Source organism: Streptomyces sp. NPDC055749 (assembly GCF_053617235.1).
Map to the genome: position 1 here is coordinate 171,182 of NZ_JBSHFH010000005.1, position 56,548 is coordinate 227,729.

The 56,548-nt window shown below is 69.5% G+C and carries 54 protein-coding genes (2 of these 54 cut by a window edge); 36 read left to right on the plus strand and 18 right to left on the minus strand.

Annotation, left to right across the window (positions count from 1 at the left end; translation table 11 throughout):
• The 22 genes from thrC to ACWGO0_RS05935 form a co-directional block, all read left to right on the plus strand.
• Positions 1–54 carry the 3' end of a threonine synthase gene (gene thrC / locus ACWGO0_RS05830; RefSeq protein ID WP_453528535.1) on the plus strand. 1,017 nt of this gene lie to the left of the window's left edge, so 54 of the gene's 1,071 nt are visible here — the last part of the coding sequence; the start codon falls outside the window, past its left edge; the stop codon is at positions 52–54.
• Between the two features lie 323 nt (positions 55–377).
• Complete coding sequence (gene thrB / locus ACWGO0_RS05835) at positions 378–1,295, plus strand: homoserine kinase (protein WP_453528537.1); 918 nt, start codon at positions 378–380, stop codon at positions 1,293–1,295.
• Positions 1,296–1,682: 387 nt separating this feature from the next.
• Complete coding sequence (gene rho / locus ACWGO0_RS05840) at positions 1,683–3,752, plus strand: transcription termination factor Rho (protein ID WP_453528539.1); 2,070 nt, start codon at positions 1,683–1,685, stop codon at positions 3,750–3,752.
• 279 nt (positions 3,753–4,031) lie between these two features.
• Positions 4,032–5,777, plus strand: coding sequence for a trypsin-like serine protease (locus ACWGO0_RS05845; RefSeq protein ID WP_453528542.1), 1,746 nt, complete (start codon positions 4,032–4,034; stop codon positions 5,775–5,777).
• 136 nt (positions 5,778–5,913) lie between these two features.
• Entirely contained in the window at positions 5,914–7,026 is a 1,113-nt protein-coding gene (locus ACWGO0_RS05850; protein WP_453528545.1) for an LCP family protein, read from the plus strand.
• Between the two features lie 169 nt (positions 7,027–7,195).
• Complete coding sequence (gene rpmE, locus ACWGO0_RS05855; protein WP_328905900.1) at positions 7,196–7,420, plus strand: 50S ribosomal protein L31; 225 nt, start codon at positions 7,196–7,198, stop codon at positions 7,418–7,420.
• Positions 7,421–7,567: 147 nt separating this feature from the next.
• Positions 7,568–8,644 carry a peptide chain release factor 1 gene (gene prfA / locus ACWGO0_RS05860; protein ID WP_382727209.1) on the plus strand — a complete coding sequence of 359 codons (1,077 nt, stop codon included), beginning with the start codon at positions 7,568–7,570 and terminating at the stop codon, positions 8,642–8,644.
• A 41-nt stretch (positions 8,645–8,685) separates the two neighbouring features.
• Complete coding sequence (gene prmC / locus ACWGO0_RS05865) at positions 8,686–9,531, plus strand: peptide chain release factor N(5)-glutamine methyltransferase (protein WP_453528549.1); 846 nt, start codon at positions 8,686–8,688, stop codon at positions 9,529–9,531.
• A 64-nt stretch (positions 9,532–9,595) separates the two neighbouring features.
• Entirely contained in the window at positions 9,596–10,243 is a 648-nt protein-coding gene (locus ACWGO0_RS05870; protein ID WP_453528552.1) for an L-threonylcarbamoyladenylate synthase, read from the plus strand.
• A complete protein-coding gene (locus ACWGO0_RS05875) occupies positions 10,240–10,881 on the plus strand; it encodes an arsenate reductase/protein-tyrosine-phosphatase family protein (protein WP_453528555.1) in 642 nt (213 codons plus the stop codon). Before ACWGO0_RS05870 ends, ACWGO0_RS05875 begins: the two co-directional genes overlap by 4 nt.
• Before the next feature lie 319 nt (positions 10,882–11,200).
• Positions 11,201–12,481, plus strand: coding sequence for a serine hydroxymethyltransferase (locus ACWGO0_RS05880; RefSeq protein WP_453528558.1), 1,281 nt, complete (start codon positions 11,201–11,203; stop codon positions 12,479–12,481).
• An 84-nt stretch (positions 12,482–12,565) separates the two neighbouring features.
• Positions 12,566–13,933 (plus strand): MraY family glycosyltransferase, encoded by a 1,368-nt coding sequence (locus tag ACWGO0_RS05885; RefSeq protein WP_453528561.1) that lies wholly within the window; start codon positions 12,566–12,568, stop codon positions 13,931–13,933.
• A 263-nt stretch (positions 13,934–14,196) separates the two neighbouring features.
• A complete protein-coding gene (locus ACWGO0_RS05890) occupies positions 14,197–14,634 on the plus strand; it encodes a hypothetical protein (protein WP_453528564.1) in 438 nt (145 codons plus the stop codon).
• A 225-nt stretch (positions 14,635–14,859) separates the two neighbouring features.
• Positions 14,860–15,681 carry a F0F1 ATP synthase subunit A gene (atpB, locus tag ACWGO0_RS05895; RefSeq protein ID WP_453528567.1) on the plus strand — a complete coding sequence of 274 codons (822 nt, stop codon included), beginning with the start codon at positions 14,860–14,862 and terminating at the stop codon, positions 15,679–15,681.
• 70 nt (positions 15,682–15,751) lie between these two features.
• Positions 15,752–15,982, plus strand: coding sequence for an ATP synthase F0 subunit C (gene atpE, locus ACWGO0_RS05900; RefSeq protein WP_250967599.1), 231 nt, complete (start codon positions 15,752–15,754; stop codon positions 15,980–15,982).
• 45 nt (positions 15,983–16,027) lie between these two features.
• The gene (locus ACWGO0_RS05905; RefSeq protein WP_453528572.1) at positions 16,028–16,573 is read left to right on the plus strand and encodes a F0F1 ATP synthase subunit B; all 546 of its coding nucleotides are present in this window, start codon (positions 16,028–16,030) and stop codon (positions 16,571–16,573) included.
• Positions 16,570–17,385, plus strand: a complete 816-nt coding sequence (locus ACWGO0_RS05910) for a F0F1 ATP synthase subunit delta (protein ID WP_453528575.1) — start codon at positions 16,570–16,572, stop codon at positions 17,383–17,385. The genes ACWGO0_RS05905 and ACWGO0_RS05910 overlap by 4 nt, the downstream gene beginning before the upstream one ends.
• A gap of 143 nt (positions 17,386–17,528) precedes the next feature.
• Positions 17,529–19,100: a F0F1 ATP synthase subunit alpha gene (gene atpA / locus ACWGO0_RS05915; protein ID WP_328905910.1), complete on the plus strand. Its 1,572-nt coding sequence runs from the start codon at positions 17,529–17,531 to the stop codon at positions 19,098–19,100.
• Positions 19,101–19,103: 3 nt separating this feature from the next.
• Positions 19,104–20,021: a F0F1 ATP synthase subunit gamma gene (locus tag ACWGO0_RS05920; RefSeq protein WP_453528579.1), complete on the plus strand. Its 918-nt coding sequence runs from the start codon at positions 19,104–19,106 to the stop codon at positions 20,019–20,021.
• Positions 20,021–21,463, plus strand: coding sequence for a F0F1 ATP synthase subunit beta (gene atpD / locus ACWGO0_RS05925; RefSeq protein WP_362835161.1), 1,443 nt, complete (start codon positions 20,021–20,023; stop codon positions 21,461–21,463). Before ACWGO0_RS05920 ends, atpD begins: the two co-directional genes overlap by 1 nt.
• A gap of 109 nt (positions 21,464–21,572) precedes the next feature.
• Positions 21,573–21,947, plus strand: a complete 375-nt coding sequence (locus ACWGO0_RS05930; protein ID WP_383783708.1) for a F0F1 ATP synthase subunit epsilon — start codon at positions 21,573–21,575, stop codon at positions 21,945–21,947.
• 132 nt (positions 21,948–22,079) lie between these two features.
• Complete coding sequence (locus ACWGO0_RS05935) at positions 22,080–22,526, plus strand: DUF2550 domain-containing protein (RefSeq protein ID WP_453528583.1); 447 nt, start codon at positions 22,080–22,082, stop codon at positions 22,524–22,526.
• Between the two features lie 126 nt (positions 22,527–22,652).
• Here ACWGO0_RS05935 and ACWGO0_RS05940 read toward each other — a convergent pair whose 3' ends face one another.
• The 3 genes from ACWGO0_RS05940 to ACWGO0_RS05950 all read right to left on the minus strand — a co-directional run bounded on the left by ACWGO0_RS05940 (position 22,653) and on the right by ACWGO0_RS05950 (position 26,543).
• The gene (locus ACWGO0_RS05940) at positions 22,653–24,530 is read right to left on the minus strand and encodes a glycosyl hydrolase family 18 protein (protein ID WP_453528586.1); all 1,878 of its coding nucleotides are present in this window, start codon (positions 24,528–24,530) and stop codon (positions 22,653–22,655) included.
• Between the two features lie 169 nt (positions 24,531–24,699).
• Complete coding sequence (locus ACWGO0_RS05945) at positions 24,700–25,350, minus strand: response regulator (protein WP_453528589.1); 651 nt, start codon at positions 25,348–25,350, stop codon at positions 24,700–24,702.
• Positions 25,347–26,543 carry a sensor histidine kinase gene (locus ACWGO0_RS05950; protein WP_453528592.1) on the minus strand — a complete coding sequence of 399 codons (1,197 nt, stop codon included), beginning with the start codon at positions 26,541–26,543 and terminating at the stop codon, positions 25,347–25,349. Before ACWGO0_RS05950 ends, ACWGO0_RS05945 begins: the two co-directional genes overlap by 4 nt.
• 151 nt (positions 26,544–26,694) lie before the next feature.
• On the opposite strand from ACWGO0_RS05950, the gene ACWGO0_RS05955 reads away from it, so the two are divergent.
• Positions 26,695–27,237: a hypothetical protein gene (locus tag ACWGO0_RS05955; protein ID WP_453528595.1), complete on the plus strand. Its 543-nt coding sequence runs from the start codon at positions 26,695–26,697 to the stop codon at positions 27,235–27,237.
• Positions 27,238–27,256: 19 nt separating this feature from the next.
• Here the strand turns inward: ACWGO0_RS05955 and ACWGO0_RS05960 are convergent, their stop codons facing one another.
• The gene (locus ACWGO0_RS05960; protein ID WP_453528598.1) at positions 27,257–27,829 is read right to left on the minus strand and encodes a cob(I)yrinic acid a,c-diamide adenosyltransferase; all 573 of its coding nucleotides are present in this window, start codon (positions 27,827–27,829) and stop codon (positions 27,257–27,259) included.
• Between the two features lie 200 nt (positions 27,830–28,029).
• Between ACWGO0_RS05960 and ACWGO0_RS05965 the strand changes: the two genes are divergently transcribed.
• From ACWGO0_RS05965 to ACWGO0_RS05975, 3 genes are all read left to right on the plus strand, one after another.
• On the plus strand, positions 28,030–28,878 hold the full coding sequence (locus ACWGO0_RS05965) for a 3-hydroxyacyl-CoA dehydrogenase family protein (RefSeq protein ID WP_453528601.1): 849 nt from the start codon (positions 28,030–28,032) through the stop codon (positions 28,876–28,878).
• Between the two features lie 236 nt (positions 28,879–29,114).
• The gene (locus ACWGO0_RS05970; RefSeq protein WP_003966237.1) at positions 29,115–29,438 is read left to right on the plus strand and encodes an STAS domain-containing protein; all 324 of its coding nucleotides are present in this window, start codon (positions 29,115–29,117) and stop codon (positions 29,436–29,438) included.
• Between the two features lie 249 nt (positions 29,439–29,687).
• Positions 29,688–32,120, plus strand: coding sequence for an ATP-binding protein (locus ACWGO0_RS05975; RefSeq protein ID WP_453528605.1), 2,433 nt, complete (start codon positions 29,688–29,690; stop codon positions 32,118–32,120).
• A 68-nt stretch (positions 32,121–32,188) separates the two neighbouring features.
• Here ACWGO0_RS05975 and nucS read toward each other — a convergent pair whose 3' ends face one another.
• Positions 32,189–32,860 carry an endonuclease NucS gene (gene nucS, locus ACWGO0_RS05980; RefSeq protein WP_453528608.1) on the minus strand — a complete coding sequence of 224 codons (672 nt, stop codon included), beginning with the start codon at positions 32,858–32,860 and terminating at the stop codon, positions 32,189–32,191.
• Between the two features lie 261 nt (positions 32,861–33,121).
• Between nucS and ACWGO0_RS05985 the strand changes: the two genes are divergently transcribed.
• Positions 33,122–33,514 carry an SCO5389 family protein gene (locus tag ACWGO0_RS05985; protein WP_307124930.1) on the plus strand — a complete coding sequence of 131 codons (393 nt, stop codon included), beginning with the start codon at positions 33,122–33,124 and terminating at the stop codon, positions 33,512–33,514.
• Positions 33,515–33,597: 83 nt separating this feature from the next.
• Here ACWGO0_RS05985 and ACWGO0_RS05990 read toward each other — a convergent pair whose 3' ends face one another.
• Positions 33,598–34,638, minus strand: coding sequence for an LLM class flavin-dependent oxidoreductase (locus tag ACWGO0_RS05990; protein WP_453528612.1), 1,041 nt, complete (start codon positions 34,636–34,638; stop codon positions 33,598–33,600).
• 212 nt (positions 34,639–34,850) lie between these two features.
• On the opposite strand from ACWGO0_RS05990, the gene ACWGO0_RS05995 reads away from it, so the two are divergent.
• Positions 34,851–35,180: an ATP/GTP-binding protein gene (locus ACWGO0_RS05995; RefSeq protein WP_453528615.1), complete on the plus strand. Its 330-nt coding sequence runs from the start codon at positions 34,851–34,853 to the stop codon at positions 35,178–35,180.
• A 16-nt stretch (positions 35,181–35,196) separates the two neighbouring features.
• Here the strand turns inward: ACWGO0_RS05995 and ACWGO0_RS06000 are convergent, their stop codons facing one another.
• The 7 genes from ACWGO0_RS06000 to mce form a co-directional block, all read right to left on the minus strand.
• Complete coding sequence (locus ACWGO0_RS06000; RefSeq protein ID WP_453528618.1) at positions 35,197–36,069, minus strand: ABC transporter permease subunit; 873 nt, start codon at positions 36,067–36,069, stop codon at positions 35,197–35,199.
• Positions 36,066–37,235 carry an ABC transporter ATP-binding protein gene (locus ACWGO0_RS06005; protein ID WP_453528621.1) on the minus strand — a complete coding sequence of 390 codons (1,170 nt, stop codon included), beginning with the start codon at positions 37,233–37,235 and terminating at the stop codon, positions 36,066–36,068. Before ACWGO0_RS06005 ends, ACWGO0_RS06000 begins: the two co-directional genes overlap by 4 nt.
• A 108-nt stretch (positions 37,236–37,343) precedes the next feature.
• A complete protein-coding gene (locus ACWGO0_RS06010; RefSeq protein ID WP_453528624.1) occupies positions 37,344–38,123 on the minus strand; it encodes an ABC transporter permease subunit in 780 nt (259 codons plus the stop codon).
• Between the two features lie 5 nt (positions 38,124–38,128).
• A complete protein-coding gene (locus ACWGO0_RS06015; protein WP_453528627.1) occupies positions 38,129–39,139 on the minus strand; it encodes an ATP-binding cassette domain-containing protein in 1,011 nt (336 codons plus the stop codon).
• Positions 39,140–39,236: 97 nt separating this feature from the next.
• Positions 39,237–40,175 carry a cellulose-binding protein gene (locus ACWGO0_RS06020; protein WP_453528630.1) on the minus strand — a complete coding sequence of 313 codons (939 nt, stop codon included), beginning with the start codon at positions 40,173–40,175 and terminating at the stop codon, positions 39,237–39,239.
• A gap of 184 nt (positions 40,176–40,359) precedes the next feature.
• Positions 40,360–44,223 carry a polarized growth protein Scy gene (gene scy / locus ACWGO0_RS06025; RefSeq protein WP_453528633.1) on the minus strand — a complete coding sequence of 1,288 codons (3,864 nt, stop codon included), beginning with the start codon at positions 44,221–44,223 and terminating at the stop codon, positions 40,360–40,362.
• A 203-nt stretch (positions 44,224–44,426) separates the two neighbouring features.
• Complete coding sequence (gene mce / locus ACWGO0_RS06030; RefSeq protein WP_453528636.1) at positions 44,427–44,855, minus strand: methylmalonyl-CoA epimerase; 429 nt, start codon at positions 44,853–44,855, stop codon at positions 44,427–44,429.
• Between the two features lie 134 nt (positions 44,856–44,989).
• Between mce and ACWGO0_RS06035 the strand changes: the two genes are divergently transcribed.
• Positions 44,990–46,192: an acetyl-CoA C-acetyltransferase gene (locus ACWGO0_RS06035; RefSeq protein ID WP_453528639.1), complete on the plus strand. Its 1,203-nt coding sequence runs from the start codon at positions 44,990–44,992 to the stop codon at positions 46,190–46,192.
• 44 nt (positions 46,193–46,236) lie between these two features.
• Positions 46,237–47,196, plus strand: a complete 960-nt coding sequence (gene meaB / locus ACWGO0_RS06040; protein WP_453528642.1) for a methylmalonyl Co-A mutase-associated GTPase MeaB — start codon at positions 46,237–46,239, stop codon at positions 47,194–47,196.
• Positions 47,197–47,250: 54 nt separating this feature from the next.
• Here the strand turns inward: meaB and ACWGO0_RS06045 are convergent, their stop codons facing one another.
• The gene (locus ACWGO0_RS06045) at positions 47,251–47,874 is read right to left on the minus strand and encodes a PepSY domain-containing protein (RefSeq protein WP_453528645.1); all 624 of its coding nucleotides are present in this window, start codon (positions 47,872–47,874) and stop codon (positions 47,251–47,253) included.
• 117 nt (positions 47,875–47,991) lie between these two features.
• Between ACWGO0_RS06045 and ACWGO0_RS06050 the strand changes: the two genes are divergently transcribed.
• Together ACWGO0_RS06050 and ACWGO0_RS06055 are read left to right on the plus strand one after the other, a co-directional pair.
• Positions 47,992–48,654 (plus strand): response regulator transcription factor, encoded by a 663-nt coding sequence (locus ACWGO0_RS06050; protein WP_453528648.1) that lies wholly within the window; start codon positions 47,992–47,994, stop codon positions 48,652–48,654.
• Positions 48,651–50,099 (plus strand): ATP-binding protein, encoded by a 1,449-nt coding sequence (locus tag ACWGO0_RS06055; RefSeq protein WP_453528651.1) that lies wholly within the window; start codon positions 48,651–48,653, stop codon positions 50,097–50,099. Before ACWGO0_RS06050 ends, ACWGO0_RS06055 begins: the two co-directional genes overlap by 4 nt.
• Before the next feature lie 9 nt (positions 50,100–50,108).
• Here the strand turns inward: ACWGO0_RS06055 and ACWGO0_RS06060 are convergent, their stop codons facing one another.
• The 4 genes from ACWGO0_RS06060 to ACWGO0_RS06075 form a co-directional block, all read right to left on the minus strand.
• On the minus strand, positions 50,109–50,585 hold the full coding sequence (locus tag ACWGO0_RS06060) for a MarR family winged helix-turn-helix transcriptional regulator (RefSeq protein WP_453528654.1): 477 nt from the start codon (positions 50,583–50,585) through the stop codon (positions 50,109–50,111).
• Positions 50,586–50,735: 150 nt separating this feature from the next.
• Positions 50,736–51,527, minus strand: a complete 792-nt coding sequence (locus tag ACWGO0_RS06065) for an AIM24 family protein (RefSeq protein ID WP_453528657.1) — start codon at positions 51,525–51,527, stop codon at positions 50,736–50,738.
• Positions 51,524–52,174 (minus strand): AIM24 family protein, encoded by a 651-nt coding sequence (locus ACWGO0_RS06070; protein WP_453528660.1) that lies wholly within the window; start codon positions 52,172–52,174, stop codon positions 51,524–51,526. Before ACWGO0_RS06070 ends, ACWGO0_RS06065 begins: the two co-directional genes overlap by 4 nt.
• Positions 52,174–52,806, minus strand: a complete 633-nt coding sequence (locus tag ACWGO0_RS06075; RefSeq protein ID WP_453528730.1) for an AIM24 family protein — start codon at positions 52,804–52,806, stop codon at positions 52,174–52,176. Before ACWGO0_RS06075 ends, ACWGO0_RS06070 begins: the two co-directional genes overlap by 1 nt.
• A gap of 169 nt (positions 52,807–52,975) precedes the next feature.
• Between ACWGO0_RS06075 and ACWGO0_RS06080 the strand changes: the two genes are divergently transcribed.
• The 4 genes from ACWGO0_RS06080 to ACWGO0_RS06095 all read left to right on the plus strand — a co-directional run.
• Positions 52,976–53,326, plus strand: a complete 351-nt coding sequence (locus tag ACWGO0_RS06080; RefSeq protein WP_453528663.1) for a DUF3817 domain-containing protein — start codon at positions 52,976–52,978, stop codon at positions 53,324–53,326.
• Positions 53,323–53,616 (plus strand): MTH1187 family thiamine-binding protein, encoded by a 294-nt coding sequence (locus ACWGO0_RS06085; RefSeq protein WP_453528666.1) that lies wholly within the window; start codon positions 53,323–53,325, stop codon positions 53,614–53,616. Before ACWGO0_RS06080 ends, ACWGO0_RS06085 begins: the two co-directional genes overlap by 4 nt.
• Positions 53,617–53,788: 172 nt before the next feature.
• Positions 53,789–55,600, plus strand: a complete 1,812-nt coding sequence (locus ACWGO0_RS06090; RefSeq protein WP_453528669.1) for a glycosyltransferase family 2 protein — start codon at positions 53,789–53,791, stop codon at positions 55,598–55,600.
• 3 nt (positions 55,601–55,603) lie between these two features.
• A protein-coding gene (locus ACWGO0_RS06095) for a galactose oxidase-like domain-containing protein (RefSeq protein ID WP_453528672.1) crosses the window boundary here: on the plus strand, positions 55,604–56,548 show its beginning. It continues 1,008 nt past the right edge of the window; 945 of the gene's 1,953 nt are visible here — the first part of the coding sequence; it begins with the start codon at positions 55,604–55,606; its stop codon lies off the right edge, out of view.

Here is a 56,548-nt window from a genome sequence, read left to right on the forward strand (position 1 = left end):
GTCACGGTCCCGGTCGACGCGGTCACCGCCGCCGAGAAGCTGGGCCTCGTCTAGTCGCCTTGCGGCGAGGCGGGCAACAGCGGCGAAAAACCAGCTCAACCGCCCCTTTCCGGGGCGGAGAGCGCATAGGAGGCGTGCGACACGCATCGTGCGCCTCCTGTGCGCCCTATGTCGCGACAGAACCTTCCTTCGATAAGCTGTACCCACACGCTCCGCCGTAGTCGACGCGGTGCAGTTGCCGTCGTGGCCGTCGGGTCCGCCACTGGATTCCGCCTCACCCGCAGCCACAACCCCCACAGCCGCACCGCTCCATCACCCCCGCACGCCGATCCACCGCACCACATCCCCGCCGCCTTACAAGGAGAGTCGTCCAGCCGATGGCCGGTCCCGCGTTCCGAGCTGCCGCCGTCCGGGTGCGCACCCCCGCGACCAGCGCCAATCTGGGCCCTGGCTTCGACGCCCTGGGTCTCTCACTGGGGCTGTACGACGATGTCGTGGTCCGGGTCGCCGACTCGGGACTGCACATCGACATCGCAGGTGAGGGCGCCGAAACGCTGCCCCGCGACGAGAGCCACCTCCTCGTACGCTCCCTGCGCACCGCCTTCGACCTGCTCGGCGGACAGCCCCGCGGCCTCGAGATCGTCTGCGCCAACCGCATCCCGCACGGCCGGGGCCTCGGTTCCTCCTCCGCCGCCATCTGCGCCGGCATCGTCGCCGCCCGCGCCGTGACGACGGGCGGCGACGCCCGCCTCGACGACGCGGCCCTGCTGGAGCTGGCCACCGAGATCGAGGGGCACCCGGACAACGTCGCCGCGTGTCTGCTCGGCGGCTTCACGCTCGCCTGGATGGACGGCGGAGCCGCCAGGGCAATCAGGATGGATCCCGCGGATTCCGTCGTTCCGGTGGTTTTCGTGCCCGGCAGGCCCGTGCTCACCGAGACCGCCCGCGGTCTCCTCCCGCGCACCGTCCCGCATGTGGACGCCGCGGCCAACGCCGGTCGTGCCGGCCTCCTCGTCGAGGCTCTGACCAGGCGTCCCGAGCTGCTGCTCGCCGCCACCGAGGACCGGATCCACCAGGAATACCGGGCACCCGCGATGCCGGAGAGCGTGGAACTGGTCAACCGCCTGCGCGCCGACGGCGTCCCTGCTGTCATCTCCGGTGCGGGACCCACGGTCCTCGCGCTGACGGATGAGGGCTCGGCCGACAAGGTCGCACGACTGGCCGGCGAGGGATGGGCCGCCAACCGGCTCGCTCTCGACGCAACGGGCACGAGCGTGCTGCCGCTCGCCCCGTAGTCACATGTGATTGCCGGTGAGTGAGAGGGGGAATGTTTGTTGGAGCCGGTAGTGTTAACCTCAAGTCTGCAATCGACGTCTTTGTGGCGCGTTGCTTCGTGTCCCCCTCCGGGACCACCATTCTTCCGGGAGCCTCCCCAACTGCCTGAGCAGCCTGCCTGAGCAGTTTCGAGCACGCTCCGGAACCGGCACGACACCCCTCGCTCGTCCAGGAGTGGGCCGAGCAGGGGGATCTCGCGCCGGACCCCGCACATTCATCTCTCCGCCGTACCCGGCGGACCACCGCCCCGGCAAGGTCCGCGATCGAGAAGATCACAGACCGCAGTCGGACAGCACAACCGGTCGCCGAGCCAGAAGGCCGACGTCCGCTCCAGGGAAGGACCCTTCGTGAGCGACACCACCGATCTGATGGGCGTGACTGCCGACAAGAGCGTCGACAGCGCAGCGCCCGCCGAAGGTGCTGCCACTGGCACCACCGCACGGCGCCGCCGCTCCGGCACCGGCCTCGATGGCATGGTCCTGGCCGAGCTGCAGCAGGTCGCGTCCGGCCTCGGAATCAGGGGCACTGCGCGCATGCGCAAGAGCCAGCTGATCGAGGTCATCAAGGAGGCGCAGGCCGGGGGCTCCTCCGCACCCAAGACTGCCGCCAAGGCCGCTGCGGCCTCCGCAGGTACGGACACCGAGAGCAAGCCGAAGCGCCGTGCCACGTCCAAGGCGCGCACCGGGGACGAGGCCGCCGCCGCGCCCGAGAGCAAGGCCACGGCCCAGCAGCAGATCGACATCCCCGGTCAGCCGGCCAATGACGACCAGCCCACGGGCGAGCGTCGTCGGCGCCGTGCGACCGCGCAGGCGGGCAGTCCCGACACCAAGACCGACGTCAGGACGGAGCCGCAGGCCGAGCCGAAGAGCGAGGCCCGTGGTGAGGACCGCGGCGAGGCGAAGGGCGAGGCGAAGGCCGAGTCCGCCGTCGACAACGCCGAGGGCCGTCGCGGCGACCGTCAGGACCGTGGCCAGCGCGGTGAGCGAGGCGACCGCGGTGACCGTCGTGAGCGCCAGCGTGACCGCCGCGGCAAGGGCGACGACCAGGGCCAGCAGGGTGGCGGCCAGCGTCCCCAGCGCCAGGGCCAGGGTCAGTCCCAGGGTCAGGGCCAGTCCCAGGGTCAGCAGGGCGGCCAGGGCCAGCAGGGTGGCGGCCCGCAGGACGACTTCGACGACGAGGGTGGCCGCCGTGGCCGCCGCGGCCGTTACCGGGACCGCCGTGGCCGCCGTGGCCGCGAGGACGCCTTCGCCCCGGACGTGCAGGTTGCCGACGATGACGTCCTGATCCCCGTCGCGGGCATCCTGGACATCCTCGACAACTACGCGTTCATCCGGACCTCCGGCTACCTGCCCGGTCCGAACGACGTCTACGTCTCGCTCGCACAGGTCCGCAAGAACGGCCTGCGCAAGGGTGACCACGTCACGGGCGCGGTCCGCCAGCCCAAGGACGGCGAGCGCCGCGAGAAGTTCAACGCGCTCGTCCGCCTCGACTCGGTGAACGGCATGGCGCCCGAAACCGGCCGCGGGCGCCCGGAGTTCCAGAAGCTGACGCCGCTCTACCCGCAGGACCGGCTCCGCCTGGAGACCGACTCCAACATCCTGACCACGCGGATCATCGACCTGGTCGCCCCCATCGGCAAGGGCCAGCGTGGCCTCATCGTGGCCCCGCCGAAGACCGGCAAGACGATGATCCTGCAGGCCATCGCCAACGCGATCACGGTCAACAGCCCCGAGTGCCACCTGATGGTCGTCCTGGTCGACGAGCGTCCGGAAGAGGTCACCGACATGCAGCGGTCGGTGAAGGGCGAGGTCATCTCCTCGACCTTCGACCGTCCCGCCGAGGACCACACCACGGTCGCCGAGCTGGCCATCGAGCGCGCGAAGCGTCTCGTCGAGCTGGGTCACGACGTGGTCGTCCTGCTCGACTCGATCACCCGTCTGGGCCGTGCGTACAACCTCGCGGCTCCGGCCTCGGGACGCATCCTGTCCGGTGGTGTCGACTCGACCGCGCTGTACCCGCCGAAGCGCTTCTTCGGTGCGGCGCGGAACATCGAGGACGGCGGCTCGCTGACCATCCTGGCCACCGCGCTCGTCGAGACCGGCTCGCGCATGGACGAGGTGATCTTCGAGGAGTTCAAGGGCACCGGCAACATGGAGCTCAAGCTCGACCGGAAGCTCTCGGACAAGCGCATCTTCCCGGCGGTGGACGTCGACGCGTCCAGCACCCGTAAGGAAGAAATCCTTCTCGGCACCGACGAATTGGCGGTCACCTGGAAGCTGCGCCGGGTGCTGCACGCACTCGACCAGCAGCAGGCGATCGAGCTTCTGCTCGACCGCATGAAGAAGACCCAGTCCAACGCCGAGTTCCTTCTGCAGATTCAGAAGACGACTCCCGGCAGCGGCAATGGGAACGACTGAACAAATAGCTGAATCGGGACAGTTCAACCGTCCCTGAAAACCGCCCCGTTACTTCGGTGACGGGGCGGTTTCATTTTCCGTTCCTTCACAGTCCCCCTTTTGTTGAACCTGGCGTAATATCTGCGTCAGTTGAGGTGGGGGGCCATCCCGGCAGCACCACAGAGGCGCAAGCCCTGTTTTGTGCTGCCCCGCTGCGTGCAGTTGTTCTGCCGATCCCTCGCCATTCCACGATCCGGTGGGCGTCTCCGTGCCACCGGTTCCGATACGAAGGATCACCGCGTGCACATACGCACCAGGGGTGGCAAGCACTCCCGCCGGCTCAAGCTCGCCGTTCCGGCCGTAGCTGTCACCGTCCTCGCCCTCGTGGGCACGGGGCTCACGATGGCCAGCTCCCAGGCCGAAGAGCCGGTTCGGGCCCTGCCGGCCGGAGCCGTGGAGCGGCCCACCGCCCCGTCGGATGCCGAACTGCGCGAGCGCGTGGTCAAGGCGTCCGAGGCGGACCGCAAGGCCCTCGCACCGTCCAAGCTCAACGCCGGCGACGACCCGGTCCCGGCCCCGATGGTCATCGGCGGCACGGAGACGTCCATCACCACCGCCCCGTGGATGGCGCAGCTCTGGTACAACGACGGCACCGGCGGCTTCTTCTGCGGTGGCGTCGTGATCGCGCCCACCAAGATCGCCACGGCCGCGCACTGCGTCAAGGGCTTCGACTGGGCTGCGAACGGCACGATCGTCACCGGATCAGGCTCCACCGCGGTGGACGGCACCGGTGAGACGAACTGGGCCTACCGCCAGTGGACCCACCCGCTGTACAACGGCGCCACAGGGGCTGCCGACAACGACATCGCGGTGCTCACGCTGTTCACCCCGGTCACCGTCAAGCCGCTGCCCGTGATGGCGAAGGCGGACACGGCTCTGTACGCGGCCGGCACGCAGGCCAAGGTCTACGGCTGGGGCCGCACCAGCTCGACCAGCAACGAGATCTCCACGAATCTGCGTACGGCGACGCTTCCGATCGTCTCGGACGCGACCTGCGCCAACTCGTACGGGAGCGACTTCAAGGCCGGCCACATGGTCTGCGCCGGCAAGACGGGCGCGACCGACGCCGAGACGACCGGCGCCTGCAACGGTGACTCCGGCGGCCCGCTGGTGGTCGGCGGCAAGCTGGTCGGCATCGTGTCGTGGGGCATCACGGACTGTGTCGGGGAGGGCGCGTACAGCGTCTTCACCAAGGTGAGCACCTACGTCCCCGCGATCAACGCGCGGGCGTACGACACCAACGTCAACTGGGACCACCGCGCGGACCTGCTGGCCCGCAAGGCGTCCACGAACGCGCTGTACAGGTTCATCTCGACTGGCAGCGGCATGACGAAGGGCGACTACGGCAGCGCCGCCGGCCTCAACGTCATGCTCCAGACGGACCTCAACCGGGACGACTTCCAGGACCTGATCGTCCGCAGCAGCGACGGCAGCCTCTACTGGGACTGGATCAACCCGGCGACGGAGCAGTGGGAGTCCAAGCGGATCGCCACCGGCTGGGGCTCGCGCAAGCAGATCCTGGCGCCCGGCGACCTGACCAGTGACGGTCACCCGGACGTCCTGTCGACCGACTCCGCGGGTGTCTTCTGGCTGTACCCCGGCAAGGGCAACGGCTCCTTCGCCACCCGCGTCAAGATCGGTGGCGGCGGCCTGAACTACAACATGGTCCGCGGCACCGGCGACTTCACGAACGACGGCAAGGCCGACATCATCGCCCGCGGCAGCGGCGGCAAGATGTACCTCTTCCCGGGTACCGGCAAGGCAAGCGCCCCGTTCGCTTCCAAGATCCTCGTCAGGACCTGGGACGTCGCCAACGCGCTCGTCACCACGGGTGACTTCAGCGGCGACGGCATCGCGGACATCATCGTCCGCGTGAAGACCGGCGAGCTGTACCTCTACCCGGGCACCGGCCAGGCGAACACCAACATCTTCGGCGCCCGCAAGCTGCTGGGTACCGGAGGGGCGAGCTACAACCTGTTCGGCTGATCACCGGCCCCGCAGCAGTTCTGACCAAGAACCCCCGCGTCCTCGGACGCGGGGGTTCTTTGCGCATTGGAACGACTGTATGCAAGTCTTTCCAGCCGCAAACCCCGTCACGGAATGTGAGCAGATGCCGGACCACATGAGCGAGACAGCGCGGACAGGACCGCGGCGCGCAGGCGCCACGGGCCGCCGCCGCAAGAGCCCCGGGCGCAGCCCCCGGCGAACGGCGCTGCGTGTGTCCGCGTGGGTACTCGGCGCGGCCGTGCTGCTGGGCGGCGTGGGCTCCGGTTACCTCTACTTCAAGCTGGACGGCAACCTCGCCAGCGTCGACATCGACGCCAAGCTGGGCGCCGACCGGCCCGACGACGTCGACAACGGCTCCCAGGACATCCTGGTCCTCGGCTCCGACTCCCGCTCCGGTGCCAACGACCAGTACGGCGCCGACGAGGGCGCCGCCCGGTCCGACACCGCGATGGTGGTGCACGTCGACAAGGGCCACACCTCGGCCTCCGTCGTGTCCATCCCCCGGGACACGATCATCGAGCGGCCCGCCTGTACGGGCGACGTGAGCGGTGAACCGGTCGCCGCGGACGACCGGGCGATGTTCAACACGGCGTACGAGGTCGGCGGACCGGCCTGCGCCGTGAAGACCGTCGAGTCGATGTCCGGCATCCGCATGGACCACTACGTCGAGGTCGACTTCACCGGCTTCAAGAAGCTCATAGACGAACTCGGCGGTGTCGAGATCACCACCGAGGAAGCGATCGACGACCCCAAGAGCCATCTGAACCTGAAGCCCGGCACGCACCGGCTCGACGGCGAGGAGTCGCTCGGGCTCGTCCGTACCCGTAAGAGCGTCGGCGACGGCAGCGACCTGGGCCGGATCCAGTTGCAGCAGGCGTTCGTGAAGGCGCTGATGGAACAGGCGAAGAGCGTCGGGGTCTTTTCCAGCCCGAAGAAACTCCTGGGGCTCGCCGACGCGGCCACGAAGGCCGTCACCACCGACTCCGGTCTCGGCTCGGTAAAGGAACTCTCGTCATTTGCGAACGGGCTCAAGGGCCTCGGGACGAAGAACGTCCAGATGGTCACGATGCCCGTGCAGTACGACCCGGCCGACCCGAACCGCGTCGTACCGATGAAGAAGTCGGCCGGGCAGGTCTGGTCGGCCCTGAAGCACGACCGGGCGATCCCCGCATCGGCCACCGAGAAATCGGCCGGCGACAAGGGATCGGCCGGACAGGTCGTCCACTGACGCGGTTTCCGAAGGGCTGACGCCGTTTGGCGAAGGGCCGGGAATACGTGGCGCCCGACCCCGGTTTTGGGAGATACGGCCAGTCCTGGCAGACTGGTACGTCGGCCCCGGTTCACGGACGCGCAATCAGCGCGGACGACCCGGCGCCCTCCCGAAACTAGGAGACACCTTGAAGCGCGACATTCACCCCCAGTACGTCGAGACCCAGGTCAGCTGTACCTGCGGTGCGTCGTTCACCACCCGGAGCACCATCGACAACGGTGCGATCCGCGCCGACGTCTGCTCCGAGTGCCACCCGTTCTACACGGGCAAGCAGAAGATCCTCGACACCGGTGGCCGCGTGGCCCGCTTCGAGGCCCGCTTCGGCAAGGCTGCCGGCTCCGCCGCCAAGTAGCGAGCCACTGCGCCGGTTCCCGGCGCCCTCATTCCAGGGGGCGCCGGGGCCGGCGTTTTTTCCGGCCGGGCGTCCGGGGGCGCCCCCGGATCCCCGGACAGCACGCCTTCCAGCAGGCCCGTTGACGTAACTAACCAGGAGCCCCCGATGTTCGAGGCGGTCGAGGAACTGATCGGTGAACATGCCGATCTCGAGAAGAAGCTCGCCGACCCGTCGGTCCACGCGGACCAGGCCAACGCGCGCAAGCTCAACAAGCGCTACGCGGAGCTGACCCCGATCGTCTCCACGTACCTGTCCTGGAAGCGCACCGGCGACGACATCGAGACGGCTCGCGAGTTCGCCGCCGACGACCCGGACTTCGCCGCCGAGGTGAAGGACCTGGAGAAGCAGCGCGAAGCACTCACCGAGAAGCTCCGCCTCCTCCTGGTCCCGCGCGACCCCAGCGACGACAAGGACGTGCTCCTGGAGATCAAGGCCGGCGCGGGCGGCGACGAGTCCGCCCTGTTCGCGGGCGATCTGCTGCGCATGTATCTGCGCTACGCGGAGCGCGTCGGCTGGAAGACCGAGATCATCGACTCCACCGAGTCCGAGCTCGGCGGCTACAAGGACGTCCAGGTCGCCGTCAAGACCAAGGGCGGCAACGGCGCCACCGAGCCCGGCCAGGGCGTGTGGGCCCGGATGAAGTACGAGGGCGGTGTGCACCGCGTGCAGCGCGTGCCCTCCACCGAGTCCCAGGGCCGTATCCACACCTCCGCCGCCGGTGTGCTCGTCACGCCCGAGGCGGAGGAGGTCGAGGTCGAGATCCACGCCAACGACCTGCGTATCGACGTCTACCGCTCCTCCGGTCCCGGCGGCCAGTCCGTCAACACGACCGACTCCGCGGTCCGCATCACGCACCTGCCGACCGGCGTCGTCGCCTCCTGCCAGAACGAGAAGAGCCAGCTCCAGAACAAGGAGCAGGCCATGCGCATCCTGCGCTCGCGGCTCCTCGCCGCGGCCCAGGAAGCGGCCGAGCAGGAAGCGTCCGACGTCCGCCGCAGCCAGGTCCGTACCGTCGACCGCTCCGAGAAGATCCGCACGTACAACTTCCCGGAAAACCGGATCTCGGACCACCGCGTCGGCTTCAAGGCGTACAACTTGGACCAGGTGCTCGACGGTGACCTCGACGCCGTGATCCAGGCCTGTGTCGACGCCGACTCGGCCGCCAAGCTCGCCAACGCGTAACCCAAGCCCGCCCCGCCCGTAACCCCGTACGGAGAACCGCGATGAACCTGCTGCTCGCCGAGGTGGCCCAGGCCACCCAGCGGCTGGCCGACGCCGGTGTCCCTTCACCGCGATTCGACGCCGAGGAACTCGCCGCCTTCGTGCACGGCGTCAAGCGGGGCGAGCTGCACAACGTGCCGGACCGGGACTTCGACGCCCGCTACTGGGAGACCATCGCCCGCCGCGAGGCCCGCGAACCCCTCCAGCACATCACCGGCCGCGCCTTCTTCCGCTACCTGGAGCTCCAGGTGGGCCCCGGCGTCTTCGTGCCCCGCCCGGAGACCGAATCGGTCGTGGGCTGGGCCATAGACGCCGTCCGCGCGATGGATGTCGTCGAACCGCTCATCGTCGATCTCTGTACGGGCTCCGGCGCCATCGCCCTCGCCATGGCGCAGGAGGTGCCGCGCTCGCGTGTGCACGGCGTGGAGCTGTCCGAGGACGCCCTCAAATGGACCAGGAAGAACGCCGAGGGGTCCAGGGTCACCGTGCACCGCGGAGACGCCGCAACGGCCCTTCCCGAGCTCGACGGCCAGGTCGACCTGGTCATCTCCAACCCCCCGTACATCCCGCTCACCGAGTGGGAGTACGTGGCGCCCGAGGCCCGTGACCACGACCCGCAGATGGCGCTCTTCTCCGGCGAGGACGGCCTCGACACCATCCGTTCCATCGAACGCACCGCGCACCGCCTCCTGCGGCCCGGCGGGCTCGTCGTCATCGAGCACGCCGACACCCAAGGCGGCCAGGTGCCGTGGATCTTCACCGAGGAGCGTGGCTGGGCCGACGCGGCCGACCACCCCGACCTGAACAACCGGCCCCGTTTCGCGACCGCCCGCAAGGCCATGCCGTGACCGGCGATCCGGACCCGCACCACCCGTACCCGCCATACCCGTACATGCTTGAGGAGGCCGGCTGATGGCACGGCGATACGACTGCAACGACGCGACCGACCGTACGACGGGCCTGCGTGAGGCCGCGTCCGCCGTCCGCCGCGGAGAACTGGTCGTGCTGCCCACCGACACCGTGTACGGGATCGGTGCGGACGCCTTCAGCTCCGAGGGCGTCAGCGATCTGCTCGACGCCAAGGGCCGTGGCCGCAACATGCCCACGCCCGTCCTGATCGGCTCCCCGAACACCCTGCACGGCCTGGTCACCGACTTCTCCGAGCAGGCGTGGGAGCTCGTCGACGCGTTCTGGCCCGGCGCGCTCACCCTCGTCGCCAAGCACCAGCCCTCGCTCCAGTGGGACCTCGGCGACACCCACGGCACCGTCGCCATCCGCATGCCCCTGCACCCGGTCGCCATCGAGCTGCTCACCGAGGTCGGTCCGATGGCCGTCTCCAGCGCCAACCTCACCGGACACCCCTCGCCGGAGGACTGCGACGCCGCCCAGGAGATGCTGGGCGACTCCGTCTCCGTCTACCTCGACGGCGGCCCGACGCCCGGCATCGTGCCGTCCTCCATCGTCGACGTCACGGGCAAGATCCCTGTCCTGCTGCGCGCCGGCGCGCTCTCCGTAGAGGAGCTGCGCAAGGTGGTACCCGACCTCGAGGTGGCCAATTGACCGCCCCTGAGGGGCGTGGCATAGCGGGGCAGACCGACACTTTCCGCATCCTCCACGTCAGCACCGGCAACGTCTGCCGCTCACCCATCACCGAGCGGCTGACCCGTCATGCCCTGGTGGACCGCCTCGGCGATCCGCTCAGCGGCGGCCTGATCGTGGAGAGCGCGGGCACCTGGGGTCACGAAGGCGCCCCCATGGAGGCCAACGCCGAGATCGTCCTCGCCGACTTCGGCGCGGACGCCACCGGGTTCGTCGGCCGCGAACTGCTCGACGAGCACGTGATCCGGGCCGACCTCGTCCTCACCGCCACCCGCGACCACCGGGCCCAGGTGATCTCCATGGGTCACTCCGCCGGCCTGCGGACGTTCACGCTCAAGGAGTTCACCCGGCTGGTCCGCGCCATAGACCCCGCCACGCTGCCCGACGCGGCCGACGAGGGCGTCGTCGAGCGCGCCCGCGCGCTGGTGCGCGCGGCTGCGGCACTGCGCGGCTGGCTGCTGGCCCCCACCGCCGAGGCGGACGAGGTCTACGACCCGTACGGCGCCCCGATCACGTTCTTCCGCTCCATCGGCGACGAGATCAACCAGGCGCTCGACCCCGTGGTGACGGCGCTGACGGGCGTACAGACGACGCACTGACGCCGTCGGACGGAGTCCGGCGCAGCGGCTCGAAGCCCGGGAGGCCCCCTGGGGCCGAGCGGTGCGAGAGGTGCACGGGGGATGGTGCCGACGCACTGACGCCGTCGGACGGAGTCCGGCGCAGCGGCTCGAAGCCCGGGAGGCCCCCGGGGCCAAGCGGTGCGAGAGGCGCACGGGGGATGGTGCCGACACACTGATCCCTTACGGAGCACCGCCGTGCGCCGACCGGCGTACCGGGCCGTCCGGCAGCGGGCAGGGCTCCTTGCACGGGCCTACATTGGTCTGAGAGCCCACCCCTCCCCAGGCCCGGAGCCGTCAGATGCCGGTCACCACTCCAGCCGCACCCCCAGCCGTGTCCCGCTCGCGCACAGCACTGCCGCAGGACTTCGGCGCCCTGCTCCGGCAGGACCCGGAGATCGCCGACGTGCTGCTGGGGGAGTTGAGCCGGCAGGCCGGCACCCTCCAGCTGATCGCCGCCGAGAACTTCACCTCGCCCGCGGTCCTCGCCGCCCTCGGCTCCCCGCTCGCCAACAAGTACGCCGAGGGCTACCCCGGCGCCCGCCACCACGGCGGCTGCGAGCAGGCGGACGCCGCCGAACGCATCGCGATCCAGCGGGCCACCGCGCTCTTCGGCGCCGAGCACGCCAACGTCCAGCCGCACTCCGGCTCCTCGGCCGTCCTCGCGGCCTACGCCGCCCTGCTGCGCCCCGGCGACACGGTGCTGGCCATGGGACTCCCGTACGGGGGACACCTCACCCACGGTTCGCCCGCCAACTTCTCCGGCCGCTGGTTCGAGTTCGTCGGCTACGGCGTGGACCCCGACAGCGGGCTGATCGACTACTCACAGGTCCGCGCCCTGGCCCGGGCCCGGCGCCCCAAGGCCATCGTGTGCGGTTCCATCTCGTACCCCCGCCATCCCGACTACGAGCTGTTCCGGGAGATCGCCGACGAGGTCGGCGCCTATCTGATCGCCGATGCGGCCCACCCGATGGGCCTCATCGCCGGGGGAGCGGCGCCAAGCCCCGTGCCGTACGCGGACGTGGTCTGCGCGACCACGCACAAGGTGCTGCGGGGGCCGCGCGGCGGCATGATCCTGTGCGGTCCGGAACTGGCGGAGCGGATCGACCGGGCGGTGTTCCCGTTCACCCAGGGCGGCGCGCAGATGCACACCGTCGCGGCGAAGGCCGTCGCCTTCGGCGAGGCGGCGACTCCCGCGTTCACCCTTTACGCCCATCAGGTCGTCGCCCATGCGCGGGTACTCGCGGCCGGTCTCGAGGCCGAGGGCTTCGACGTCACCACCGAGGGCACCGACACCCATCTGATCGTCGCGGACCCCGCCCCTCTCGGGGTCGACGGCCGCACCGCACGTGAGCGTCTGGCGGCGGCGGGAATGGTCCTGGACACCTGCGCCCTGCCCTACGGCGACGCCCGGGGCATCAGGCTGGGCACGGCCGCTGTCACCACCCAGGGCATGGACGAAGCCGACATGGCGCGGATCGCGGTGCTCTTCGGAGCGGCGGTACGGGAGACCGGCGACGCCGGCCATCTGCTGGCCGAAGTGCGCGAACTCACTGAGCGGAATCCGCCCTATCCGGGGTAGGCGAGGCAGGTGCAACCATCACCCGTACCTTGGAGTCCTCATTCTTGAGGTTAGGGTGTGGGGCTGAGATGGCCGGCGATTTCTGTGGGGCAGCCCGTGCGTGATTACCTGCTGACGCTCTGTGTCACGGCCGCAGTTACTTATCTGCTGACCGGGCCGGTGCGAAAGTTCGCCATCGCGATCGGGGCCATGCCCGCGATCCGTGCGCGTGACGTACACCGAGAACCGACACCGCGGCTCGGTGGCATCGCCATGTTCGGCGGACTGTGCGCGGGACTGATCGTCGCTGCCCACCTGAGCAACCTCACGGATGTCTTCGAACTCTCCAACGAGCCCCGGGCCCTGCTCTCCGGAGCGGCGCTGATCTGGCTGATCGGCGTCCTGGACGACAAGTTCGAACTCGACGCGCTGATCAAGCTCGGCGGGCAGATGATCGCCGCCGCCGTCATGGTCATCCAGGGCCTCACGATCCTGTGGCTGCCGATCCCCGGTGTGGGCACGGTCGCCCTCACCCAGTGGCAGGGCACGCTGCTCACGGTGGCGCTGGTCGTCATCACGATCAACGCGGTCAACTTCGTTGACGGCCTGGACGGCCTGGCGGCCGGCATGGTGTGCATCGCGTCGGCGGCGTTCTTCCTCTACACGTACCGGCTCTGGTACGGGTACGGGATCGAGGCAGCCGCCCCCGCGACGCTCTTCGCGGCGATCCTGATGGGCATGTGCCTCGGATTCCTGCCGCACAACATGCATCCCGCGCGGATCTTCATGGGCGACTCCGGATCGATGCTGATCGGCCTGGTACTCGCCGCGGGCGCGATCTCCGTCACAGGACAGGTCGACCCGGACGCGATGAAGCTGTTCGAGGGCAGCGAGCGGCAGGCGACCCACGCGATGCTGCCGGTCTTCATCCCGCTGCTCCTGCCGCTGACGATCATCGCGATCCCCGCAGCCGACCTGGTGCTGGCGATCGTGCGGCGCACCTGGAACGGCCAGTCGCCGTTCGCGGCCGACCGCGGGCACCTGCACCACCGGCTGCTCGAGATCGGCCACTCGCACAGCCGGGCCGTCATGATCATGTACTTCTGGTCCGCGCTGATCGCCTTCGGTGCGGTCGGGTACTCGGTCCACTCGGCGTCGATGTGGATCGTGCTCGCGATCATGGGGGCGAGCGCGGTGGGCCTGGTCCTGCTGCTGATGCCCCGCTTCACCCCGCGCACCCCGGACTGGGCCGACTCCTTCGTACCGCCCCGCTACCGGCGCCGCAGGCGCACCGCGGGGCAGGAACGCGTGGTGGCGTCGTACGGGCAACAGGGCCCGGGTGACCCGCAGATGGAGCAGGAGGCCCCTGAGCGGACCCCTGTGGCGGTCGGGGTGTCGGGTGTCAACGGGGCGACGGCGATCGGCTCCCGTGCACGCCTGCACGACCGGCGCCGTGCCGATTCATCACGTTGACGTTTCGGACACCAACGCCCAATAGCAGACAATGCGTTGGTTTGTCTCGCGCAAACGTGCAGGGTCACTCTCATGTGTGACAGTTGGCACACTTTTCAGGTAAAGACCTCATCAAATAGTTTGTGATACCGTTCACGAGACCCGGTGATAGAGCCGAAGGACCTTGGTAAGAGGGTCCATTGGCCGAGCTTCGACTCGACCGGGCCTACGCTCGTCCATGACGACACCACTGCCCATCCCCCCTGCAAAGCGGAGCTGCCGCCATGCCGTCCAACGACGTCCGGACTCTCCTCCAGGCCGCCGTGCCCACCGCTGCCGCCGGCGCTCTCGCCGCTGCGATCAGCGGTGCGGTCGCCGGTGGCAAGGGAGCCCTGGGCGCGGTCGTTGCGACGCTGGTGGTGATCCTCTTCATGGGGATCGGGCTGGTCGTCCTGCAACGGACCGCCAGGTCCCTCCCGCACCTGTTCCAGGCGATGGGGCTGATGCTGTACACGGCACAGCTCCTGCTGCTGTTCATCTTCGTCGCCGCGTTCAAGGACACCGAGGTGTTCAACCCGAAGGCCTTCGCGATCACGCTGGTCGCGACGACTCTCGTGTGGATCGGCGCACAGGCGCGTGCGCACATGAAGGCCAAGATCCTTTACGTCGAACCCGACTCCGACAAGGGCGACAAGCCCAAGAACCCGGGGTCGTCGACGTGAAGGGTAGGGGCGGAATAAACACGGGTTCGGGACCCTGCTATCGTCCGGTTCCAACTGCGGCACTGCGGGCGCGGGCATGTGAGCTGACGCCTGCTCGATCGCGAGGCTCAATGCCTGACTGCCGCTCACACATCCGTTACACCAGTCCAGTGCCGAACCGCGGCTGCGCGCCGCGCCGACACAACGAGGTTGCCGTACCTATGCGCCACGCTGAAGGAGCCCGCGGTGAGTGCTGACCCGACACAGGTGCTCGCCTTCGAGACCGATTGCCACATCTTCGACGGTTGTGGTTTCCCGGCACCCGGCTTGCACTCGTTCCTGTTCGAGCCGCTGTGGGGTGACCCGGACAGCAACTTGTACTTCAACAAGCCGATGCTGCTGGCGCTTCTCGGCTCGATCGTCATCGTCGGCTTCTTCTGGGCGGCCTTCCGCAAGCCCAAGATGGTCCCCGGCAAGCTGCAGTCGATCGCGGAGATGGGTTACGACTTCATCCGCCGCGGCATCGTCTACGAGACGATCGGCAAGCGCGAGGGTGAGAAGTACGTCCCCCTCGTCGTCTCGCTGTTCTTCTTCATCTGGATGATGAACCTGTGGGCGATCATTCCGGTCGCTCAGTTCCCGGTGACGTCGATCATCGCGTACCCCGCGGTGCTGGCGATCATCGTCTACATCCTGTGGGTCAGCCTGACCTTCAAGCGGCACGGCTTCATCGGTGGCTGGAAGAACATCGCGGGCTACGACAAGTCGCTCGGCCCGGTGCTTCCGCTGGCCATGTTCATCGAGTTCTTCTCGAACCTGCTGGTCAGGCCGTTCACCCACGCGGTGCGACTCTTCGCGAACATGTTCGCAGGTCACACCCTCCTGCTGCTGTTCACGATCGCCAGCTGGTACCTGCTCAACGGCATCGGTATCGCTTACGCAGGCGTCTCGTTCGTGATGGTCCTCGTGATGACCGCGTTCGAGCTCTTTGTCCAGGCGCTGCAGGCGTACGTCTTCGTGCTCCTGACCTGCACCTTCATTCAGGGCGCGCTCGCCAAGCACCACTGAGCACCGTCCCTGTCCCCAGTCGTCCGGTGGCCAACCCCCACCGGTCCGTGAAAGAGAAGGAAGAACTGGCATGTCCCAGACCCTTGCTGCCGTCACCGGCTCCCTCGGCTCCATCGGTTACGGCCTCGCCGCAATCGGCCCCGGCGTCGGCGTCGGCATCATCTTCGGTAACGGCACCCAGGCTCTCGCCCGTCAGCCCGAGGCTGCCGGTCTCATCCGCGCCAACCAGATCCTCGGCTTCGCCTTCTGTGAGGCGCTCGCCCTCATCGGTCTGGTCATGCCGTTCGTCTACGGCCAGTAAAGATCTTCGGATCTACGACCAGCCCACTAGACGAAAGGCACTGATGTGAGCCAGCTGCTTACGGTCGCGGCTGAGGAGTTGGAAAACCCCCTCATCCCGCCGATTCCAGAGCTCGTCATCGGCCTCATCGCCTTCCTCATCGTCTTCGGCTTCCTCGCCAAGAAGCTCCTCCCGAACATCAACAAGGTTCTGGACGAGCGTCGCGAGGCCATCGAAGGCGGTATCGAAAAGGCCGATGCGGCCCAGACCGAGGCCCAGAGCGTTCTTGAGCAGTACAAGGCTCAGCTCGCCGAGGCCCGCCACGAAGCCGCTCGTATGCGCCAGGAGGCGCAGGAGCAGGGTGTCGTCATCATCCAGGAGATGAGGGCGGAAGGTCAGCGGCAGCGCGAAGAGATCATCGCTGCCGGCCACGCCCAGATCGAGGCCGACCGCAAGGCCGCGTCCTCCGCGCTGCGTCAGGACGTGGGCACCCTCGCCACCGCCCTGGCCGGCAAGCTCGTCGGCGAGTCCCTCGAGGACCACGCACGGCAGAGCGGCACCGTCGACCGTTTCCTCGATGAACTCGAGGCGAAGGCCGAGGCCGTCCGATGAACGGAGCGAGCCGCGAGGCACTGGCTGCCGCACGTGAGCGTCTCGACGCGCTGACCGACAACACGTCGGTCGACGCGGCGAAGCTCGCCGAGGAGCTGGCAGCCGTCACCGCGCTGCTCCACCGCGAGGTATCGCTGCGCCGGGTCCTCACTGACCCGTCGCAGGGCGGCGAGGCCAAGGCCGAGCTGGCCGGACGGCTGCTGAGCGGTCAGGTGGGCGGCGAAGCCGTTGACCTGGTCTCCGGCATGGTCCGGTCCCGCTGGTCGCAGTCGCGTGACCTGGTGGACTCGGTCGAGGAGCTGGCGAACACCGCAGACCTCACCGCGGCCCAGCGCGCGGGTGCACTCGACGACGTCGAGGACGAGCTCTTCCGGTTCGGCCGGATCGTCGGTTCCGACAAGGAACTGCGTTCCGCCCTGACCAGCCGGACCGCGTCCACCGCCGCCAAGGGCGAGCTGCTCCGCAGCCTGCTCGGCGGCAAGGCGCAGCCCGTCACCGAGCGAATCGTCACGCGCCTCGTGACCCAGCCCCGTGGACGTAGCCTGGAAGCGGGACTCGACTCCCTGTCCAAGCTCGCCGCGGAGCGCCGGGACCGCATGGTCGCCGTCGTCACCTCGGCGGTACCGCTGTCCGATCGGCAGAAGCAGCGCCTCGGCGCCGCCCTGGCGAAGATCTACGGCCGGCAGATGCACCTGAACCTGGACGTGGACCCCACGGTCCTCGGCGGGATCTCGGTGCGCGTCGGTGACGAGGTCATCAACGGCACGATCGCGGAGCGCCTCGAAGAGGCCACCCGCCGGATGGCCGGCTGACAGCGCGCAGCGCACAAGTACCAACTGAACGAGCAAGAACAGCGGCCCGGTTGGGCCGTGCAGAAATTGCAGAAGATTCCTGGGGGTCGCCCCCAGACCCCCTTAAGAAACTTCGGGCCCAACAAGGAGAGCAGGGAACCCAGATGGCGGAGCTCACGATCCGGCCGGAGGAGATCCGGGACGCGCTGGAGAACTTTGTCCAGTCGTACAAGCCGGACGCGGCCTCGCGCGAGGAGGTCGGTACGGTCAGCGTTGCCGGCGACGGCATCGCGAAGGTGGAGGGCCTGCCCTCCGCCATGGCGAACGAGCTGCTGAAGTTCGAGGACGGAACCCTCGGTCTCGCCCTCAACCTCGAGGAGCGCGAGATCGGTGCGATCGTCCTCGGCGAGTTCAGCGGTATCGAGGAGGGCCAGCCGGTGCAGCGCACCGGTGAGGTGCTCTCCGTCGGCGTCGGCGAGGGTTACCTCGGCCGCGTTGTCGACCCGCTCGGCAACCCGATCGACGGTCTCGGCGAGATCGCGACCGAAAGCCGTCGCGCCCTCGAGCTGCAGGCCCCTGGCGTCATGGTCCGCAAGTCGGTGCACGAGCCGATGCAGACCGGCTACAAGGCCGTCGACGCCATGGTGCCGATCGGCCGTGGCCAGCGTCAGCTGATCATTGGTGACCGTCAGACGGGTAAGACCGCTCTGGCCGTCGACACGATCATCAACCAGCGCGACAACTGGCGCTCGGGCGACGTGAACAAGCAGGTGCGCTGCATCTACGTCGCCATCGGTCAGAAGGGGTCCACCATCGCCTCCGTGCGTGGTGCCCTCGAAGAGGCCGGCGCGCTGGAGTACACGACCATCGTCGCCGCCCCGGCGTCCGACCCGGCCGGCTTCAAGTACCTGGCGCCGTACACCGGTTCGGCCATCGGCCAGCACTGGATGTACGCCGGCAAGCACGTCCTGATCATCTTCGATGACCTCTCGAAGCAGGCCGACGCCTACCGCGCCGTCTCGCTGCTGCTGCGCCGTCCGCCGGGCCGTGAGGCATACCCGGGCGACGTCTTCTACTTGCACTCGCGTCTGCTGGAGCGTTGCGCCAAGCTCTCCGACGAGATGGGCAAGGGCTCGATGACGGGTCTCCCGATCGTCGAGACCAAGGCGAACGACGTGTCGGCGTTCATCCCGACCAACGTCATCTCCATCACCGACGGCCAGTGCTTCCTGGAGTCCGACCTGTTCAACGCGGGTCAGCGTCCGGCGCTCAACGTCGGTATCTCGGTCTCCCGAGTCGGTGGCTCCGCCCAGCACAAGGCCATGAAGCAGGTCTCCGGCCGGCTTCGCGTGGACCTCGCCCAGTACCGCGAGCTGGAGGCGTTCGCCGCCTTCGGTTCCGACCTGGACGCGGCCTCCAAGGCTTCGCTCGAGCGCGGTAAGCGCATGGTCGAGCTGCTGAAGCAGCCGCAGTACGCCCCCTTCCCCGTCGAGGAGCAGGTCGTCTCCGTCTGGGCCGGCACCACCGGCAAGATGGACGACGTCCCGGTCGAGGACATCCGTCGCTTCGAGAGCGAGCTGCTGGAGTACCTGCGCCGCGAGCGCAAGGACCTCCTGACCAGCATCGCCGAGGGCGGCAAGATGTCCGACGACACGCTGCAGTCGATCGCTGACGCGATCGCCGCCTTCAAGCAGCAGTTCGAGACCTCGGACGGCAAGCTTCTGGGCGAGGGCTGATCGATGGGCGCTCAGCTTCGCGTTTACAAGCGCCGCATCCAAGCCGTCACCGCGACCAAGAAGATCACCAAGGCGATGGAAATGATCGCCGCCTCGCGCATCGTCAAGGCGCAGCGCAAGGTGCAGGCTTCGATGCCGTACGCGACCGAGCTGAACCGCGCGGTCACTGCGGTGGCGACCGGCTCCACCACCAAGCACCCGCTCACCACCGAGGCCGAGTCCCCGGTCCGCGCCGCGGTTCTGCTCATCACGAGCGACCGCGGTCTGGCCGGCGGCTACTCCTCCAACGCCATCAAGGCGGCGGAGCGGCTCCGGGAGCGGCTCGCAGGTGAGGGCAAGGAGGTCGACACGTACATCGTCGGCCGCAAGGGTGTCGCCTACTACGGCTTCCGCGAGCGCAAGGTCGCCGAGTCGTGGACCGGCTTCACCGACAGCCCGGCGTACGGGGATGCAAAGAACGTCGCCGCGCCGCTGATCGAGGCCATCCAGAAGGACTCGGCCGAGGGCGGCGTCGACGAACTGCACATCGTCTTCACCGAGTTCGTGTCGATGATGACGCAGAACCCGGTGGACAACCGGATGCTGCCGCTTTCGCTCGACAAGGTTGCGGAGGAGAGCGGTACGAAGGGCGAGATCCTTCCGCTGTTCGACTTCGAGCCGTCGGCGGAGGACGTCCTCGACGCCCTCCTGCCGCGCTACGTCGAGAGCCGTATCTACAACGCACTGCTGCAGGCCGCTGCTTCCGAGCACGCTGCCCGCCGCCGCGCGATGAAGTCGGCGACCGACAACGCCGGGGATCTCATCAAGAGCCTCTCCCGGCTTGCCAACGCGGCCCGCCAGGCCGAAATCACCCAGGAAATCAGCGAGATCGTCGGCGGTGCCAGTGCTCTGGCCGACGCGACCGCGGGGAGTGACAAGTAATGACGACCACTGTTGAGACGGCCGCTGCCACGGGCCGCGTCGCCCGGGTCATCGGCCCGGTCGTCGACGTGGAGTTCCCCGTCGACGCGATGCCGGAGATCTACAACGCACTGCACGTCGAGGTCGACGACCCGGCCGAGGACGGCGCTCGCAAGACGCTGACCCTCGAAGTCGCCCAGCACCTGGGTGACGGCGTCGTCCGTGCGATCTCGATGCAGCCCACCGACGGTCTGGTCCGCCAGGCCCCGGTGACCGACACCGGCAAGGGCATCATGGTGCCGGTCGGTGACATCACCAAGGGCAAGGTGTTCAACACCCTCGGTCAGATCCTGAACGAGCCGGAGGCCGAAGCTCAGATCACCGAGCGCTGGCCGATCCACCGCAAGGCCCCGGCCTTCGACCAGCTCGAGTCCAAGACCGAGATGTTCGAGACCGGCCTGAAGGTCGTCGACCTGCTGACCCCGTACGTCAAGGGCGGCAAGATCGGTCTGTTCGGTGGTGCGGGCGTCGGCAAGACGGTCCTCATCCAGGAAATGATCATGCGTGTGGCGAAGCTGCACGACGGTGTGTCGGTGTTCGCCGGCGTCGGTGAGCGTACCCGTGAGGGCAACGACCTCATCGACGAGATGACGGACTCCGGTGTTCTGGAGAAGACCGCGCTTGTCTTCGGCCAGATGGACGAGCCGCCGGGCACGCGTCTTCGCGTCGCCCTGTCCGCCCTGACCATGGCGGAGTACTTCCGCGATGTGCAGAAGCAGGACGTGCTGCTCTTCATCGACAACATCTTCCGCTTCACGCAGGCCGGTTCCGAGGTCTCCACGCTGCTCGGCCGTATGCCGTCCGCAGTGGGTTACCAGCCGACCCTGGCCGACGAGATGGGTGTGCTCCAGGAGCGCATCACCTCGACGCGTGGTCACTCGATCACCTCGATGCAGGCGATCTACGTCCCCGCGGACGACCTGACCGACCCGGCCCCGGCCACCACGTTCGCCCACCTCGACGCGACGACGGTTCTTTCCCGTCCGATCTCCGAGAAGGGCATCTACCCGGCCGTGGACCCGCTGGACTCCACGTCCCGCATCCTGGACCCGCGTTACATCACGCAGGACCACTACGACACGGCTACCCGTGTCAAGGGAATCCTGCAGAAGTACAAGGACCTCCAGGACATCATCGCGATCCTCGGTATCGACGAGCTGGGCGAAGAGGACAAGCTCGTTGTCCACCGTGCCCGTCGCGTCGAGCGCTTCCTGTCGCAGAACACCCACGCCGCCAAGCAGTTCACCGGCCTGGACGGTTCGGACGTGCCGCTCGACGAGTCGATCGCCGCGTTCAACTCGATCTGCGACGGTGAGTACGACCACTTCCCGGAGCAGGCGTTCTTCATGTGCGGTGGCATTGAGGACCTCAAGGCCAACGCCAAGGAGCTCGGCGTCTCCTGAGCCTCCGGCTCACCGAGGGGGGCGGGTGTGTCCCGCCCCCCTCACCACGCCCCGTAGAATTGACCCAACACCCGGCTCGACCGCCGGGTGGTGACCCGAGGAGCCACCCTTGGCTGCTGAGCTGCATGTCGAGCTGGTCGCCGCGGACCGCAGTGTCTGGTCCGGCGAGGCCACCCTGGTCGTCGCGCGTACCACGTCCGGCGACATCGGCGTCATGCCCGGTCACCAGCCGCTTCTCGGTGTGCTGGAATCGGGCCCGGTGACGATCCGCACCAGTGGAGGCGACACCGTCGTCGCCGCTGTGCACGGTGGATTCATCTCGTTCGCGGACGACAAGCTGTCGCTGCTGGCGGAGATCGCCGAGCTGGCGGACGAGATCGATGTCCAGCGCGCCGAGCGTGCGCTGGAGCGCGCGAAGTCGGACACGGACGCCGCCGCCGAGCGGCGCGCCGATGTACGACTGCGCGCGGTGGCGGTGCGCTAGCACCCCCACCGACAGTTGTTTTTACTCAGCCGCGGCCCGAGCTGGAATTCTCCAGACCGTGTCGCGGCTGAGGCAATGCAGATGCATTTCGGTCCGGTATCCGTAATCGACGTTGCGAGGAGGTCGGTGGAGATGGTCCTCGCTCTGTGGGTTGGCGGTCTGGTCGTCGTACTGGTCCTGTTGGGTCTGTTCGTGTTCGGCCTGCGCCGCCGGCTGATCCAGCGGTCGGGCGGTACGTTCGACTGCAGTCTCCGCTGGGACATCTCCAAGGAACCGGACCCCACCGGCAAGGGCTGGGTGTACGGCGTCGCGCGTTACAGCGGCGACCGGGTCGACTGGTTCCGGGTCTTCTCCTACGATCCCCGTCCCCGTCGCGCCCTGGAGCGTGCCTCGATCGAGGTGATCGCCCGGCGGCTGCCCGAGGGCGAGGAAGAACTCGCGCTCCTCTCCGACTCCGTCGTGCTCGGCTGTCTCCACCAGGGGACCCGCCTGGAGCTGGCGATGAGCGAGGACGCCCTCACCGGCTTCCTCGCCTGGCTGGAGGCGGCGCCGCCCGGCCAGCGGGTCAACGTGGCCTGAGAGCCGTACGCACGCATCGCACAGACAGCGAAAAACCGGGGAGACAGGGGACGGACCTGTCTCCCCGGCTACTTTCCGGGGCTGTGCGGGTGGAGCAGGTGGTGCCGTGGTGCTACGGCGTGGGGATTACCGGAGACCGCTGTTGATCGCGCTCACCAGTTCGCCGTTGGCGGTGTCACCGCTGAACTCCCAGAAGAACGCGCCTCCCAGGCCCTGGTTCTTCGCCCACGTCATCTTCGAGGTGACGGTGGCCGGGGTGTCGTAGCTCCACCAGTTGGTGCCGCAGTGCGCGTAGGCGGTGCCGGCGACGGTGCCGGTGGCCGGGCAGCTGTTCTTGAGGACCTTGTAGTCCTCGATGCCCGCTTCGTACGTTCCCGATGCCGCACCGGTCGCCGTGCCGCCCGGGGCGGACTGGGTGACGCCGGTCCAGCCGCGTCCGTAGAAGCCGATGCCGAGAAGCAGCTTCTTGGCGGGAACGCCCTTGGCCTTCAGCTTGGCGATCGCGTCGGCGGCGGTGAAGCCGGCCTGCGGGATGCCGGTGTACGAGGTGAGCGGGGAGTGCGGGGCCGTCGGGCCCTTCGCCGCCCAGGCACCGAAGAAGTCGTACGTCATCACGTTGTACCAGTCCATGGACTGTGCGGCGCCCGCGTAGTCGGCGGCGTCGATCTTGCCGCCGTCGGAGCCGTCCGCGGTGATCGCGGCGGTGACGAGGTTGTTCGCGCCGAACTTGGTGCGCAGCGCGGACGAGAGGTTCTTCAGTGCGGCCGGGCCGCTGGTGTCACAGGTGAGACCGCAGGCGTTGGGGTACTCCCAGTCGATGTCGATGCCGTCGAAGACATCGGCCCAGCGGGGGTCCTCGACCAGGTCGTAGCAGGACTGGGCGAAAGCGGCCGGGTTCTGGGCCGCTGCGCCGAAGCCGCCGGACCAGGTCCAGCCGCCGAAGGACCAGAGGACCTTGATGTTCGGGTACTTCGCCTTGAGCTTGCGGAGCTGGTTGAAGTTGCCGCGCAGCGGCTGGTCCCAGGTGTCCGCGACGCCGTCGACCGACTGGTCGGCCGTGTACGCCTTGTCGTAGTCGGCGTAGGCGTCACCGATGGTACACTTGCCGCCCTGGACGTTGCCGAAGGCGTAGTTGATGTGCGTGATCTTCGCGGCGGAACCCGAGGTCACCAGGTTCTTCACGTGGTAGTTGCGCCCGTAGACGCCCCAGTTGGTGAAGTAGCCGAGGTTGATCTTGTCCCCGGGCGGGGGTGTGGTGCCGCCGCCGGTGGTGCGGACCGCCACCGAGCCGCTGGCCGGTCCGGTCTGGTCCGCGGTGTCGCGGGCCTGCACGCTGTACGAGTAGTCGGTGCCCGCGGTCAGACCGGTGTTCGTGTACGTCGTACCGGTGACGGTGGCGACCTTGGCGCCGTCGCGCAGGACGTCGTAGTTCTTGATGCCGTTGTCGTCGGTGGCCGCGCTCCAGGTGAGCTTCGCCGACGTGTCGGTGATGGAGCTCGCGGTGGGAGTGCCGGGCGCGGAGGGGGCGTTGTCGCCGGGGACGCTGCCGCCGTCGCAGGAGGCGCCGTTCAGCTTGCAGCCGCTGGGGGAGCCGGAGCCGGTGCCGTTGAAGCCGAAGCTGATGCTCGCGCCGGGGGCGACGGTGCCGTTCCAGCTGAGGTTCTTGGCGGTCCAGTGGGTGCCGGAACCGGTGACGGTGGCGTCCCAGGCGGAGCCGACCGCGGTGCCGGTGGGGAAGTCCCACTCGATCGTCCAGGAGGAGAGCGAGGTGGTTCCGGTGTTCTTCACCGTCCACTGGCCTTCGAAGCCGCTGCCCCAGTCGGACTTCTTGACGTAGGTGGCGGTCGCCGAAGTGGCGGCCTCGGCGGGGCTGGCCAGGCCGACCATCGCCGCGAGCGGCAGAAGCAGCGCGGTGACGCCCGCTACGGCCTTGGATCGGATGGTGGTGCCGGTACTGAGTCTCTCTCTGAATCCGGCCCGGCGTGGGGGGGTCTCAGTGCTCAACGGTGCTCCTCGGGTGAGGTCCGACAAACGGGGGGTGGTCCGTGGACTGCAAACCCTGCGCCGCCCTGAGTGCGCTTTGTCATGGCGTACTCACCGCAGTGTGCTCGGTGAGATTAGGAAGGTCTGGACCAATCGTCAAGAGGTCCAGACCAAAGATCCGTACTAAACCTCAGAGACCCAACTCCTGCGCGATCACCGCCGCTTGGGCCCGGCTCCGCAGCTCCAGCTTCCCCAGCAGCCTGCTGACGTGCGTCTTCACCGTCGCTTCCGCCATCGAGAGCCGTACCGCGATCTCCGCGTTCGACAGCCCTCCGCCCAGGCATCCCAGAACCTCGCGCTCCCGCCGCGTGAGCGAATCCAGCCCCGCCGGAGCGGGGATGTCCGCCCGGCGTACGGGGGTGGCCCCGGCGAACTCCGCGATCAGCCGTCGGGTCACGGCCGGGGCGATCAGCCCCTCGCCGCGCGCCACGGTCCGTACCGCTTCGAGCAGGTCGCGTGCGTCGGTGTTCTTCAGCAGGAAGCCCGCGGCCCCGGCCCGCAGCGCACCGAAGACGTACTCGTCCAGATCGAACGTCGTCAGTATCAGCACGTCCGCGAGCCGCTCCTCCACCACCTGCCGGGTCGCCGAGACCCCGTCGAGCCGGGGCATCTGCACATCCATCAGCACGACGTCCGGGCGCAGTTCACGGGCCAGCCGCACGGCGGCCTCGCCGTCGCCCGCCTCGCCGACCACCTCGATGTCCGGCGCGCTGCCCAGGATCAGCACCAGACCCGCCCGTACCGCCGCCTGGTCCTCCGCGACCAGTACCCGGATCGTCACTGCCTCACCGCCCTTTCGCCGACGGGCAGTTCGGCCCGTACCCGCCAGATCTTCCGGCCGTCCTCCGCGGGCTCGGGACCCGCCGCGATCGTGCCCCCGAGCAGCGCCACCCGCTCCCGCATGCCCACCAGGCCCGCGCCCGAACCGGGCGCGCGCGGTCCCGGCCTGCTCCCGAACTCACTGCTGATCTCCACTGTGAGGACGTCCCCCTCGTTCGTGAGCCGCACCGCCACCGGCCCCGGGGCGGCGTGCTTCAGCGCGTTCGTCAGGGACTCCTGGACGATGCGGTACGCCGCCAGCTCGACCGGCGCCGGCAGCCGCGCCGGCTCCCCACGCGCGTCCTCCAGCGTGCATGTCAGCCCGCTCGACGCCCCGTTGGTACGCGCCTGCTCGACCAGGACGTCCACCGAGGCGAGGGTGGGCGCCGCACTCGGCCCGCTCTCGGTCCCGCTGTGTCGCAGCAGCCCGATGAGCCGCCGCATTTCGGCCAGTCCCTCGACGCTGTTCTCACGGATCACCCCGAGCGCCTCGCGGGAGGTGCCCGGGTCGTCGATGGAGAGCGCCGCGGTGGAGTGGATGGCGATCGCGGAGAGATTGTTGGCCACCATGTCGTGCAGCTCGCGCGCCATCCGCGCACGCTCGGCGGTCACCGCCTGCGTACGGTCCATCTCGGCGAGCAGCGCGGTCTGATCCGCCCGCAGCCGGGCGGTCTCGGCCGCGTCGCGATGGTTGCGCACGCTGACGCCCGTGATGGCGGGCGCGAACGACACCAGACCCGCCGCGACGCCGATCAGCAGAGCCTCGGCCGTCCTGAACCAGGCCAGGAAGCCGATCGTCACCCCGACCGTGAGCAGGAACGAGGCCACCGGGATACGGCGGGCGGCGCTCGGGGTCCCGTACACCACAGCCGCGTACACGACGTCGGTGAACATCAGCACGGTGGCCAGGTTCCCGACCGTGAACTGGTCGGCGACCAGGGCGGCGAGAGCGATGAGCAGAGCGGTCAGCGGGGCGCTTCTGCGCAGCAGTTCGAGCCCGGCCATCACGGTGAGGGGCACCAGCGCGGCCCATGGGGCGGCGATGGGCCGCGGCCCCTGCATGTGCAGACCGATCAGCCACAGGAACAGACCGCCGAACAGCCCGATGGCCGCGATCAGTACGTCGTGGCGGTGGGGGCGGGAGACGTTGAGCACCCTCCCATCCAACACGGCCGCGCCGGGTGGGACCTCCGTACGACGGGTGAGCCGCGGATACATCGAAGGATGCAGTCGGGCTTCGTCACTGCCGACGACGATCCGGCGCCTCGTAACCGCGAGTCTGGAGGGGACCGGGAGGAGAAGAACCGTGATCGTCGTACTGATCGTGATCTGCGAGGTCGGCTTCTGGCTGCTGCTGGCCGCCGGACTCGCGCTGCGGTACCTGGCGAAGAAGCCCCGGCTCGGCGCCGCGGTGCTGCTGTGCGAACCGCTGCTGGAGGTCGTGCTGCTGGTCGTCACGGCCATCGACCTGAAGAACGGCGCCGAACCCGACTGGAAGCACGGCCTCGCCGCCGTCTACATCGGGTTCACCGTGGGACTGGGCCACTCGGCGATCAAGTGGGCGGACGCCAGGTTCGCGCACCGCTTCGCAGGCGGTCCGCCGCCGGTGAAGCCGCCGAAGTACGGCATGGCGCGGGCCGCCCACGAGTGGCGCACGGCGGCCCGCTGGACGGTCGCAGCCGTGACCGCCCTGGCACTGCTCCAGGCGGCGATCTGGTACGTCGGGGACGACGGGGACATCGGCTCGCTGGAGATGTGGCAGCAGAAGATGCTGTGGGTGATCGGAATCAACCTGATCATCGCCGGCGGCTACACCCTGTTCCCGAAGCAGGCATCCAAGGGGGCCTGACCCCCTCGGACGCCGCCTCTCAGCGGTCGCCGCCCGGCACCCACAGCACGTCCCCGACCTCCTTGTTCGCCGTCCTCGCGAGGATGAACAGGAGGTCGGAAAGACGGTTGAGATACGTCGCGGTCAGCGCGTTCATCACCTCCCCGTGCACCTCCAGCGCCGCCCAGGTGGAACGCTCGGCACGCCGGACGACGGTGCACGCCTGGTGCAGCAGCGCCGCCCCCGGCGTACCGCCGGGAAGGATGAAGCTGCGCAGCTTCTCCAGCTCCTCCAGGAAGCTGTCGCAGTCCGCCTCCAGCTTGTCGATGTAGGACTGCTCGACCCGCAGCGGCGGATACTTCGGGTCTTCCACGACCGGCGTCGACAGGTCCGCGCCCACGTCGAACAGGTCGTTCTGCACGCGGACGAGGACCTTCACCACGTCCTCGGACAGCTGCCCGAGCGCGACGGCCGTACCGATGACGGCATTGGCCTCGTTCGCGTCGGCATACGCCGAGATGCGCAGATCGGTCTTGGCTGTCCGGCTCATGTCGCCGAGGGCGGTGGTGCCCTTGTCGCCGGTACGGGTGTAGATACGCGTCAGATTGACCATGGGGCCAGCCTAGGTATGTGTTCGCCCTCGCGGGGACGCAGGTGGCCAACTGCACGTGGCGCGCCGCCGAATGAGGCGTACCAGTGTGATGTCCGTCATTTGAGACGTGACGCGCATCTCTTCGCCTCCCCAGCGCCCCTCACGGGTACTAATCTCCGCCGGAGAGCGTGTGAACAACCGTTATCCAAAGGGGTGCAAACGTGGCCAGGAAGCTCGCCGTCATCGGGGCCGGACTCATGGGGTCCGGGATCGCGCAGGTCTCTGCCCAGGCGGGCTGGGACGTCGTCCTGCGCGACGTGACCGACGCGGCGCTGGCCCGCGGTCTCGACGGCATCAAGGGTTCGTACGACCGGTTCGTCTCCAAGGGCAAGCTGGAGGCGGCCGACGCCGAGGCCGCGCTCGCCCGCATCACGACGAGCACCGACCTCGACGCCGTCGCCGACGCGGACGTCGTCGTCGAGGCGGTCTTCGAGAAGCTGGAGGTCAAGCACGAGATCTTCCGCGCGCTCGACAAGATCGTGCGCGAGGACGCCGTGCTCGCCTCCAACACCTCCGCCATCCCGATCACCAAGATCGCCGCCGTGACGGAGCGGCCGGAGCGCGTTGTGGGCGTGCACTTCTTCTCGCCGGTCCCGATGATGCAGCTCTGTGAGCTCGTCCGCGGCTACAAGACCAGCGACGAAGCCCTCGCCACCGCACGGGAGTTCGCCGAGTCGGTCGGCAAGACCTGCATCGTCGTCAACCGTGACGTCGCGGGCTTCGTCACCACGCGGCTCATCTCGGCGCTGGTCGTCGAGGCCGCCAAGCTGTACGAGTCGGGCGTCGCCTCGGCCGAGGACATCGACACCGCGTGCAAGCTGGGCTTCGGCCACGCCATGGGCCCTCTCGCCACGGCGGACCTGACCGGCGTCGACATCCTGCTGCACGCCACCGGCAACATCTACACCGAGTCGCAGGACGAGAAGTTCGCGGCTCCGGAGCTGATGCGCCGGATGGTCGATGCAGGTGACATCGGCCGCAAGAGCGGGCAGGGCTTCTACACGTACTGAGAGCGATCATGTCCCGGGCCGCCTGATCTGCCGTCGATCGGGCCCGGGGCCCGGTAGCCGGAAGGTTCCGGCTACCGGGGATCAGTGAGCAACGAGCGGGCAGACGTCACTCCACGGAGTGAATTCGGTATCGGTTCGCTTACAGACGGCAACTTCCTTGTCGTTGCGACAGTCAGTTGTGGCAGAGACAGAACAGACAGACGAACCTTGCTACGGAGTAATCCCGGGGAGCGCATATGCACATCAGGGGCGACCACGCCGAGCTGGTCGTCGGGGGCCGCCTCGACGTCCGAAGCGCGGCGGACGCCCGTACGGTCCTGCACTCGGCCGTCGACGACGGTGTCGGCGATCTCGTGCTCGACCTGACCGAGCTGGATTCATGGGATGCAACCGGACTCGGCGTCATCATGGGCGCACACCGGCGGGCCGGACGGGCCGGACGTCGGCTCGTACTCCGCGGTGTGCCGCCGCAGATGCAGCGCCTGCTGGTCGCGACGAGGCTGCACCGCATCCTGGCCATCGAGGGCGGAATCGCCGCGGAGTCACTGCCGCGCGTCTAGGTCCTGACCGGCGGGTCCGCCGTCCGGATCACGGCGGCAGGGCACCACGGCATGCACGCACAATCCTCACGAGACCGTGATGTCCCGGGCGGCGCGGCACCCCGGCGGTTCGTAGATACTGTGCGAAGGTTTAGGGTTCGGCCGTCTGCCGATTGACGGACCCATGGGCGGACACCGGACCAGAAGCGACAGCTTGGCGTGCGAGGCCGGGAGGGGCAACCGCACGCGACGCATCTGGGGGGCTTTGCAATGGACCCGATCAACCGGGGACCCGAAGAGTACGGCCAGGATCACGACGGCTTCGACGAGGACGGCGTCCCGCGACGGCAGTCCCGCGAACCGCTGACACCCGACTTCGGGCTCCAGACACCGCAGCAGGTCCGCACGGTCCAGCTCATATCGGGCGACCTTCTCCTCACCGTCAACCCGGTCGACGGCAGCGAGGTCGAACCCTGCCCGCCTGGCCGGCAGCCCGAGGCACCCGTCCGGCACACCGCGACCGAGCGCGTGGACCGCGAACGCGCCGCCGCCCCCTCCGTGCCGCCGGGTCCGCCCGGCCCCCAACTGCCGCTCCTGGAACGCCAGGAGGTCCGCGAACGGCTCGTACGGCTGCTGGCACGCGGACGGTCGGTCCGGCTCACCGGACCCGCCGGTTCGGGCCGCACGGCCCTGCTGAACGCTGTCGCCGCCGACTGCGCCGACCTTGCGCCCGACGGCGTCGTACGGCTCAGCGGCCACAAGCGCACCACGGCTGACCTTCAGTACGGGCTCTTCGATGCCGTCTACCGCGCGCCGCTGCACCGCCCCGGCCGTGAGGAACTCCTCGGACTGATCCGCGGCATCGGAGCCGTCGTCGTCCTCGACGACCTGGAGTTCGGCGGCACCGCGCTCGAAGAACTGCTCGACGCCACCCCCGAGTGCGCCTTCCTGCTCGCCGCGACCCCCGACGCCGCCGCGCCCGCCGCCGAATCGCACCTGGAAGAAGTCGCTCTCGCCGGGCTCGGCCGCAGCGCCTCGACCGAGCTGCTGGAGAAGGTCGTCGAACGCTCGCTCACCGAGGACGAGGCGAACTGGGCGGGTGACCTCTGGTTCGAGTCGGAGGGACTGCCCCTGCGCTTCGTCCAGGCAGGCGCGCTGCTGCGCCGCCGCGACCTGCTGCGCGACCCCGAAGCCTTCGACGCGTACGGAGCCGAGGCGCCCTTCGCCGCGGAGAACGCGCCGGAGCCGCCGCTGCCGAGCCTGGGGGAGGGCGCGGCCCCCGCGGTACTGCTCGCCTCCCGGCTGAGCGAGGCCGCGCGCGAGACCCTGCGGTTCGCCGTCGCGCTCGGCGGCGAGGTACCGCACCAGGCGCACCTGCCGGCGCTCGTGGGGGACACCCATGCCGACGCGGCCCTCGGCGAGCTCGCCGGGTGCGGTCTGCTCTCCCCGGCCGGCCCCCGCTACCGGCTGGCGGCGGGCGTCGTCGCCCAGCTGGAGGCCGGTGGATACGGCGAGGGCGCGGCCGACCGCGCGAAGACCGCCGCACAGCACTACGCCTGGTGGGCGGGGCACCCCTCGGTCACGTCCGGGCGGGCGGTCGCCGAGGCCGACGCCGTACTCGCCGCGCTGGCCCACCTGGTGCCCGGCGACCGGCCCGGACAGGCCAGCGTCGCCGTCCTGCTGGCGCGCAGCGCCTCCCCGGCCTTCGCCGCCGGAATGCAGTGGGGTGCCTGGGAGAAGGTCCTCAGAATCGGCCAGGAGGGCGCGAGGATCGCCGGTGAGGTGGCGGAGGAGGCCTACTTCCACCACGAGTTGGGCGTACTCGCGCTCTGCACCGGCAGTCTGGACCGGGCCAGGGCCGAACTGGAGACCTCCATCGGCATGCGCGGGGCCCTCGCCGACAAGTCGGGCGCGGTGGCCTCCCGCAGGGCGCTCGCGCTGGTCGCGGACCGCTCCGGCGGCCCGGTGCCCGGCCTGCGTACCCCGGTGGGCGACGAACTGCCGGACACGCGGTACGAAGGCCCGGCCTCGCCGCCCGGCGGGACACCGGCGCTGCCGCTCTTTCCCCGCCAGACCGTGCCGGGTGAGACGACCGCCGTCATCTCCTCCCGCCCCTCCCGCCCTGGCACGGCGGCGGTCCGCGGTCCCGCGTTCCTTCGCGGCGCCCGGCGCAATCTGGTCGGAGCCGGTGCGGGAGCGCTGCTGGTCGCCCTGCTGGGCACGGTCGTGGCGCTCGGTACGACATCGGACGGCGAGGAGCCGGACAGCCGGAATGTGACGACCGAGCAGTCGACGGACGTGGACGACAGCGAGAGCGGTTTCCCCGCGGACGAGCAGCCGGCGGCCGGTGCGTCCGAGGAGAGCGGGACGCCCGACGGGGACACCACGTCCCCCGGCCCGTCCGGCCAGGCCACGCCGTCGGCAAGCTCCACACCGTCCGCCGACACGTCCGACCCGGGCACCTCGCCCACGACGGACGATCCGACGAGCACGCGGCCGACTACGCCAGGCGTGCCCACCAAGTCACCGTCCAAGTCGCCCACGAAGTCGCCGAGCGAGTCCCCGTCCCCGACCCCGTCGGAATCGGAGTCGGAAACGCCGACCCCGACCCCGACGGAGACGGCGACGCAAACGCAGCCGTCCAGTTCCGACTCGGCGAGTGGGCCGACGGCGGCCACGAGTGAGCCGGGGGAGACGGCCTGAACCTCGTCGTCACCTCCCGGACGGGAGCGGAATCAAGCCCGTCCGGGAGGTGAGGAAGAGAGGAACGGTCAGAAGAGGCGCAGCTTGTCGTCCTCGATGCCCCGCATCGCGTTGTAGTCCAGGACCACGCAGCCGATGCCGCGGTCCGTCGCGAGGACGCGGGCCTGCGGCTTGATCTCCTGGGCCGCGAAGACGCCCTTCACCGGGGCGAGATGGGGATCGCGGTTCAGCAGCTCCAGATAGCGGGTCAGCTGCTCGACGCCGTCGATGTCGCCGCGCCGCTTGAGCTCCACGGCCACCGTTCCGCCGTCCGCGTCACGGCACAGGATGTCCACGGGGCCGATGGCGGTGGGGTACTCGCGGCGGATCAGGGTGTGGCCCTCGCCGAGGATCTCGATCCGGTCGGCCAGCAGCTCCTGGAGGTGCGCTTCCACGCCGTCCTTGATGAGACCCGGGTCGACACCCAGCTCGTGCGAGGAGTCGTGGAGGATTTCCTCCATCGTGATGATCAGTTTCTCGCCCGCTTTGTTCACCACGGTCCAGATGCCCTCGTCGCCGTCCGCGCCCTCTTTGAGGGAGCACGGCGGGGACATCCAGTTGAGCGGTTTGTACGCCCGGTCGTCGGCGTGGATCGACACACTGCCGTCCGCCTTCACCAGGATCAGACGGGGGGCGGAGGGCAGGTGGGCGGTGAGCCGGCCCGCGTAGTCGACGGAGCAACGGGCGATGACGAGACGCATGGTCGGCAACGCTACTCGACGACGGGTGTTCCACGCGATTCCCCCGGCTGTCTCCCGGACGCGTGTGACGCGGGCTCTTCGGGCTTGCCCCTCTTTGAGAGCCTTCGTTATTGGCCGGTTGTGTTCCCAATCTCCTGGTGCGGCCCGGACTGCGCGCTTACCGTGTAAGCAGGAGGTCGCCGTCTGTGTACGCTGCGTCGCCGTCCTCCTTCCCTGCCCGTAAGGCCCCGGCCCACCGTCGGGGTCGCGAGAGGAGAACCCATGTCGCTCGACGTCTCACCGGCGCTGTTGGAACAGGCCGAGCGAGGCGAGGTCGACGAAGCCGACTTCGTCGACTGCGTCCGGACCTCCCTGCCCTACGCATGGGAGATGATCAGCTCTCTGGTGGCCCAGCTGAAGGTCGACGGCGGACAGTTCGCCGACAACCAGACGCCGCCGCCGGACGAGCAGGCACGTGGTCAGCTGCTGCGTGCGCTCGCGAGTGATGCGATACGTGGCGCACTTCAGCGGCACTTCGGAGTGCGCCTGGCATTCCAGAACTGCCACCGCGTAGCGGTGTTCCCGCTGGACGCTTCGGTCGACGAGCGTCTGGCCCGCTTCACCTCGGTGAGGGGCCAGTTGCTCAACCAGTCGCCCGGACTACGGGACTGCTAAACGCTTCTGCTGCCGCTCCGGGCCGCAGGAGGTGCGACAGGCTCCGGGGCGGCAGCTCCCGTACCACCAGCACTTCGAGCGCATCACGTCAGCAACGGCAGCACTTCGGTGCCCAGCCGCAGGACGTTCTCCTCGGTCGCGGAGAGGTCACCCGATCCCTCCACGAGGAGTGCGAAGCGGGTGATGCCGGTCCGCTCCGCGGTCGCCGCGAGGCGGTCGGCCGCGAGGCGGGGCGGACCCACCGGATGCATGCCGCACAGCAGTTCCGTATAGGCGACGGGGTCGCGCATCACCCGGTGCCTGCCGTCGACTGTCACATGGGCGTCCAGGCCCTGTTTGAGCCACCCCGGCATCGCCTTCACGAGCGTCTCCACGGCGTCGGCGGGCCTGTCGGCGATCTGGGCCACCCCTGCGGACACATGTCCGACGCTCTCCACGACGTCGGGCGGGTGCCCGGCCTCCCGGGCGGCGGTGCGCCACAGCGCGACCATCTCGGCCTTCTCCTCGTCCCCGCAGTGCATTCCGAGAAGCATCGGCAGCCCCTTCGATGCGGCGAGCCGGACGCTCTTCGGCGAGGTGCACGCCACGATGACCTCCGGCCCCTCGGGGCCCGCCGGGTCGTCGGCCAGCAGCTCGTCGGCGCGCGGCACGACCGCCACCTCACGGAAGCCGTACCGCTCCCCGGTGCCCGCCACCCGCGGTTTGCTCAGCCAGTCGAGCAGCAGCTCCAGCGATTCCGGGAACTCCTTCTCGTACGCCGGGAGGCCCCCGCCGAACACCTCCAGATCCACCCAGGGTCCGCCCCGGCCCACCCCGAGGGAGAACCGGCCCCCGCTCGTGATGTGCAGCAGTGCGGCCTGCTCGCCGAGTGCCACCGGGTGCTGGGTGGGCAGCACGCTCACCGCCGTACCCACCCGGATTCTGCGGGTGCGGCCGAGCAGCAGCGCGGCCAGTGTGACGGCGGACGGGCATACCCCGTACGGCACGAAATGGTGTTCTGCCAGCCAGACCGAGTCGAGTCCGGATTCCTCCGCGACCTCGGCGGACCGGATCGCCCGGTGCAGTGCTTCACCGGGCCCCTGGCCCGGAAACTGAGCTGCCAGTACGAACGTTCCCACGCGCATCGCCTTCTGCCTCCTTACGGCCGACGCGGTTCTCCCCTATAGGCAACAACGTCTGACACGTGCCAAAGGCACGGTCCACGGGGAAGTTGTTGCGATTTTCCGCTAACTCGCCCCCGGCGCGCCCACGGTCTCATGCCGTTGAGGGCGGCTGCCGGGCCCGATGGGCCTACGCTGGACGGGAAACCGCCCGTTCTGCCCCCATGAGGTGTCACGTGTCTCCGCGCCGAAACCGCCCCCGAGGCGGCGAAAGCCCCACCGACAGCACATTCGCGGAGGGGCAGCGGTACGGCGGCGGCGGAGCCACCGAGAGCTGGCAGGGCGAGGAGTGGTCGGTGCGCCCGGTGAGCGGTGCGAGCGCTGCGGGGAAACGGTACCGCTGCCCCGGCTGCGACCAGGAGATCCCGTCCGGAGTCCCGCATCTGGTCGCCTGGCCCGAGTTCGGCGGCATCGACGACCGCAGGCACTGGCACAAGGCGTGCTGGAACGCGAAGGACCGCCGCACCACACGGGTGCAGCGGTCCAGGAACGCCCCGCGCCACTGAGGAGCGGTCCGTCGCGTCAGACGTCGCGGCGGTCCAGCGAGAGATACGCGCCGGCCATGGCGACGGCGGTCACGCCGAGGATGATCCACAGGGGCTCCCAGCCGGAAGGACCCGACGTGGTGACCGAGGCGTCGTAGAACGCGCCGAGCTGGTTGGGGATCGAGTACTCGAAGAGCGCCTGCTGCAGGTCGGCCAGCGTCTCGGAGAACATGAACATCGCCAGCACGAGCGGCAGCAGCACCACGGCGATCATGATGGTGATCGCGCCGGCGGAGTGCCGGATCAGTGCGCCGAGGGCGAGCGAGAGCAGTCCGAGCGTCGCGATGTAGAGGCCGACCCCCACCGTGGAGCGCAGCCAGTCGTCGCCTGAAGGCTCCGTGCCGTCCACCATCGCCGTCTGGAGGACGCCGACGATCGCGGTCGTCACCGTGGTGATCACGAAGGAAAGCAGGAAGAAGACGATCGCCTTCGCGGTCAGCACCCGGGCACGGCTCGGGCAGGCCGTCAGCGTCGTACGGATCATTCCGGTGCCGTACTCCGACGCGATGGTCAGCACGCCGAGCGTGATCACGCAGATCGAGCCGAGAAGCACACCGAAGAAGCCGAGGCTGAGCACCGGGGTGTTGCCGAGTTCGGCGTCCGAGGCGGTCACCGCGATCGCGGAGAGCAGTCCGATGCCGAGCAGCAGCACGATCATCACGCCGAGCGTCCACATCGTGGAGCGCACGGAGCGGATCTTCGTCCACTCGGAGGCGATCGCGTCACCGAGGCTGGCCCGGCGCACGGGGATGGGCGAGCTGTAGAGGCCCCCCGGAGCGCCCTGCCAGTTCTGCGGCGCCGGGGCCTGCTGCTGGGGCTGGTACGGGGCCTGGGGAGCCGGCGTCGTCATCGGGAGTCCTCGCTGGTCTCGCGCTTGGTCGGTTCTGCGGGAGCGGGCGGAGCGGCGGGCGGAGCCACGGGCGCTGCGGGCGCGGGAACCTGGGCGGCGGCCGGGGCCGCGTACGGGTTCTGTCCCGGCGGCGGCGGGGCGTACCAGCCTTGCTGCGGCATCTCGGGCTGCTGCTGCTGCGGCGGTGCGTAGCCGGGCTGCTGTCCGTAGCCGGCCGGGGCCTGCTGCTGGAGCGCGGCCTTGGCGTCCACCGTCGAGCGGTAGTCCACGGCGCCCTGCGTCATCCGCATGTACGCCTCCTCCAGCGAAGCCTGGTGCGGCGAGAGCTCCCACAGCCGGACGTCCGCGCCGTGTGCGAGGTCGCTGATCCGGGGCAGCTGGAGACCGGTTACCCGCAGGGCCCCGTCCGGCTCCGACATGACCTGGCCGCCCGCCTCGGTGAGCGAGGCGGTGAGCTTCTCGCGCTGCTCCGGGAGGTCCGAGGGGACCCGTACCCGGGCGAAGTCGGCCGAGTTGGCGGAGATGAAGTCCGTGACGCTCATATCGGCGAGCAGCTGGCCGCGCCCGATCACGATCAGATGATCGGCGGTCAGCGCCATCTCGCTCATCAGATGGCTGGAGACGAAGACCGTACGTCCCTCGGATGCCAGCATCTTCATGAGGTTGCGTACCCAGAGGATGCCCTCGGGGTCGAGGCCGTTGACCGGCTCGTCGAAGAGCAGCACCTGCGGATCGCCGAGCATGGCCGCCGCGATCCCGAGCCGCTGCCCCATACCGAGCGAGAAGCCCTTGGAACGCTTGCGCGCCACGTCCTGCAGCCCGACGACGCCCAGGACCTCGTCGACCCGGGCCGCCGGGATGCCTGACAGCTGTGCCAGCGACAGCAGGTGGTTCCTGGCGCTGCGCCCGCCGTGCACGGCCTTGGCGTCGAGCAGCGCGCCCACCTGGCGCGGTGCGTTCGGCAGGCTGCGGAAGGCGTGGCCGCCGATCGTGACGTGGCCCGCGGTCGGAGTGTCCAGGCCGAGCATCATGCGCATGGTGGTGGACTTGCCGGACCCGTTGGGACCGAGGAACCCGGTGACGGCCCCCGGCCGCACCTGGAAGGAAAGGTTGTGCACGGCCGTCTTCGCGCCGTAGCGCTTGGTCAGGCCGACTGCCTCGATCATTCTCCAGCCCCATCGACTTATGTCTGTCGTCGGGGCCCAGGCCACCCGGCCGCACGCCCCCGTAAGAGTTAGGAGGATAACCAGGCCTTGACGGTTCCAGCCAAGTTGTTACGCGTCCCGCTTCTTCAGCAGGACGAAACCACCGGCCACCGCGGCCACCACCCACGCCAGCATGATGCCGAGTCCGCCCCATGGCCCGTACGGCGCCGGGTCGCTGTTCATGGCGTCGGGCACCACCTGCATGATCTTCGCTCCGGCCTGGTCGGGGAAGTACTGGGCCACGTTCTTGGCGCCCGGGACGGCCGACAGGATCTGCGAGACGAGGAAGAAGAACGGCATCAGGATGCCCAGCGACAGCATGGAACTGCGCAGCATCGCGGCCACGCCCATCGAGAAGATCGCGATCATGCCCATGTAGATGCCGCCGCCGAACACCGCCCGCAGCACGTTGTCCGCGCCGAGGTCCGTGCGGTGGACGCCGAGGAGTGCCTGGCCGAGGAAGAACGAGATGAAGCTCGTCGCGAGGCCGACCACCAGGGCCAGGACACCCGCCACCGCGATCTTGCTGAACAGGAACGTGGCGCGCTGGGGAACGGCCGCCAGTGATGTACGGATCATGCCGGAGCTGTACTCCGTACCGACCACGAGGACGCCGAAGACCACCATCGCGAGCTGACCGAGAATCATCCCGGAGAAGCTGATGAAGGTCGGGTCGAAGGTGGCACGCTCCGCGTCGGAGAGGTCGTCGAACTGGGAGTTCATCAGTGCGCACAGCGCCGCGCTCATGGCGACGGTGACGGCGAACGCGGCGATGAGCGTCCAGGTGGTCGAGGAGACCGTACGGATCTTGGTCCACTCGGAGGTCAGGACCGCGGGTACCGATGCCATCGTGGTCATGCTCCCTTGCCGTGATCGGAAACGCCGCTCGCCGTGCGGTTCCACTCCTCGCCCCACTGCGGACCCGCGGGAGGCGGGGGAGGCAGCAGCGCGCCGTCGCGTTCGGAGTGCGCGTGGTACTCCACGGAGCCCGCGGTCATCTGCATGAACGCCTCCTCCAGGGAGGCCCGCTGGGAGCTCAACTCGTGCAGCACGATCTGGTGCCGGGCGGCGAGCTCACCGAGCTGCTCGGTGGTGGCGCCGTCGATCTCCAGCGTGCCGTTGCCCGACTCGACGGCGACGATGCCCTCCCCGTGCAGCACATCGCGCAGCCGCTCCTGCTGCGGGGAGCGCAGCCGTACGTAACTGCGGGAGTTGTCGTGGATGAAGTCGGCCATCGAGGTGTCGGCCAGCAGTCTGCCCTGGCCGATCACGATCAAATGGTCGGCGGTCAGTGCCATTTCACTCATCAGATGGGACGAGACGAAGATCGTCCGGCCCTCGGCTGCGAGGGCCTTCATCAGATTTCTGATCCAGTGAATTCCCTCGGGGTCCAGACCATTGACGGGTTCGTCGAACATCAGGATCTCGGGATCGCCGAGAAGGGCCGAAGCGATTCCCAGCCGCTGGCCCATGCCGAGCGAGAAACCCTTCGACTTCTTCCGCGCCACCGCGCTGAGTCCGACCGTGTCGAGGACTTCCGCGACGCGGCTCGTCGGGATGCGATTGCTCTGCGCGAGACAGAGCAGATTGTTGTACGCGCTACGGCCACCGTGCATCGATTTGGCGTCGAGGAGCGCCCCGATGTACTTGAGCGGTTCCTCCAGCTCGCGGTAGTGCTTGCCGTCGATGCGCACCGTGCCGCTGGTGGGGTTGTCGAGATCGAGCATCATCCGCATCGTGGTCGACTTGCCCGCCCCGTTGGGGCCGAGAAAACCCGTCACCATTCCTGGTCTGACCTGGCACGACAGGTGGTCGACGGCGACCTTGTCGCCGAATCGCTTGGTGAGGCCCTCAAGCTCGATCATGCGTTCACGCTAGAACGGCCGCGCGCCCGGCGCCACCACAAGGGCGGAACCGGGCGCGTGAGAGCTTGCCGGGTGGTACAGCTGCGGTACTCCGGGGTCAGCGGGTCTGCTGAGCCGGAACCCCACGGGTGGCGGGCTCGTCGTCCACCGGGGAGCCGGCGGCGGCCACCGCGGCACCGGTCAGCGTCGCCAGCATCTCGCGGACGTTGGTCAGCTGAGCGTTGATCGAGTCGCGGCGGTTGGTGAGCGCCGCCAGCTCGCGCTCCGATTCGCTGCGGATACGGTCGGCCTTGGCGTTCGCGTCGGCCACGATGTCCTCGGCCTGGCGCTGCGCCGTCTCCACCGTCTGACGGGCCCTGCGCTCGGCGTCCGTGCGGAGCTTCTCGGCCTCCAGGCGGAGCTGCTCGGCGCGGTGCTCGATCTCGGCGAGACGCTTCTCGGCCTTCGCCTGACGGGACGCGAGGTCGCGCTCCGACTGCTCGCGGCGCTTCGCCAGGTTCGTCTCGAAGTCCGCGGCGGCCTGGGCGGCCTTGGCGCGGGTCTCCTCGAAGAGGGCGTCGGCCTCCTCGCGCTTCTGCTGAGCGTCCTTCTGCGCCTCGGTGCGCAGCGTGGTCGCCTCACCCTTGGCCTTCTCGACGATGCGAACGCCCTCGTCCTCGGCCTTCGCCTTGCGCTCCGCGGAGAACGACTCCGCGTCGTTGCGCACCTGCTGGGCGGCCGACTCGGCCAGCTCGCGGTGCTGCTCGGCCGCGCGACGGGCCTCCTCGCGCAGGTCCTTCGCCTCCTCCTCGGCGAGGCGGAGGATCTTCTCGACGCGGGCGCCGAGCCCGGCGTACGACGGCTCGGCGTCGTTTACCTGGGCCTGGGCGTTCTGCGTTTCGAGGTGGAGCTCCTCGATGCGCTTTTCCAGAGAGGTGATTCGGGCCAGGGCACTATCACGGTCGGCGACGAGTTTGGTAATGCGGTCGTCCACCTGACCGCGGTCGTAGCCACGTCGCACGAGCTCGAAGCCGAAGGGGGAGGAAGGGTCACTCATGGGGTTCCTGTCGAATGAGACCGGTGAGGTGATAGGGGGAATCCTAGGGGCCTGAGCGGCGTGTCAACGTGCAGATGCCGCTTTGATCTGGAGAATGACACCCCTTTTGAGTGGCTGACCCCCGGAGCGCTTGCCACTCGAAGGGTTGAATGTCCATGTCGAAGCATGTGACGCGGTTGCACGGCTAGCCCTCGGACGACTTGCCACCTGATCGGTTGGCAGCAGCGGCTCCGGCCTTGACGCCACCGGGCGTACTTCCGTTGGCCGCCTTCCCGCCTCCCGTCGGTGCCTCGAAAGACTCCAACGCTTCGAGCACGTCCTGGACACGGGAAATCTCCGCATTGATGTCTTCGCGCCTGCGCACGAGCACGTCGAGCTCGCGCCGGCCCTCGTCCACCGTCTGTTTCGCCTCCGCCTCCGCCTCCGCGCGCAGCTTCTCGGCCTGGCCGATCAGGGACGCCTTCTTGAGCTCGGCCTCCTTGAGGAGCGACTCGGCGCGCTTCACCGCGGCGATCCGGACCTTGCTCGCCTCCGAATTGGCGTCCGCCAGCAGCTCCTTGGCCTTCGCGGCGGCCTCGTCGCGCTGCTCCGTCGCCGCCTTCATCAGCTTGTCGACGCGCTCGCCGGCGGTCTTCATCTGCTCGGAGGTCTCGCGGCGGGCCCGCTCGTGCAGTTCCTCGATCTCGCTCTCCAGACGGGTCCGGAGCTCCTCGGCGCGTTCGCGGGTGGCCGTGGCGTCGCGGCGGGCGCCGACCAGGAGTTCGTCGGCGTCCGTACGCGACCGCTCCACCAGGGTGTTGCCCTCGACCGTCGCGTCCGAGGTGATCCGCACGGCTTCCTTGCGGGCCGCGCCGACCATCGTGTCCGCCTGCTCCTCGGCCTCGGTGGCGGCGCGCAGCGCCTCCTCCTGGGCCTTGTTGATGAGCTGGTCGGCCTGTTCCGCGGCGTCGGCACGGCGCTTCGACGCGGCCTCGCGTGCCTCGTCGAGCAGCCGGTCCGCCTCCTGGCGGGCCTCCGAGCGCATCTGCTCGGCCGCCGACTCCGCCTCGCTGCGCACCCGTTCGGAATCGGCACGGGTCCGTGCGGCGTGCTCCTGCGCCGAGCCGACGGTCTCCGCCGCCTCCGCGCGCAGGCGTTCGGCCTCGTTGGTGGCTTCGCCGAGCAGCTGGTTGGTCTGCTCGGACGCCTCCGAGCGCAGCCGGCCGGCCTCCTCGGTGGCCTCGCGGACGAGACGCTCGGCCTGAGCCGCCGTCTCCGTACGGACCCGCTCGCTCTCGCCCGTCGCCTCGCCGACGAGCCGGTCGGCCTGCGTGGCCGCCTCGCTGCGGATGCGGTTGGCGTCCGAGCGTGCCTCGGCGCGGGAGCGCGAGGCGTCCTGCTCGGCCGACGCGAGTGCGTCGGAGGCTTCCGTACGGACCCGCTGGCTGTACTCCGAGGTGTCGGCGCGCAGCCGCTCGGACTCGGTGATCGCCTCGGAGACCGTCCGCTCGGCCAGCGTCTTCGCGGCCTCGGTCTCCTCGTGCGCGACCCGGCGGACGCGGTTGGCGTCCTCGGTGGCACGCTCCCGCTCGGCGTAGGCGTCGGCGCGGACCCGGTCGGCCTCCTCCTGCGCCTCGGTCCTGGTCCGCTCGGCGACGTGCTCGGCGGTGGAGCGCAGTCCTGCGATCTCCTCCTCGGCCTGCTCCTGGAGACCGGCGACGGAGTCCCGTACCTGCTGTGCGGTCTGCTCGGCGGCGGAGACCATCTCGGTCGCCCGGCGGTCCGCCTCCTCGACCAGGCGCTGGGCCTCGGCCTGCGCCTCCTCGACGCGCTTGCGCGCGGATGCGAGGAGCTCCTCGCTCTGCTCGCGGGCCCGCTCGCGCTCCTGGTCCGCCTCGGCGCGCGCGGCACCGAGCGTCTCCTCGGCCTCGCGGCGGCGCCTGTTCGCCTCCTCCTGGGCGGCGGCGAGGGCCTCGGCGGCCTCCGTACCGACCCGCTCGGCGGCGGCGGCGGCCTCCGACCGCACCCGGTTCGCGCTCTCCTGCGCCTCGGACTTGAGGCGCTCGGCCTCGGCGGCGGCCTCACCGCGCAGCCGTACGGCGACGGACTCGCCCTCCGCGCGGGACTGCGCGGCGTCGGCGGCGGCTTCGGTACGCAGCCGCTCGGCCTCCGTCTCGGCCTGCTCCCGGAGGGTGCGCAGCCGCTCGGCGGCCTTGGCGCGCAGCCGCTCGGCCTCCTCGTTCACTTCGAGACGGACACGCTCGGCCTCGGTGCGGGCCTCGCCGAGTGCCTCCTCGGCTGCGGTGACCCGCTTCTCGGCCTCGGTGTGCAGCCGGGTGAGCTCGTCGGCAGCCTCGGTCTGCCGGGCGGCGACCGCGCGCTCGGTGTCCTCGCGGAGCTCGGCAGCGGCCCGCTCGGCGGCGGCCGTGGTGGACTCGGCCTGTTCGTCGGCCTCGGTCCGCATCCGCTCGGCCTCGGCGTGGGCGCGCTCCAGCGTCTCCTCCGCCTGCTTGCGCAGCGTGGTGGAACGCTCGGACGCCTCTGAACGGACCCGGTCGCTCTCCGCGCCCGCGGAGGTACGCAGCTCGTCGGCGTCCGCCTTGGCCTTGGTCAGCAGCTCCTCGGCGGTGCGCGCACCCTCCTCGATCTGCTGGACGGCCTCGCGGCGGGCCTCGCCGCGGATGCGCTCGCCCTCGGCGACCGCCTCGGAACGCAGCTGCTCGGCCTCGCCGCGCAGCCTGCGCGCCTCCTCCTGCAGCTCGACCGTCTTGGCCCGGTACTCCTTGGTGTCGTCCTTGGCGGCGCCCTTGAGCTGATCCGCCTGCTCGGCGGCCTCGCCGCGCAGCCGGTCGGCCTCGGCCTCCGCCTCGCGGCGGATGCGGTCGGCCTCCTCGCTCGCCGACCTGGTCGTGGACCTGGCGTCGTCGGACGCCTTGGTCAGCACCTCCTCGGCCGTCCTGGCCGCCTTGGCGAGCTGGGCGGCGGTGTCCTCGGCAGCCGCGGTGCGGGCCTTCTCGGACGCCTCGGACTTGAGCCGGTCCGCCTCGGCACGGGCGTCGGCGAGCGCCTGCTCGGCCTCCGCCTTGAGCGCTTCGGCGTCCTTCGTGGCCTCGCCGACCAGCCGGGCGATCTCCGACTTGGCCGTACGGGTGCGCTGCTCGTTCTGCGACTCGGCGCCGGCCAGCCGCTTGACCGCTGCCTCCTTGGCCTCGGTGACGACCTTCTCGGCCTCCAGGCGGGCCTCGCGCAGCTGCGTCTCGGCCTCCTGCATGCGCTGTTCGGCGGCCCGGTTCAGCTCGGTGGTCTGCTGCCGGGTCTGCTGGGTCTCCGCCGTCGTCGAGGTGCGCAGCTGCTCGGCGTGGGAGGTGGCCTCCTGCGCCTGGTCGGAAGCCGCGTTGATCAGACGCTCGGCGTCCCTGCGGGCCCGCAGCAGGAGCGCTTCGGCTTCTGCGCGGGCCGACTCGGCCTCGGAGCCCAGCCGTTGACGGGTCTCGTCCGCGACGCGGGTGGCCTCGGTACGGGCCGCGGCGAGCGACTGCTCGGCCTCGGCGCGCGACTCCTCCAGGAGCCGGCGGGCCTGCGACTCGGTGCGGGCGCGCAACTGCTCGGCCCAGGCGACGTTCTCGTTGACGTGGGACTCGACGGTCTGGCGGCGCTCGGCCAGCTCCTGGTCGAGCCGCTGGCGCCGCTGCACGGCCTCGGTGTGCAACTCGGCCTGGAGACGGGCCTGGTGCTCCGCGTGCTCCTGAAGGATCCGCTGCGTCTGCGCACGGGCGTCACGCAGCTCGCGCTCGGCGTCGGTGCGCAACTGGTCGGCCTGGATCTGGGCATTACGGAGGAGCTGTTCGGCCTGGTAGCCGATGTCCGCGCTGTCGTACGCGGGACGGGTCGCGAGATTGCGCCGGGCCTCGTGCAGCTTGGCGCGCAAGACCTCGACCTGGTAACCGAGGTCCTCGGCGTGCTGGACGGCCTTCTCCCGGTCGGTTTTCAGCCGGTCCATCTCGGCTTCGAACCGCGAGAGATGGTCGTCTTCAGCTCGGTGGCTCTCCTGGCGTTCGTAGCCCCGCACTGCGCGGTCCCATCCTTCCCCGAGCTCTCAACTTCGTTCGAGCAGGGGAGGCCCCAACCCTGGTCGAAATTCTCCAAACGAGCACCGCTCGCCTGGCGAACGGTCCCCGGGGAATGGTGACAGATCAACGGCAGGGACGCGGCGCGGCCCCGGCCCGGCCCCGGCCCGGAACCGCCCACTCTACCGGGCCGGGTATCCGGGGGTCAGTGCTCCGTCCGGGACGTGACCAGTTCGGTGAGGACGCCGTGGCAGTCCTTCGGGTGCAGGAAGGTGATCCGGGACCCCATCGACCCGGTCCTGGGCTCGTCGTACAGCACTCGTACGCCCTTCCCGCGGATGTCCGCGGCGTCCCCGTCCACGTCCGCGGTCCCGAAGGCGATGTGGTGGACACCCTCACCGTTCTTGGCCAGCCACTTGCCCACGGCCGAGTCCTCACGGGTCGGCTCCAGCAGCTGGAGGTACGAGGCTCCGCCGTCGGACGTATCGTTGATCTTGAGCATGGCCTCCCGTACGCCCTGCTCCTCGTTGATCTCGGAGTGGAACACTTCGAAGCCGTAGGTCGAGCGGTAGAACTCGACGGTTTTGTCGAGGTCGAAACAGGCGATCCCGATGTGGTCGATTCGCGTCAGCATGGAACCAGTGCAACGCCCCGCAGATGGTTACGCAACGTGCGCGCGATCACACCCGCTGCCGGATGACGGGCGCGGTACCGCTCAGTACATTCATGTAAACCCTCGTTCACTCCTCACCCCTAGGGGCCGTGCCCATGTCAGGAACGACCGGTACCACCACCTCTGTGATCGTCGCGGGCGCCCGGACGCCCATGGGCCGGCTCCTCGGCTCCCTCAAGTCCTTCTCCGGAGCCGACCTCGGCGGCGTCGCCATCAAGGCCGCGCTGGACCGGGCCGGCATCGGCGGCGACCAGGTCGAGTACGTGATCATGGGCCAGGTGCTCCAGGCCGGGGCCGGGCAGATCCCGGCGCGCCAGGCCGCCGTCAAGGCCGGCATCCCGATGAACGTTCCCGCGCTCACCATCAACAAGGTGTGTCTGTCCGGGCTCGACGCGATCGCGCTCGCCGACCAGCTGATCCGTTCCGGTGAGTTCGACGTCGTGGTGGCCGGTGGCCAGGAGTCCATGACGAACGCGCCGCATCTGCTCCCGAAGTCCCGCGAGGGCCACAAGTACGGTGCGATCGAGATGCTCGACTCGATGGCGTACGACGGCCTGACCGACGCGTACGAGAACATCCCGATGGGCCAGTCGACGGAGACGCACAACACCCGCCTCGGCCTGAAGCGCGCGGAGCAGGACGAGATCGGCGCCCTGTCGCACCAGCGTGCCGCCGCCGCCCAGAAGAACGGCATCTTCGAGGCCGAGATCACCCCGGTCGAGATTCCGCAGCGCAAGGGCGACCCGGTCCTGTTCTCCAAGGACGAGGGCATCCGCGCCGAGACGACCGTCGAGTCGCTCGGCAAGCTGCGCCCCGCCTTCGCCAAGGACGGCACGATCACCGCGGGTACCTCCTCGCAGATCTCCGACGGCGCCGCCGCTGTTGTCGTCATGAGCAAGGCCAAGGCCGAGGAGCTGGGCCTGGACTGGATCGCCGAGATCGGCGCCCACGGCAATGTGGCGGGACCGGACAACTCGCTCCAGTCGCAGCCGTCCAACGCGATCCGGCACGCCCTGAAGAAGGACGGCCTGGAGGTCGGCGACCTCGACCTGATCGAGATCAACGAGGCGTTCGCCGCCGTCGCCGTCCAGTCGATGAAGGACCTCGGCGTCACGTCCGACAAGGTGAACGTCAACGGCGGCGCCATCGCGCTCGGCCACCCCATCGGGATGTCCGGCGCCCGTGTCGTACTGCACCTCGCCCTGGAGCTGAAGCGCCGCGGCGGCGGCACCGGTGCGGCGGCGCTGTGCGGCGGCGGCGGTCAGGGTGACGCGCTGATCATCCGCGTCCCCAAGTAGAGACAGCCCACCCAGAGACAGCCCTACGAGTGAACGGAGCGGTGATGGTGGACGTCCCCACCCTGGTCGAGCAGGCGCGGGAGGGCAGGCCGCGGGCCGTGGCCCGGCTGATCTCCCTGGTGGAGGGGGCTTCGCCGCAACTGCGCGAGGTGATGGCGGCCCTGGCACCGCTGGCCGGGAACGCGTACGTCGTCGGCCTCACCGGCTCGCCGGGTGTCGGCAAGTCGACATCGACGTCCGCGCTGGTCTCCGCGTACCGGCGGGCCGGGAAGCGGGTCGGCGTCCTCGCCGTCGACCCGTCCTCGCCGTTCTCCGGGGGTGCGCTCCTCGGTGACCGGATCCGGATGTCGGACCACGCGTCCGACCCGGGCGTCTACATCCGTTCCATGGCCACCCGCGGCCATCTCGGCGGCCTCGCCTGGTCGGCCCCGCAGGCGATCCGGGTGCTGGACGCGGCGGGCTGCGACGTGATCCTCGTGGAGACGGTCGGTGTCGGTCAGTCGGAGGTGGAGATCGCCTCCCAGGCCGACACCTCCGTCGTCCTGCTGGCACCCGGCATGGGCGACGGCATCCAGGCGGCGAAGGCCGGAATCCTGGAGATCGGCGATGTGTACGTCGTCAACAAGGCCGACCGGGACGGCGCCGACGCCACCGCCCGCGAGCTCAACCACATGCTGGGGCTCGGGGAGACCCGGGGGCCCGGCGACTGGCGCCCGCCGATCGTGAAGACGGTCGCGGCCCGGGGCGAGGGCATCGACGAGGTCGTCGAGGCCCTGGAGAAGCACCGGGCGTGGATGGAGGAGCACGGGGTGCTGACCCAGCGGCGCACCAAGCGCGCGGCCCACGAGGTCGAGACCATCGCCGTCACCGCCCTGCGCGAGCGGATCGCGGACCTGCACGGCGACCGCCGCCTGGACGCGCTCGCCGAACAGATCGTGGCGGGCCGGCTCGACCCGTACGCGGCGGCCGACGAACTGGTGGCGGGGCTCACCGGCCAGGAGTGATCCACGAGACGGTTCCGGGGCGGCGTGCGGGCCGGTCCGGAACCGTGCGGTGGATCAGTCGTCGTCGCCGGCGTTGTCGTCGTCCCGGTCGACCGTGACCTTCCCGTTCCCGGCGTCGACGGTCAGCTCGTACCCCTTGCCGTCCTTGCCCTTGATGTCGACGTCCCAGCGCAGCGCGCCGCCACGGCGGTCGTCGTCGTCATCGTCGTCGTTGTCCAGGTCGACCGACGTCACCGTGCCGGGCCGCTCCGCGAGAGCGGCGTCGATCGCGGAGTTCAGGGGGACGGCCGCGGACCTGGGCGCGTGCCGGTCCCGGTCGTCGTTGTCGTCGTCCTCGCGGTCCGCGAGCACCTTCGCCTCGAACGCGTCGACGGTCACGTCGTGCCAGATCTTGTCGGAGCCGTACACGTCGAGCTCCCAGACGAGGTGGTCGTCGTCGTCCTCGTCGTCCAGCTCGGCCTCGGTGACCGTGCCGGGGACCGTCCGGAGCGCGGCGGCGGTGGCCTCGTCGACGGTGATCACCGTGCCGGTGGCCCGGCCGCTCCCGCTGTCGGCGGTCTTCGTACCGCTGCTCGTGCCGCTGCGGTCGTCGTCGCCCGCGAACGCTGCGGTGGCGACGGCTCCGCCGCCGACGAGTACCGCCGCGGTGACCGCTGCGATGGCGATGTTGCGCTTCATGAGGGTTCCTCCCCGAGTGCTGTCCGGTTCGACGTGACCCACACTGCCGGGGCGATGCTGAACGCAGCCTGAAGCCACCTGAAGGTGTCTTCAGGTTGGGTTTGCGACTCTGTGCGTATGCGCCTGTTGATCGTGGAGGACGAGAAGCGGCTGGCGATGTCCCTGGCCGGGGGACTCACCGCCGAAGGTTTCGCCGTGGATGTCGTGCACGACGGCCTCGAAGGGCTGCACCGGGCCGGTGAGGGGACGTACGACCTCGTCGTCCTCGACATCATGCTGCCCGGCATGAACGGCTACCGGGTCTGCGCCGCCCTGCGCGCGGCAGGCCACGACGTACCGATCCTGATGCTGACCGCCAAGGACGGGGAGTACGACGAGGCGGAGGGGCTCGACACCGGCGCCGACGACTACCTGACCAAGCCGTTCAGTTACGTCGTGCTGGTCGCCCGGGTCCGGGCCCTGCTGCGCAGGCGCGGCAGTGGCTCCGCCTCGCCCGTCCTGACCGTCGGCTCCCTGCGCATGGACACCGCCGCCCGGCGGGTCCACCGGGGCGAGGAGGAGATCGCGCTGACCGCCAAGGAGTTCGCCGTACTGGAGCAGCTCGCCCTGCGGGCGGGCGCGGTGGTGAGCAAGGCGGACATCCTGGAGCACGTCTGGGACTTCGCCTACGACGGCGACCCGAACATCGTCGAGGTCTACATCAGCGCCCTGCGGCGCAAGCTCGGCGCGGGTGCGATCCGTACGGTACGCGGCGCGGGCTACCGCCTGGAGGCGCTGTGAGGTCCGTACGGGCCAGGGCCGCGCTGGGGGCCACGCTGGTCGTCGCGGTCGCGCTGATCGGCGCCGGGCTCGCCGTGCTCCTCGTCCTGCGCGCCAACCTCACCGACCGGGCGGGCCTGGAGGCCGAGGTGGCCGCGCGTGAGGTGGCGGGGCAGCTGGCGCTCGGCAGGACGTACGACGAGCTGGAGATGGGGGACGAGGACACCACCCCGGTGCAGGTCACGGACGAGGAGGGGCGGCTGGTGGCCGCCTCCAAGGACCTGGAGGCGGTCTCCGGGACCGGTACGGAGCAGGTCGTCCCGGTGCCTTCGGCCTCGGCGCGGACTTCCGGCGACGACGGCGAAGGCGATGACGACGACGGTGACGACGAGGGCAGCCGCGACGACCCGGCGCGTCGTGAAGTCTCGTCCGACGAACCGGACTTCGTGAACGGCACCGCGACGGTCGACGGCGAGACGGGGGACTACCGGTTCGCCGCCGTCGAGGCGACGACATCCACCGGGCTGACCCTCACGGTCCACGCCGGCGCCCCGCTCGCGGCCGAGCAGGAGGCCGTGAGCACCGTCCGCGGCGCCATGCTGACGGGACTGCCCGTCCTGCTGCTCGTCGTCGCCGGGGTGACCTGGCTGGTGACCCGGCGGGCGCTGCGCCCGGTCGAGGGCATCCGGCGGGAGCTGGCCGCGATCACGGCGTCCGAGGATCTGGGCCGGCGGGTGCCGGAGCCCGGCTCGCGCGACGAGATCGCGAGGCTGGCCCGTACCACCAACGAGACGCTGACCGTGCTGGAGGCCTCGGTGGACCGGCAGCGGCGCTTCGTCGCCGACGCCTCGCACGAGCTGCGCAGCCCGATCGCCTCGCTGCGCACCCAGCTGGAGGTGGGCGCGGCCCATCCGGAGCTGCTGGATGTGCCCGGGGCGGTCGCCGACACCGTACGGCTTCAGGATCTGGCGGCCGATCTGCTGCTGCTGGCCCGGCTGGACGCGGGGGAGCGGCCCGGTCGTTCGGCGGTCGATCTGGGCGCGCTGGTACGTGAGGAGGTGTCGCAGCGCACGGGCGACCGGATTCCGGTCGCGGTGTCCGTGGGGGACGCGGGATCTCTCGAAGTGAGCGGTTCGCGTGGGCAGTTGGCCCGGGTGATCGGCAATCTGCTGGACAATGCCGAGCGTCATACGGAGAGTTCGGTCACCGTGTCGGTGACCGCGGACCGGGACGCGGTGCTCGTCGAGGTCGCGGACGACGGGGCGGGCGTGCCGGAGGCGGAGCGGGAGCGCATCTTCGAGCGGTTCGTACGGCTGGACGACGCGCGCAGCCGGGACGACGGCGGGGCGGGTCTGGGGCTCGCCATCGCGAGGAACGTGGCGGCCCGCCACGGCGGCACGCTGATGGTGGACGAGTCGCCGGAGGGCGGCGCGCTGTTCCGCCTCCGGCTGCCCCGGTCCACGTAAGGCCTGCCGCTACGGCTTGCCGCGGCGTCCGCGCAGATGGTCCGCGACCGGCGCCAGTGCGGCGTGCAGTTCTGCCAGGGCCTCCGGCGACAGCAGGTCCATGAAGTGCTTGCGCACCGACGCGACATGGTGCGGCGCGACCTTCTGCATGGTCTCCGAGCCGAGCTCGGTGAGCACCGCGTACAGCCCGCGCCGGTCGGACTCGCAGTTCTCGCGGCGGACCAGGCCCGCGGTCTCCATGCGGGTGATCTGGTGCGAGAGCCTGCTCTTGGACTGGAGCGTGGACGCGGCGAGGTCGCTCATCCGCATGCGCTGGTCGTCCGATTCCGACAGGTTGACCAGGATCTCGTAGTCGTTGTTGGTCAGGCCGAACGGCTGGAGGTCCTTCTCCAGCTGGTGCATCAGCAGCCTGCTGACGTCCAGGTGGGTGCGCCAGGCGCACTGCTCAGCGTCGCTCAGCCAGCGAGTGGCCGTCTCGGTCTCCATGTATGGATTCTACCTAAGAAGTTGAAAGCCGGACGAAATGTGAGGGTGTGACGCCCGGCACCTGTGCGCGCGCCTGACCCCCGGCGGCCCGGAAGGCAAGGACCGAAGGCTGGGCGCAGACGTTCGACGTCACACTCCGCAGCCTACCGTTCACAAACCGAAGCGACGCTGGAGGTCCCCCAGCTGGCCGGGCAGACGGGGCGCGGAGCCATGTTGACCCGCACCACCCGCACCGGGCGAGTGCTGCCCGCCGCCCGGCACCCCGGCCTGCTGCGGCACGACGCCCGTCGCCTGCTCGGCCATGAGCACCTCGGTCGACTGGAGCAGCACCGTGCCCGCCCCGACGAACTCGAACTGGTGCTCCTCGCCCGACGCCCCGCCGACCCCCGTCAGCGACCGCAGCCCGCCCATCACGCCCGACATATAGCCGTGGTCGTAGTGGTGGCACGGCGAGGGGCAGTCCGCCCAGCCCACCAGCGCCTGCGGGTCGACCCGCATCGGCGGCTCCATGAACACCACCGGACCGTTGGACGCGGCCACGAACTTCCCCGTACCGATCAACGTCACGAAGCCCGGCACGATCGACTGCTTCAGCGCCAGCGTCGGCTGGTAGGCCAGCAGATTGCCGGACCGGATCGTCAGATTCCCGTTCTCCAGGTCGAACGAGTTCACATCGAAGGCCCGGTCCGCGAGCAGCATCTTGCCGCTGCCCTCGGCCACCACCCAGTCGCTCGCGTGCAACGGCGAGTGGAAGCTCGTACGGATCAGCCGCTCGAAACGGCCGTGCCCGATGCCGTTGAACTCGATGCGCCCGTAGTAGGCGATCATCTTGCCCTTCTGCAGGAACCACTGGCTCCCCTTGAGCTCCACGCAGAAGGTGTACGCGTTGACGTTGTCGTCCGACGGCAGGGTCATCGGGTCGTGGATCACGGGCGAGCTCACAGTTTCTCCTCCGACGCCTGGACGTACACCGCGCCATTGCCGCTGAGCTCCAGCTGGAACGCCTCGCCGGAGCCGCGCCCCACCATGTCGCGCCAGCCGAGCGCGGTGGAGAGCTTGTTGCGTACGTCGCCGTGGTGGGCGACGTACGCCTGCGGGTCCACATGCACCTCGCGGCCCGGCGTGATCGGCAGCTCGATCACGCCGCCGTGTGCCATCACCGCGACCGAGCCGTGGCCCTTGAGGCTGGTGGTGAACAGGCCCTGCCCGGTCACCTGGCCGCGCACCATGCCCATGACCCCGCCCTGGGAGCCCATGAACATCGTGCCCTGCTGGAGCGTCCCGTCGAAGGCGAGCAGCCGGTCGGCCTCCACGTAGAGGGTGTCGCCGGTCAGGCCGATCACCTGGATGTGGTGGCCGCCGTGGCCGAACATCACCGTGCCGTTGCCCTCGACCGTCATCAGCGGGGTCGCCTCGTTGGCCACCCGCCGGCCGATCATCGAGGCCAGGCCGCCCTGACCGCCCTGCATGTTCGGGGTGAACGAGACATCGCCGCGGTAGGCGAGCATCGCGCCGCGCTGGCTGTACATCTTCTGGCCGGGGACCACCGTGGCCTCGACCATCTTCGAGTTGATCTCACGGAACGGCATCAGACATCGCCCCCGAGGGTGTTGCGCTCGCTGGGCTGCACGTAGACCAGGCCCTCGCCCTCGAAGCGGATCTGGAACGACTCGCCCGAGCCCTCGCCCATGAGCGTGCGGAAGTTCACCCCGGACTGGAAGTGCTGCTGGAGGTTGCCCTGATGGGCGATGTAGGCGCCCGGGTCGACGCTCAGCGGGTACTGGGTCGTCACCCGCAGCACCACCGCCGTGCCGTCCGACATGATCGCCGCCTGGCCGGTGCCCTCGACGGTCGTGGTGAACAGGCCGTTGCCGCCCGCCCCGCCGCGCAGACCGGTGAAGCTGGTGCCGGTGCGCAGGCCGCCGTCGGTGGCCAGCAGATTGCTCGCCTCGACGTACAGCTTGTCGCCCCGCAGGGTGACCAGGCTTATCTCGCTCGCCCGGTCCGCGAAGTAACAGGTGCCCTGACCCGTCACCTCCATCATGGTCATCTGCTCGCCGGTCAGCCGGCGGGTCACCATGCCGCGTATGCCCTCACCGCCGCCGGACATTTTTTTGAAGGCCATCCGGCCGTCGTACGCGACCATCGAGCCGTTCTTCGCCTTGACGCCGTCGCCGGTGAGGTCGACGGCGAGCGTCTTGCCGTTCTGGAGCCTGAACATTGCCACGGTGTGACGGTAGCGGGCGGGGCGCGGAGCGGACAGGGGTCATTTGTCCTCAAGGGCGAGAAACCGCCCCCGCCGCCCTGGGCGCGAGCGGCCGGTGCCACAATGGGTGCTGCTTGTGCCTGCGTTCACAAGCTGTCACGACACTCCCACCGAAGGTGCCCCCGTGGACATCAAGACCGCTTCCGCCCTGCACCGGCTGCGCCTCATCTCGATTCCCGAGGCGCTCTCCTTCCCGGCGCTCATCCTCTTCGGCTCGATCCTCAGCCGTGTCTCGGACATCGACTTCCTGATGATGCCGCTCGGCATCATCCACGGCGTGCTGTTCGTGATCTACGCCGTGCTGCTGCTGGACGTGTGGGTCAAGGCCAAGTGGCCGCTGAAGCGCGTCGCGCTGTTCTTCCTGCTCGCGCTGCTGCCCTTCGGCGGGCTGTACGGCGACAAGCTCATCAAGCGGTACGAGTCCAACGGCGTCATCGCCGGCCGCGCCCGCCGCGAAGGTGTGGTCAGCGCATGATCGTCGCCTTCTCCGTCTCCCCGGTCGGTGCCGGCGAGGACGTCGGCGAGTACGTCGCCGACGCGGTGCGGGTCGTCCGCGAGTCCGGGCTGCCCAACCGGACCGACGCCATGTTCACCTCCATCGAGGGTGAGTGGGACGAGGTCATGGATGTCGTCAAGCGGGCCGTCGCCGCGGTCGAGGCACGCGCCGGACGCGTCTCCCTGGTACTGAAGGCCGATATCCGTCCGGGCGTCACCGACGGCCTGACGTCCAAGGTCGAGACCGTGGAACGGCACCTGGCGGGCTGATGCTCCGCCGTCTCCCGTAGCCCTGCGTTCACCCGATAGGCCCCCGCCGCCACACGGCCGGGGGCCTCTCGCGTTCCGATTCAAAAACCGCTCACTCGGACCTGTCGAGTCGACACGCCGTTGGGAGTCCCCTTCTGTGGGGATACCAACCCGTTCGACACTTGGAGGCACGGTGCGGTCGGAGGGCTACGACTACGAAACCCACAGCCGGCTGGCGGGTCCGCTCACCGAGCCGGACGCGACGGGATACCGGGTGCGGTACCGGAGTCTGCTGTCGACGGAGAAGCACCGAATAAGGGCAGTCCTCCTGATGACACTCGCCCCGGTGCTCACCGGGCTATTGCTCCTGTACCTGGTCTGGCCCACGCACTGGACCGAACGCGAGGGCGGCGAGCGCTGGCTGGTCTGGGCCGACGCGGTGATGCTCGCGTCCATCGGCCTGATCGAGCTGTTCATGCTGGTCAACGTCGTCTCGGTGGCGCACGCCACGCTGGTCGCGCGGGACCCGGTCCCGGTCACGCCCGAGCCCGGCACCCGGGTCGCGTTCCTCACCACGTACGTACCCGGCAAGGAACCGCTCTCGATGGTGCGGGCCACGCTCCAGGGCGCCGTGCGGATGCACCACGCGGGGCCGCTGGACATCTGGCTGCTCGACGAGGGCGACGACCCGGCGGCCCGGATGCTCTGCGCCGAACTGGGCATCCACCACTTCACCCGGAGCGGGGTGCCCGAGTGGAACCGTAAGAAGGGCGTCCACAAGGCGCGGACGAAGCACGGCAACTACAACGCCTGGCTCGCCATGCACGGGCACGGTTACGACTTCTTCGCCTCCGTCGACACCGACCACGTCCCGATGCCCAACTTCCTGGAGCGGATGACCGGCTACTTCCGGGACCCCGACATCGCCTTCGTCGTCGGACCGCAGGTCTACGGCAACTACGACTCGGCCGTCACCAAGGCCGCCGAGTCGCAGCAGTTCCTCTTCCACGCGCTGATCCAGCGCGCGGGCAACCGCTACGGCGCCCCGATGTTCGTCGGCACCAACAACGTCGTACGCATCGACGCCCTGCGCCAGGTCGGCGGACTGTACGACTCGATCACCGAGGACATGGCGACCGGCTTCGAGATCCACCGCCGCCGCAACCCCCTGACCGGACAGTTCTGGCGCTCCGTCTACACCCCCGACGTGCTGGCCGTCGGCGAGGGGCCTGCCTCCTGGACCGACTTCTTCACCCAGCAGCTGCGCTGGTCGAGGGGGACGTACGAGACGCTGTTCCGGCAGTACGGGAAGGCGCTGTTCCGGGTCCCGCCCGGCCGGCTCCTCAGCTACACGCTGATGCTCGTCTACTACCCCATGACCGCGGTCAACTGGCTGCTGGGCGTGCTGAGCTGTGTGCTGTTCCTCTGGCTCGGAGCCTCCGGCACCCAGGTCGCCGCCTCGATCTGGCTGATGCTCTACAGCGACGCGGCCGCGCTCCAGATCGGGCTCTACCTCTGGAACCGCCGCCACAACGTCTCCCCGCACGAGCCCGAGGGGTCGGGCGGTCTCGCGGGCATGGCGATGTCGGCGCTCTCCGCGCCCATCTATCTGAAGTCGCTCGGCTCCGCCGTGCTGCGTACCAACGGCCGGTTCGTCGTCACGCCCAAGGGCGGCCAGACCAGCCCCGACCGGCTCCTCACGTTCCGCATCCACCTCTTCTGGGCGTTCGTGCTCGTGAGCTCGCTCATCGCGTCCGTCCAGCTGGGCCACACCCACGCGGCGATGCGCACGTGGGCCGTACTGGCCCTCGCCATCTCGCTGTCGCCCGTCGCGGTGTGGTCGTGGACGAACTGGCAGGACCGCCGCAGCCTGGCCCGCAAGGCCGCGCCCGTACCGGTGGAGGCGCCGGAGCCCGAGCCCTCCTTCGTCACGACCACCACCACGGCATCGGCGCCCACGACATCGACCACCGCCGCGTCCACCACCACCGCAGGAGGGAACTGAGCCATGGCCTACACGCCCACGAAACGGATGAGGAAGACGCTCCTGGGCGGCGGTGCCATCGTGGTGCTCGCCGGGCTGAACGCCCCGGCCGCACTCTCCTTCGCCGAGGACCAGTACCACGCGTACAAGATCGACCAGCCGGGGTACAAGGCTCAGTATGGCTCCTGGGACCGCGTGAACATCCCGGACGAATACCGTACGAACGCGATCCACGCCGCCCTGCTGCACACCGGCAAGGTCCTGATCGTCGCCGGCTCGGGCAATGACGAGAAGAGCTTCGACGAGGGCACGTTCGACACGGTCCTGTGGGACCCGAAGGCGAACACCTTCAAGAAGATCTCCACTCCCGAGGACTTCTTCTGCGGTGGCCACGCGGCGCTCCCGGACGGACGGCTGCTGATCGCGGGCGGCACCGCGCGCTACGAGGTCCTCGACGACAAGGTGGAGCGGGCCGGCGGCGGCATGCGCGTCAAGAACGAGAACCCGGACAAGCCCCTCACTCTCAAGAAGGGCACCGTCTTCCGTTCGCCGTCCGGCGTCGAGTACGTCTCGCAGTTCGATGTGACCGTGCCGAAGGCCAAGCGCGAGTTCGAGGTCGACTACTTCAAGAGCGGCCAGATGAAGCCGTGGAAGACCAAGGTGACCGCCGCGGAGGCACGGGTCTTCGTGGAGTCGCTGAAGGACGGTCCGCAGGCGGTGACGACCGAGGCCGCGCAGTACGAGATCGAGGGCCTCAAGGGCAAGGCCGCCGACAACTCGTACGGTCTCGCCGAGAAGATCACCATGGACAAGCAGGACTTCCAGGGGATCAGGGCGGCGTACGAGTTCGATCCGACGGCCGAGAAGTACATCCAGGTCGACCCGATGAAGGAGGCCCGCTGGTATCCGACGCTCGTGGGCCTGGAGGACGGCAAGGTGCTCGCCGTGTCCGGCCTCGACGACGTGGGC

What these genes read in the sequence shown, in the direction of transcription:
- thrB (WP_453528537.1), top strand. Translation starts at nt 378, where the DNA reads ATGGCCGGTCCCGCGTTCCGAGCTGCCGCCGTCCGGGTGCGCACCCCC.
- ACWGO0_RS05850 (WP_453528545.1), top strand. Translation starts at nt 5,914, where the DNA reads ATGAGCGAGACAGCGCGGACAGGACCGCGGCGCGCAGGCGCCACGGGC.
- prfA (WP_382727209.1), top strand. Translation starts at nt 7,568, where the DNA reads ATGTTCGAGGCGGTCGAGGAACTGATCGGTGAACATGCCGATCTCGAG.
- prmC (WP_453528549.1), top strand. Translation starts at nt 8,686, where the DNA reads ATGAACCTGCTGCTCGCCGAGGTGGCCCAGGCCACCCAGCGGCTGGCC.
- ACWGO0_RS05870 (WP_453528552.1), top strand. Translation starts at nt 9,596, where the DNA reads ATGGCACGGCGATACGACTGCAACGACGCGACCGACCGTACGACGGGC.
- ACWGO0_RS05880 (WP_453528558.1), top strand. Translation starts at nt 11,201, where the DNA reads ATGCCGGTCACCACTCCAGCCGCACCCCCAGCCGTGTCCCGCTCGCGC.
- ACWGO0_RS05890 (WP_453528564.1), top strand. Translation starts at nt 14,197, where the DNA reads ATGCCGTCCAACGACGTCCGGACTCTCCTCCAGGCCGCCGTGCCCACC.
- atpE (WP_250967599.1), top strand. Translation starts at nt 15,752, where the DNA reads ATGTCCCAGACCCTTGCTGCCGTCACCGGCTCCCTCGGCTCCATCGGT.
- ACWGO0_RS05910 (WP_453528575.1), top strand. Translation starts at nt 16,570, where the DNA reads ATGAACGGAGCGAGCCGCGAGGCACTGGCTGCCGCACGTGAGCGTCTC.
- atpA (WP_328905910.1), top strand. Translation starts at nt 17,529, where the DNA reads ATGGCGGAGCTCACGATCCGGCCGGAGGAGATCCGGGACGCGCTGGAG.
- ACWGO0_RS05920 (WP_453528579.1), top strand. Translation starts at nt 19,104, where the DNA reads ATGGGCGCTCAGCTTCGCGTTTACAAGCGCCGCATCCAAGCCGTCACC.
- atpD (WP_362835161.1), top strand. Translation starts at nt 20,021, where the DNA reads ATGACGACCACTGTTGAGACGGCCGCTGCCACGGGCCGCGTCGCCCGG.
- ACWGO0_RS05935 (WP_453528583.1), top strand. Translation starts at nt 22,080, where the DNA reads ATGGTCCTCGCTCTGTGGGTTGGCGGTCTGGTCGTCGTACTGGTCCTG.
- ACWGO0_RS05960 (WP_453528598.1), bottom strand. Translation starts at nt 27,829, where the DNA reads ATGGTCAATCTGACGCGTATCTACACCCGTACCGGCGACAAGGGCACC.
- ACWGO0_RS05970 (WP_003966237.1), top strand. Translation starts at nt 29,115, where the DNA reads ATGCACATCAGGGGCGACCACGCCGAGCTGGTCGTCGGGGGCCGCCTC.
- ACWGO0_RS05975 (WP_453528605.1), top strand. Translation starts at nt 29,688, where the DNA reads ATGGACCCGATCAACCGGGGACCCGAAGAGTACGGCCAGGATCACGAC.
- nucS (WP_453528608.1), bottom strand. Translation starts at nt 32,860, where the DNA reads ATGCGTCTCGTCATCGCCCGTTGCTCCGTCGACTACGCGGGCCGGCTC.
- ACWGO0_RS05985 (WP_307124930.1), top strand. Translation starts at nt 33,122, where the DNA reads ATGTCGCTCGACGTCTCACCGGCGCTGTTGGAACAGGCCGAGCGAGGC.
- ACWGO0_RS05990 (WP_453528612.1), bottom strand. Translation starts at nt 34,638, where the DNA reads ATGCGCGTGGGAACGTTCGTACTGGCAGCTCAGTTTCCGGGCCAGGGG.
- ACWGO0_RS06000 (WP_453528618.1), bottom strand. Translation starts at nt 36,069, where the DNA reads ATGACGACGCCGGCTCCCCAGGCCCCGTACCAGCCCCAGCAGCAGGCC.
- ACWGO0_RS06005 (WP_453528621.1), bottom strand. Translation starts at nt 37,235, where the DNA reads ATGATCGAGGCAGTCGGCCTGACCAAGCGCTACGGCGCGAAGACGGCC.
- ACWGO0_RS06010 (WP_453528624.1), bottom strand. Translation starts at nt 38,123, where the DNA reads ATGGCATCGGTACCCGCGGTCCTGACCTCCGAGTGGACCAAGATCCGT.
- ACWGO0_RS06015 (WP_453528627.1), bottom strand. Translation starts at nt 39,139, where the DNA reads ATGATCGAGCTTGAGGGCCTCACCAAGCGATTCGGCGACAAGGTCGCC.
- ACWGO0_RS06020 (WP_453528630.1), bottom strand. Translation starts at nt 40,175, where the DNA reads ATGAGTGACCCTTCCTCCCCCTTCGGCTTCGAGCTCGTGCGACGTGGC.
- mce (WP_453528636.1), bottom strand. Translation starts at nt 44,855, where the DNA reads ATGCTGACGCGAATCGACCACATCGGGATCGCCTGTTTCGACCTCGAC.
- ACWGO0_RS06035 (WP_453528639.1), top strand. Translation starts at nt 44,990, where the DNA reads ATGTCAGGAACGACCGGTACCACCACCTCTGTGATCGTCGCGGGCGCC.
- meaB (WP_453528642.1), top strand. Translation starts at nt 46,237, where the DNA reads ATGGTGGACGTCCCCACCCTGGTCGAGCAGGCGCGGGAGGGCAGGCCG.
- ACWGO0_RS06045 (WP_453528645.1), bottom strand. Translation starts at nt 47,874, where the DNA reads ATGAAGCGCAACATCGCCATCGCAGCGGTCACCGCGGCGGTACTCGTC.
- ACWGO0_RS06050 (WP_453528648.1), top strand. Translation starts at nt 47,992, where the DNA reads ATGCGCCTGTTGATCGTGGAGGACGAGAAGCGGCTGGCGATGTCCCTG.
- ACWGO0_RS06060 (WP_453528654.1), bottom strand. Translation starts at nt 50,585, where the DNA reads ATGGAGACCGAGACGGCCACTCGCTGGCTGAGCGACGCTGAGCAGTGC.
- ACWGO0_RS06070 (WP_453528660.1), bottom strand. Translation starts at nt 52,174, where the DNA reads ATGCCGTTCCGTGAGATCAACTCGAAGATGGTCGAGGCCACGGTGGTC.
- ACWGO0_RS06075 (WP_453528730.1), bottom strand. Translation starts at nt 52,806, where the DNA reads ATGTTCAGGCTCCAGAACGGCAAGACGCTCGCCGTCGACCTCACCGGC.
- ACWGO0_RS06085 (WP_453528666.1), top strand. Translation starts at nt 53,323, where the DNA reads ATGATCGTCGCCTTCTCCGTCTCCCCGGTCGGTGCCGGCGAGGACGTC.